The sequence below is a fragment of the Pseudomonas sp. NPDC089396 genome (genome assembly GCF_044749545.1).
In the GTDB taxonomy this organism is placed as follows: domain Bacteria; phylum Pseudomonadota; class Gammaproteobacteria; order Pseudomonadales; family Pseudomonadaceae; genus Aquipseudomonas.
This window is the reverse complement of record NZ_JBIVIC010000003.1, coordinates 1-57,671: the sequence shown is the minus strand read 5'-3', so window position 1 is coordinate 57,671 and position 57,671 is coordinate 1. Positions and strand designations below refer to the sequence as shown.

48 protein-coding genes and 2 pseudogenes (1 of these 50 running past the window's edge) are annotated in these 57,671 nt (G+C 62.1%); 24 read left to right on the top strand and 26 right to left on the bottom strand.

All coding sequences use genetic code 11. The features are described from left to right. On the bottom strand, positions 1-767 hold the 5' portion of the coding sequence (locus ACIPZB_RS06205; protein ID WP_400639418.1) for a LysR family transcriptional regulator. 226 nt of this gene lie to the left of the window's left edge; 767 of the gene's 993 nt are visible here — the first part of the coding sequence; it begins with the start codon at positions 765-767; its stop codon lies beyond the left edge, outside the window. Between the two features lie 154 nt (positions 768-921). Here ACIPZB_RS06205 and ACIPZB_RS06200 point away from each other — a divergent pair, with 154 nt between their 5' ends. The 11 genes from ACIPZB_RS06200 (at position 922) to ACIPZB_RS06150 (ending at position 11,504) form a co-directional block, all read left to right on the top strand. Next, positions 922-2,217, top strand: coding sequence for an MFS transporter (locus ACIPZB_RS06200; protein ID WP_400639417.1), 1,296 nt, complete (start codon positions 922-924; stop codon positions 2,215-2,217). Between the two features lie 13 nt (positions 2,218-2,230). After that, positions 2,231-2,986, top strand: a complete 756-nt coding sequence (locus ACIPZB_RS06195; RefSeq protein ID WP_400639416.1) for a class II aldolase/adducin family protein — start codon at positions 2,231-2,233, stop codon at positions 2,984-2,986. Further along, positions 2,983-3,912 carry a 2-hydroxyacid dehydrogenase gene (locus ACIPZB_RS06190; RefSeq protein WP_400639414.1) on the top strand — a complete coding sequence of 310 codons (930 nt, stop codon included), beginning with the start codon at positions 2,983-2,985 and terminating at the stop codon, positions 3,910-3,912. The genes ACIPZB_RS06195 and ACIPZB_RS06190 overlap by 4 nt, the downstream gene beginning before the upstream one ends. Before the next feature lie 23 nt (positions 3,913-3,935). Continuing rightward, positions 3,936-5,162, top strand: coding sequence for a Zn-dependent hydrolase (locus ACIPZB_RS06185; RefSeq protein ID WP_400639413.1), 1,227 nt, complete (start codon positions 3,936-3,938; stop codon positions 5,160-5,162). 136 nt (positions 5,163-5,298) lie between these two features. Continuing rightward, positions 5,299-6,624 carry an MFS transporter gene (locus tag ACIPZB_RS06180; protein WP_400639412.1) on the top strand — a complete coding sequence of 442 codons (1,326 nt, stop codon included), beginning with the start codon at positions 5,299-5,301 and terminating at the stop codon, positions 6,622-6,624. Between the two features lie 70 nt (positions 6,625-6,694). Continuing rightward, positions 6,695-8,002 (top strand): OprD family porin, encoded by a 1,308-nt coding sequence (locus ACIPZB_RS06175; RefSeq protein ID WP_400639411.1) that lies wholly within the window; start codon positions 6,695-6,697, stop codon positions 8,000-8,002. A 57-nt stretch (positions 8,003-8,059) separates the two neighbouring features. Continuing rightward, positions 8,060-8,449 carry a RidA family protein gene (locus ACIPZB_RS06170; RefSeq protein ID WP_400639410.1) on the top strand — a complete coding sequence of 130 codons (390 nt, stop codon included), beginning with the start codon at positions 8,060-8,062 and terminating at the stop codon, positions 8,447-8,449. Next, positions 8,446-9,072: an RraA family protein gene (locus ACIPZB_RS06165; protein WP_400639409.1), complete on the top strand. Its 627-nt coding sequence runs from the start codon at positions 8,446-8,448 to the stop codon at positions 9,070-9,072. The genes ACIPZB_RS06170 and ACIPZB_RS06165 overlap by 4 nt, the downstream gene beginning before the upstream one ends. 652 nt (positions 9,073-9,724) lie before the next feature. After that, positions 9,725-9,913, top strand: a complete 189-nt coding sequence (locus tag ACIPZB_RS06160; RefSeq protein ID WP_400639408.1) for a hypothetical protein — start codon at positions 9,725-9,727, stop codon at positions 9,911-9,913. A gap of 56 nt (positions 9,914-9,969) precedes the next feature. After that, positions 9,970-10,563: a sugar O-acetyltransferase gene (locus tag ACIPZB_RS06155; RefSeq protein WP_400639407.1), complete on the top strand. Its 594-nt coding sequence runs from the start codon at positions 9,970-9,972 to the stop codon at positions 10,561-10,563. 74 nt (positions 10,564-10,637) lie between these two features. Beyond that, entirely contained in the window at positions 10,638-11,504 is an 867-nt protein-coding gene (locus tag ACIPZB_RS06150; RefSeq protein ID WP_400639406.1) for a patatin-like phospholipase family protein, read from the top strand. Between the two features lie 10 nt (positions 11,505-11,514). On the opposite strand, the gene ACIPZB_RS06145 is transcribed toward ACIPZB_RS06150, so the two are convergent. Next, positions 11,515-12,126 (bottom strand): dTMP kinase, encoded by a 612-nt coding sequence (locus ACIPZB_RS06145; protein WP_400639405.1) that lies wholly within the window; start codon positions 12,124-12,126, stop codon positions 11,515-11,517. Positions 12,127-12,217: 91 nt separating this feature from the next. Continuing rightward, complete coding sequence (locus ACIPZB_RS06140; protein ID WP_400639404.1) at positions 12,218-12,919, bottom strand: DUF3053 domain-containing protein; 702 nt, start codon at positions 12,917-12,919, stop codon at positions 12,218-12,220. Between the two features lie 692 nt (positions 12,920-13,611). On the opposite strand from ACIPZB_RS06140, the gene acnB reads away from it, so the two are divergent. Continuing rightward, positions 13,612-16,212: a bifunctional aconitate hydratase 2/2-methylisocitrate dehydratase gene (gene acnB, locus ACIPZB_RS06135; protein ID WP_400639403.1), complete on the top strand. Its 2,601-nt coding sequence runs from the start codon at positions 13,612-13,614 to the stop codon at positions 16,210-16,212. Between the two features lie 107 nt (positions 16,213-16,319). Here the strand turns inward: acnB and ACIPZB_RS06130 are convergent. The 3 genes and pseudogenes from ACIPZB_RS06130 to ACIPZB_RS06120 form a co-directional block, all read right to left on the bottom strand. Further along, positions 16,320-16,493, bottom strand: a pseudogene (locus ACIPZB_RS06130) (magnesium transporter CorA); the annotation flags it as partial. A gap of 16 nt (positions 16,494-16,509) precedes the next feature. Beyond that, positions 16,510-18,003 (bottom strand): sensor histidine kinase, encoded by a 1,494-nt coding sequence (locus ACIPZB_RS06125; RefSeq protein ID WP_400639402.1) that lies wholly within the window; start codon positions 18,001-18,003, stop codon positions 16,510-16,512. A gap of 266 nt (positions 18,004-18,269) precedes the next feature. Further along, a complete protein-coding gene (locus tag ACIPZB_RS06120) occupies positions 18,270-18,938 on the bottom strand; it encodes an isochorismatase family protein (protein ID WP_400639401.1) in 669 nt (222 codons plus the stop codon). 249 nt (positions 18,939-19,187) lie between these two features. Here ACIPZB_RS06120 and ACIPZB_RS06115 point away from each other — a divergent pair, with 249 nt between their 5' ends. Further along, the gene (locus ACIPZB_RS06115) at positions 19,188-21,029 is read left to right on the top strand and encodes a diguanylate cyclase domain-containing protein (RefSeq protein WP_400639400.1); all 1,842 of its coding nucleotides are present in this window, start codon (positions 19,188-19,190) and stop codon (positions 21,027-21,029) included. Between the two features lie 137 nt (positions 21,030-21,166). Further along, positions 21,167-21,586 (top strand): glycine zipper domain-containing protein, encoded by a 420-nt coding sequence (locus ACIPZB_RS06110; RefSeq protein WP_400639399.1) that lies wholly within the window; start codon positions 21,167-21,169, stop codon positions 21,584-21,586. Positions 21,587-21,663: 77 nt separating this feature from the next. Here the strand turns inward: ACIPZB_RS06110 and potE are convergent, their stop codons facing one another. Next, the gene (gene potE, locus ACIPZB_RS06105; protein ID WP_400639398.1) at positions 21,664-23,004 is read right to left on the bottom strand and encodes a putrescine-ornithine antiporter; all 1,341 of its coding nucleotides are present in this window, start codon (positions 23,002-23,004) and stop codon (positions 21,664-21,666) included. Positions 23,005-23,150: 146 nt separating this feature from the next. Then, entirely contained in the window at positions 23,151-27,278 is a 4,128-nt protein-coding gene (locus ACIPZB_RS06100; RefSeq protein ID WP_400639397.1) for an autotransporter outer membrane beta-barrel domain-containing protein, read from the bottom strand. 156 nt (positions 27,279-27,434) lie between these two features. Between ACIPZB_RS06100 and ACIPZB_RS06095 the strand changes: the two genes are divergently transcribed. Then, the gene (locus ACIPZB_RS06095; protein ID WP_400639396.1) at positions 27,435-29,165 is read left to right on the top strand and encodes a response regulator; all 1,731 of its coding nucleotides are present in this window, start codon (positions 27,435-27,437) and stop codon (positions 29,163-29,165) included. A gap of 58 nt (positions 29,166-29,223) precedes the next feature. Here the strand turns inward: ACIPZB_RS06095 and ACIPZB_RS06090 are convergent, their stop codons facing one another. Genes ACIPZB_RS06090 through ACIPZB_RS06080 form a run of 3 tightly spaced genes read right to left on the bottom strand, consistent with a single transcriptional unit; the run spans position 29,224 to position 31,057 of the window. Then, positions 29,224-30,030: a DUF3618 domain-containing protein gene (locus ACIPZB_RS06090; RefSeq protein ID WP_400639395.1), complete on the bottom strand. Its 807-nt coding sequence runs from the start codon at positions 30,028-30,030 to the stop codon at positions 29,224-29,226. Continuing rightward, positions 30,027-30,455 (bottom strand): phage holin family protein, encoded by a 429-nt coding sequence (locus ACIPZB_RS06085; protein WP_400639394.1) that lies wholly within the window; start codon positions 30,453-30,455, stop codon positions 30,027-30,029. Before ACIPZB_RS06085 ends, ACIPZB_RS06090 begins: the two co-directional genes overlap by 4 nt. Beyond that, complete coding sequence (locus ACIPZB_RS06080; RefSeq protein ID WP_400639393.1) at positions 30,455-31,057, bottom strand: hypothetical protein; 603 nt, start codon at positions 31,055-31,057, stop codon at positions 30,455-30,457. The genes ACIPZB_RS06085 and ACIPZB_RS06080 overlap by 1 nt, the downstream gene beginning before the upstream one ends. A 353-nt stretch (positions 31,058-31,410) precedes the next feature. Between ACIPZB_RS06080 and ACIPZB_RS06075 the strand changes: the two genes are divergently transcribed. Next, positions 31,411-31,815, top strand: coding sequence for a stress-induced protein (locus ACIPZB_RS06075; protein ID WP_400639392.1), 405 nt, complete (start codon positions 31,411-31,413; stop codon positions 31,813-31,815). A gap of 67 nt (positions 31,816-31,882) precedes the next feature. Here ACIPZB_RS06075 and ACIPZB_RS06070 read toward each other — a convergent pair whose 3' ends face one another. Next, entirely contained in the window at positions 31,883-32,170 is a 288-nt protein-coding gene (locus ACIPZB_RS06070) for a hypothetical protein (RefSeq protein WP_400639391.1), read from the bottom strand. A gap of 210 nt (positions 32,171-32,380) precedes the next feature. Here ACIPZB_RS06070 and ACIPZB_RS06065 point away from each other — a divergent pair, with 210 nt between their 5' ends. Continuing rightward, complete coding sequence (locus tag ACIPZB_RS06065; protein ID WP_400639390.1) at positions 32,381-33,238, top strand: SDR family oxidoreductase; 858 nt, start codon at positions 32,381-32,383, stop codon at positions 33,236-33,238. Between the two features lie 46 nt (positions 33,239-33,284). Here ACIPZB_RS06065 and ACIPZB_RS06060 read toward each other — a convergent pair whose 3' ends face one another. After that, positions 33,285-34,628 (bottom strand): cation:proton antiporter, encoded by a 1,344-nt coding sequence (locus ACIPZB_RS06060; RefSeq protein WP_400639389.1) that lies wholly within the window; start codon positions 34,626-34,628, stop codon positions 33,285-33,287. Between the two features lie 169 nt (positions 34,629-34,797). On the opposite strand from ACIPZB_RS06060, the gene ACIPZB_RS06055 reads away from it, so the two are divergent. From ACIPZB_RS06055 to ACIPZB_RS06030, 6 genes are all read left to right on the top strand, one after another. Further along, a complete protein-coding gene (locus ACIPZB_RS06055; RefSeq protein WP_400639388.1) occupies positions 34,798-35,715 on the top strand; it encodes a DUF72 domain-containing protein in 918 nt (305 codons plus the stop codon). 29 nt (positions 35,716-35,744) lie between these two features. Then, positions 35,745-36,122: a Rho termination factor N-terminal domain-containing protein gene (locus ACIPZB_RS06050; protein WP_400639387.1), complete on the top strand. Its 378-nt coding sequence runs from the start codon at positions 35,745-35,747 to the stop codon at positions 36,120-36,122. A 23-nt stretch (positions 36,123-36,145) separates the two neighbouring features. Continuing rightward, positions 36,146-36,811 carry a hypothetical protein gene (locus ACIPZB_RS06045; protein WP_400639772.1) on the top strand — a complete coding sequence of 222 codons (666 nt, stop codon included), beginning with the start codon at positions 36,146-36,148 and terminating at the stop codon, positions 36,809-36,811. Between the two features lie 313 nt (positions 36,812-37,124). Further along, positions 37,125-37,589 (top strand): hemerythrin domain-containing protein, encoded by a 465-nt coding sequence (locus tag ACIPZB_RS06040; RefSeq protein WP_400639386.1) that lies wholly within the window; start codon positions 37,125-37,127, stop codon positions 37,587-37,589. Positions 37,590-37,712: 123 nt separating this feature from the next. Beyond that, positions 37,713-40,040: a putative bifunctional diguanylate cyclase/phosphodiesterase gene (locus ACIPZB_RS06035; RefSeq protein ID WP_400639385.1), complete on the top strand. Its 2,328-nt coding sequence runs from the start codon at positions 37,713-37,715 to the stop codon at positions 40,038-40,040. Between the two features lie 122 nt (positions 40,041-40,162). Continuing rightward, positions 40,163-41,143, top strand: coding sequence for a site-specific integrase (locus ACIPZB_RS06030; protein ID WP_400639384.1), 981 nt, complete (start codon positions 40,163-40,165; stop codon positions 41,141-41,143). Here ACIPZB_RS06030 and ACIPZB_RS06025 read toward each other — a convergent pair. Both ACIPZB_RS06025 and ACIPZB_RS06020 read right to left on the bottom strand, forming a co-directional pair. Further along, positions 41,133-42,242: an SMP-30/gluconolactonase/LRE family protein gene (locus ACIPZB_RS06025; protein ID WP_400639758.1), complete on the bottom strand. Its 1,110-nt coding sequence runs from the start codon at positions 42,240-42,242 to the stop codon at positions 41,133-41,135. The genes ACIPZB_RS06030 and ACIPZB_RS06025 overlap by 11 nt on opposite strands. 9 nt (positions 42,243-42,251) lie before the next feature. After that, positions 42,252-42,836, bottom strand: a pseudogene (locus ACIPZB_RS06020) (SDR family NAD(P)-dependent oxidoreductase); the annotation flags it as partial. Positions 42,837-43,048: 212 nt separating this feature from the next. Between ACIPZB_RS06020 and ACIPZB_RS06015 the strand changes: the two are divergent. Then, positions 43,049-44,020, top strand: a complete 972-nt coding sequence (locus ACIPZB_RS06015; RefSeq protein WP_400639383.1) for a LysR family transcriptional regulator — start codon at positions 43,049-43,051, stop codon at positions 44,018-44,020. Here the strand turns inward: ACIPZB_RS06015 and asnB are convergent. The 11 genes from asnB to ACIPZB_RS05960 form a co-directional block, all read right to left on the bottom strand. Then, positions 44,009-45,844: an asparagine synthase (glutamine-hydrolyzing) gene (gene asnB / locus ACIPZB_RS06010; protein WP_400639382.1), complete on the bottom strand. Its 1,836-nt coding sequence runs from the start codon at positions 45,842-45,844 to the stop codon at positions 44,009-44,011. The genes ACIPZB_RS06015 and asnB overlap by 12 nt on opposite strands. Positions 45,845-45,854: 10 nt before the next feature. Continuing rightward, positions 45,855-47,240, bottom strand: coding sequence for an amidase family protein (locus tag ACIPZB_RS06005; protein ID WP_400639381.1), 1,386 nt, complete (start codon positions 47,238-47,240; stop codon positions 45,855-45,857). Beyond that, complete coding sequence (locus tag ACIPZB_RS06000) at positions 47,227-48,222, bottom strand: acyl-CoA synthetase (RefSeq protein ID WP_400639379.1); 996 nt, start codon at positions 48,220-48,222, stop codon at positions 47,227-47,229. The genes ACIPZB_RS06005 and ACIPZB_RS06000 overlap by 14 nt, the downstream gene beginning before the upstream one ends. Next, positions 48,219-48,503 (bottom strand): acyl carrier protein, encoded by a 285-nt coding sequence (locus ACIPZB_RS05995; protein WP_400639378.1) that lies wholly within the window; start codon positions 48,501-48,503, stop codon positions 48,219-48,221. The genes ACIPZB_RS06000 and ACIPZB_RS05995 overlap by 4 nt, the downstream gene beginning before the upstream one ends. Further along, the gene (locus tag ACIPZB_RS05990; protein ID WP_400639377.1) at positions 48,500-48,907 is read right to left on the bottom strand and encodes a hypothetical protein; all 408 of its coding nucleotides are present in this window, start codon (positions 48,905-48,907) and stop codon (positions 48,500-48,502) included. The genes ACIPZB_RS05995 and ACIPZB_RS05990 overlap by 4 nt, the downstream gene beginning before the upstream one ends. Before the next feature lie 9 nt (positions 48,908-48,916). Then, the gene (locus tag ACIPZB_RS05985) at positions 48,917-50,632 is read right to left on the bottom strand and encodes a prenyltransferase/squalene oxidase repeat-containing protein (protein WP_400639376.1); all 1,716 of its coding nucleotides are present in this window, start codon (positions 50,630-50,632) and stop codon (positions 48,917-48,919) included. Next, positions 50,629-51,945: an AMP-binding protein gene (locus tag ACIPZB_RS05980; RefSeq protein ID WP_400639375.1), complete on the bottom strand. Its 1,317-nt coding sequence runs from the start codon at positions 51,943-51,945 to the stop codon at positions 50,629-50,631. Before ACIPZB_RS05980 ends, ACIPZB_RS05985 begins: the two co-directional genes overlap by 4 nt. Positions 51,946-52,683: 738 nt before the next feature. Next, complete coding sequence (locus tag ACIPZB_RS05975; RefSeq protein WP_400639374.1) at positions 52,684-53,673, bottom strand: hypothetical protein; 990 nt, start codon at positions 53,671-53,673, stop codon at positions 52,684-52,686. A 130-nt stretch (positions 53,674-53,803) separates the two neighbouring features. Next, positions 53,804-54,982 carry a sel1 repeat family protein gene (locus tag ACIPZB_RS05970; protein ID WP_400639373.1) on the bottom strand — a complete coding sequence of 393 codons (1,179 nt, stop codon included), beginning with the start codon at positions 54,980-54,982 and terminating at the stop codon, positions 53,804-53,806. A gap of 83 nt (positions 54,983-55,065) precedes the next feature. Beyond that, positions 55,066-56,886 carry a phosphatidylserine/phosphatidylglycerophosphate/cardiolipin synthase family protein gene (locus tag ACIPZB_RS05965; RefSeq protein WP_400639372.1) on the bottom strand — a complete coding sequence of 607 codons (1,821 nt, stop codon included), beginning with the start codon at positions 56,884-56,886 and terminating at the stop codon, positions 55,066-55,068. Next, positions 56,883-57,671 (bottom strand): DUF2345 domain-containing protein (locus ACIPZB_RS05960; RefSeq protein ID WP_400639371.1); only part of this gene is annotated, 789 nt, incomplete at its 5' end. The genes ACIPZB_RS05965 and ACIPZB_RS05960, both read right to left, overlap by 4 nt.

Here is a 57,671-nt window from a genome sequence, read left to right as displayed (position 1 = left end):
AGGCGGTGAATTTCCTCGAAACTCGACGATGACGCAACGATCCGACCAGTAAACCCATTTTCGTCACGGAACATCGCCAGAGGTGACAAGTTACCGCCCAACTGGTCACTGACGAAGCTCACGAAGTTTTCGCCACGCAGCGATTCCAGCGTCACATCGCTGCGCCCAAAAAGACGGTGCCGCACCCCGCAATAGAATGCATACCGCTGGCGTAACAACTGGCGCTGCTCAAGCTTGGGTTGAGCAATCCGGCACAAACCGAGCCCGGCAGTGGCGGTTTTCTGCAGCAACGAACTGATGATGTCGGCACTGCGCAATACTTCGATCTCCAGTTCCACCCGCGGGTGTGCCTCATGAAAATCAGCCAGGAACTCATCGTATAGCGTCGATTGCACGCGGCTGATGGTCAGCAGCCGCACCTTCCCTGCCACCCCATCGTTCTGCTTCTCCACCGCCGTGCTGATGCGCGAAACGTCCCCGTAGATATCGGTGGCAATGCGCAACACTTCTTCCCCCGCAGCCGTGAGGTCAAAACGAGGCCCACCGCGCAGGATCAATGCACAACCGAGCTGCTCCTCCAGGCGCCGAAGGGCCTGGCTGACAGCCGACTGGGTGACATGCAGCCTGGCCGCGGCGCGGCTGATGCTGCCTTCCTGGCCGATCGCCAGGTAGGTACGGAGCAAGTTCCAGTCCAGGCGGTCGTTGAGGAAACGACGCCCCTCCCATTTGTTGACCAATACGTCAGAACGCGAGCTCGGCGGATTCATTTTGGGCCTATTAGTAGCACTGCTAATACGATGGATAAGAATTAGCAAATTGACTAATCATAGCCCCAAGGCGATAAAACCCGAAAGCGCCAAACAGAGCGCGACCGGCTTAGCCAGTTCAGACCCCTGCCTATAACTCCAAAAAGGGCCTTGCATGCACGCCTCCAACCAGCCGCGTCGAGCGGCGGCTGCCGCATTTGTCGGCACTACCATCGAGTTCTACGACTTCTATATTTACGCCACAGCGGCTGCGCTGGTGCTCGGGCAGGTGTTCTTCCCCAGCAGCGATCCGTTGCTCAGCACGTTGGCAGCCTTCGGTACCTTTGCGGTGGGCTTTATCGCCCGTCCAATGGCTGGCATGGTCTTCGGCCATCTTGGCGACCGCCTGGGCCGCAAGAACATGCTGCTGGTCACCATGCTGCTGATGGGCCTGGCCACCACCGGTATCGGCTTGCTACCCAGCTACGCCAGCGCCGGCATTTGGGCGCCGATCGGGCTGATTGCGCTGCGCATCGTCCAGGGCATCTCGGTGGGCGGCGAATGGGGCGGCGCAGTGCTGATGGCCAGCGAACACGCACCGGCCAAACGCAAGGTGTTCTATGCCTCCTTCGCCCAACTGGGCAGCCCGGCCGGCCTGCTGCTTGCACTCATCGCGTTCCGCCTGGTGTCGACGCTTGAGCCTGAGGCGTTCCTCAGCTGGGGCTGGCGTCTGCCCTTCCTGGCCAGCGGCGTGCTGATGATGGTGGGGCTGGCGATCCGTTTCGGTGTGGAGGAAAGCCCGGAGTTCAAGGCTGCCAAGGCCAAGCAGGAAGTGGTCAAGTACCCGGTACTGGAAGTGGTGCGCGACTGCTGGCGGCAGATCCTGTTCGCCGCCCTGGCCGTGACCATCGGCTCAGCCGGGTTCTTCTTCACTAATACTTTCATGATCACCTACGTCACCACCTACCAGGGCATCACTCGGGCGACGATCCTCGACTGCCTGTTCCTGGTCACTATCCTGCAGTTCCTGAGCCAACCCCTGGCGGCACTGCTGGCCGAGCGTATCGGTGAAGGCCGCTTCCTCAAGCTCGTGGCCCTGCTCTGCATGGCCGTGCCCTACCCCATGTTCCTGCTGGTCGGCACGCAAAACCTGGTGCTGATGACCCTTGGCATCGCCCTGGCGGTCGTGACCCTGTCGGCGCTTTATGCCGTGATTGCCGGCTACATGACCCAGGCCTTCCCGGCGCACCTGCGTTACTCCGGAATCTCCCTGGCCTATCAGCTGATCTGCGCCATCGCCGGGGGCAGTACGCCGATTATCGGCACCCTCCTCGCCGATCGCTTTGCCGGCCAGTGGCTGCCGTTGGCGCTGTTCTTTACCGCCCTGTCCACGCTTTCCCTGATCGGTGTCTGTGGCCTCGCTCGCCTGCGTGGCGAGCTGCAGCAACCCACCGTCGCCCTCGCCCGTTAAACCAGGAGTTTTCATGAGCAAGCCGCACAACATCAGCGATGCCGAATGGCAGGCTCGCTGCGAATTGGCCGCGCTGTACCGGATGATCGCGCACTTTCGCATGACCGATCTGATCGACACCCATATCACCCTGCGGATTCCCGGGCCCGAGCACCACTTCCTGATCAACCGCTATGGCGTGATCTTCGACCGCATGAGCGCCAGTGACCTGGTGCGCATCGACCAGCACGGCAACGTGGTCGACCAGGCTTTTGGCGAACGCCGGGTGAATGCTGCCGGCTTCGTGATCCACTCGGCGATTCACATGGCGCGCCCTGACATGCACTGCGTGATTCACACCCACACCGCCGCCGGCATCGCGGTGTCTGCCCAGGAGCAAGGGTTACTGCCAATCAGTCAGCATGCGCTGAAATTCTACGGGAAGCTGGCCTACCACCAGTACGAAGGCATCGCCCTGTCGCTGGACGAGCGCGAACGGCTGATCGCCGATCTGGGCACGCACAAGGCGATGATCCTGCGCAACCACGGCCTGCTGGCCGGTGGCGCCAGCGTCGCCGAGGCGTTCCACGAGATTCACTTCCTCGAACGCGCCTGCCAGGCCCAGATCCAGGCCCTGGCCGGTGGTAGCCAACTGATCTACCCAAGTGAAGCGGTCTGCCGCCATACAGCCGCTCAATTCGAACGTGACGAGTCGGCGCAGATCATCAGCCTGAGCTGGAACGCTGCCCTTACCTTGATCGAACACCAACGCGAGTCGTACTGCTCATGAAACCGCTGGTTCTATTGTCGACCGACCAGGCACTGCTGGGGCAACTGCAAAACGCCTTTGCCCGTAGCGCCCCGCAATTGCGCGTGGTGTTGGCCAACGACCCCGCCGCCGTGGAGGCGCAGATCGCCGCCTGCTGGTTCCCGCCGGCGGGCAGCCTGAGCGCGCTGCCCAACCTGAAACTGATCCACTCGGTTGCCGCCGGTATCGATCACTTGGCCAACGACCCGAGCCAACCGGCCCTGCCGGTATGCCGTGTGGTTGATCCCGCACACCGCCAGGGCATGGCGGAGTATGTCCGCTGGGCAGTGATTCACTTCCACCGTGACTTCGACAGGGCTTTGGCTCAACAGCAACAGCACGTTTGGCGTCGTCATCACCAGCGCCCCGCCGCTGAGTATCAGATCGGCGTCATGGGGCTGGGCTCTCTCGGGGGCGCCATTTCCGCCGAACTGGCCGAGGCTGGCTACGCAGTTCGAGGCTGGGCCAGAAGCGCCAGGCAATTGCAGGGGGTGCGTACGTTTGCCGGCCCTCGCGAGTTCAACGAGTTCCTGCAAGGCCTGGATTTGTTGATCAACCTGCTGCCGCTGACCGAAGCCACCCGCGGCATTCTCTGCCAGGACACCTTCCAGGCCCTGGCCCCGGGGGCCGCGGTGATCAACTGCGGACGCGGTCAACACCTGCAGGTGGATGAGCTGATCAGCGCGGTCAACAGTGGCCGCCTGCGAGGCGCTGTGCTCGATGTGTTCGACAAGGAGCCGCTGCCATTGGACAGCCGCCTGTGGAGCACGCCCGGGATCATCGTCACGCCGCACATGGCGTCCTGCGCCTCTCACGACTGCATTGCCCAGCAAGTGGCGGAAAACGCACGACGCCTGGCTTGCGCCGAACCCCTGCTGAACCGGGTAGACCCCGCGCTCGGCTACTGACTGGCTTACAGAGGATCAGCATGATGCATACCTGCAATGGCCCACGGCTGTGGAACAGCCTCATGGAGATGGCCAAGGTTGGCCCCACGGCCAACGGCGGAAACTGCCGCCTGGCGCTCTCGAAGGAAGACCGCGAAGGGCGTGAGCTGTTCGCACGCTGGTGTCGGGACGCGGGCATGAGCCTACAGGTCGATGCCATCGGCAACCTGTTTGCGCGCCTGCCGGGCCGCAACGATGCCCTGCCCCCCGTCGTCATGGGCAGCCACCTGGATACGCAACCCAAGGGAGGCCGTTTCGACGGTATCTACGGCGTGCTCGCGGGCCTTGAAGTGGTGCGCAGCCTTCAAGACAAAGGCCTGACGCCCGAGCGGCCGCTGGAAATCGCCGTATGGACGAATGAAGAAGGCGCCCGCTTCACCCCAGCCATGCTCGGCTCGGCAGTGTTCACCGGTGAGCTGCCACTTGAACAGGCACTGGCCAGCCGCGATGCCCAAGGCATCAGTGTCGCTGAAGCGCTGGCGCAGACTGGCTACGCCGGCGAGCTGCCGCTGGGCCGTGAGTTCGACGCCTACTTCGAAGCGCACATTGAGCAAGGCCCCATCCTTGAGGATGCCGGCTTGCCGATCGGCCTGGTGACTGGCGGCCAGGCCATCTGCTGGCTGGACATCGAGGTGCGCGGCCAAGCTGCCCATGCCGGCACCACGCCCATGCCCCTGCGCCATGACGCACTGTTCGGGGTCGGCGAAATGATCACGGCGCTTGAGCAGTTGGCACGCGACTTCACGCCCAAGGGCCTGGTGACGGTCGGTCAACTGCAGATCGCCCGCTCCTCGCGAAACACCATTCCCGGGCACGTGGCATTCACCCTCGACCTGCGCCACCACGAGGATGCTGACATCGCCGACATGGAAGCCAGCGCCCGTGCCCTGATCGATCAGATCGCCACGAAGCGCGAGCTGAATGTACAGATCGACCGCCACTGGCTCAGCCCGGCGACGCCCTTCGACCCGGCGTGCATCGCCAGCGTCCGCTCGGCCATCGAAGGCCTTGGCTACCCGTACCAGCCCATCGTCAGTGGCGCCGGCCATGACGCGATCCACCTGGCCCGCCATTGCCCCACCACCATGGTGTTCATCCCCTGCGTTGGCGGCCTGAGTCATAACGAGGCCGAGGACGCCTTGCCCGAAGACGTGACCATGGGCTGCGACGTGTTGCTCAACGCCGTGCTCGCCCGCGCCGACCGAAGCTGATTCACGCATGACACCCAGGCGCCCGGACAGCTTAAAGCCGGGCCCTCAGGGAAGCTTTGCCCAAAAAACAAGAAAGCCCCGCTCCACCTTCAGCTGCCAATAACAAACAGAACCCATCTTTCGGGAGAAAAAGGCAATGACCAGTCCTGCGTACACCGAGGTTGCCGGCGTGCAACCAGAACGCACCGCCGACATGAGAAAAGTCGCGGTCGCCAGCGTGATCGGCACCACCGTCGAGTGGTATGACCTGTTCCTCTTCGCCACGGCTTCGGCCCTGGTGTTCAACAAGATCTTCTTCCCCGGGTTTGACCCGTTGGTCGGTACATTACTGGCTTTCGGCACCTTCGCCTCGGCCTATGGTGCACGATTGATCGGCGCCGCGTTGTTCGGCCATTTCGGCGACCGCCTGGGACGCAAGTCGATGCTGCTGATCTCGCTGCTGACCATGGGCGCGGCCACCTTCGCCATCGGCCTGTTACCCAGCTATGAGTCGGTGGGCATCTGGGCCCCCATCATGCTGCTGACCTTGCGCATCATCCAGGGCCTCGCCCTGGGTGGCGAATGGGGTGGCGCCGTGCTGATGGCCGTGGAGCATGCGCCCAAGCACCAACGTGGCCTGTATGGCTCGTGGGTACAGATCGGCGTACCGGCAGGCACGATGCTGGCCAACCTGGTGTTCCTGCTGTTCGCCACCACCTTGACCAGCGAGCAACTGCTGGATTGGGGCTGGCGGGTGCCGTTCCTGCTCAGCGTCCTGTTGATCGCGCTGGGCCTCTACATCCGCCTCAACATCCATGAAACACCGTCGTTCAAAGCCGTGGAGAACAAGGGGGCGCAGGTCAAGGTGCCGCTCCTGGAGGTGTTTCGCAAATACTGGAAGCAGGTGATCCTCGGGGGTGTCGCGGCCATGTCGACGGGCACTTCTTACAACCTGATCGTCGCTTTTGGTCTGACCTATGGCACCCAGACCCTGGGTTTCTCCCGTGGCGAAATGCTCAGCGTGGTGCTGGTTGCCTGTGCCGCCTGTATCGTCATGCTGCCCGTTTTCGGCGCACTGTCCGACCGGTTCGGTCGCAAGCCGATCATCATCGGCGGGATCATCGCCGAGGCCCTCGTGGCGTTCCCGATGTTCTGGCTCATGGACACCAAGGAACTGGGACTGGTGTTCGCCGGCTATTTGCTGATGATGACCGCCTTCGCAGCCAACTACGGTCCCATCGCCACGTTCCTCGCCGAACTGTTCGGTACCCGGGTGCGTTATTCCGGACTGTCGATCAGTTACATGCTTTGCGGCTTGCTGGGCAGCGCCGCGACCCCGTTGGTGACCACTGCACTGCTGTCGCTCACCGGCAAGGGCTCCTCGATCGCCTGGTACATGGTCGCATCGGCAATCGTCTCGCTGATCGCCCTCCTGCTGCTCACCGAAACCTTCAAACGGGACATCGACCACGCACGGCAGTAAGCCGTGGCTTGCCCCTGAGTCGCCCGCCAGTCGAGCGGGCCCTTCCTGACACCGTTTGCAGAGTTTCAAGATGAACAAATACCTGATCAGCGCAGGCGCCTTCGCCTTGGCGCCGTTTGCCCAGGCTGACGTGCTGGGTGATAGCCACGCCACCCTCGGGCTGCGCAACTTCTACTTCAACAACGATTTCCGCGACCAGGCCGGTAGCCTGGGTCAGAGCAAGACCGAAGAGTGGGCACAGGCCTTTGTCCTTGATTTCAGGTCTGGCTTTACCCAAGGACCGGTAGGTATGGGCCTGGATGCCCTGGGCATGCTGGGCATGACGCTCGACAGCGGCGACGGGCGCCATCGCGGCAGCAACATGATCCCCGACGAGGGTGACGGTGCCGCCAGCCAATGGAGCCGCCTTGGCGTGACGCCGAAGTTGAAGGTGGCGAACACTGAACTGCGCTACGGCACCCTGCTACCCAAGCTGCCGGTACTGACCTACAACGATGGTCGCCTGTTGCCGCAGACCTTCGAAGGTGCGCAGATTACCTCCTCTGACCTCGACGGACTGACGTTGACTGGCGGTCGTCTCAACCGGGCCACGGGGCGCGGCTCCAGTGACCGCACCGGGCTGGCGGTGGCCGGTGGTAGCCGCGAGAGCGACCAGTTCCTGTTCGCCGGTGGCGACTACCAGTTGGGCAAACAGCTCACGGCGCAGTACTACTTCGCCAACCTGGAGGATTACTACAACCAGCATTTCGTTGGCCTCATCCATACCTTGCCGCTTTCTGCAGGTCAGTCACTGCGCACCGATCTGCGCTATTTCCGCACCCTCGCCGACGGCGCCAATGACTCTGCTGCCGGACGTGCCAGTGGCTATCGAGTCGGCGGCTACACCGAGGACGGTGACGGCAAAATCGATAACCACACCTGGAGCGCCTCGCTCACCTACGCCGTGCAGGGCCATGCGTTGATGGCCGGCTACCAGCAGGTGTCCGACGCCAGCAACTTCGTGCAGCCAAACCAAGGCGCGCTCGAAGGCAAAGGCGCATCCGGCGCCAGCATCTACCTGCTCACCGACCGCATGCTCGCCAGCTTCAACCGTGCTGGCGAACGCACCGCGTTCGCCCAGTACAGCTACGACTTCGCCGCTGCCGGCCTACCGGGCCTGAAGCTTTCGTTGATGTACCTCAAGGGTGACGATATCCGCACCAGCAACGGTCATGAAGCCCGCGAATGGGAGCGCGACCTTGGCCTTGACTACGTCATCCAGGATGGCGCGTTCAAAGGCCTTGGCCTGGCCTGGCGCCAGGGCCTGCTGCACTCGCAGATCGACCCCAACCAGGAACAGAACCGACTCATCGTCAGCTATAGCCTGGCGCTTTTCTGACCTACGAACCCATGCCGCCGGTGCGCCGGCGGCATGAACCAGCCAACAGGAGAAAACATGCAACGCATTCACAGCGCCCCAGGCACCATCAGCCCCGTGGGCCCCTACTCCCAAGCGGTAATCAGCGGCCATCTGGTGTTCACAGCCGGGCAGATTCCATCACTCGGCAGCCTCGACGAGCAACCCGAAAGCTTCGAGGATCAAGTCCGGCAGACATTCGCCAACCTGGCCGCGATCCTGGAAACCGCAGGTTCCAGCTTGTCCCACATCGTCAAGGTCAATGCTTACCTGACTGATCCGGCTCAGTTGCTGCCTTTCAACCAGGTCTACCAGGAAATACTGGGGCATGCGCCACCTGCTCGCACCACTGTCTGTGTACAGCTCTGGGGCGTGAGCCTGGAGATCGACTGCGTCGCCGAACTGATCGACATGGAGTGTGCCAAATGACTCACGAATCATTGACCGCAAAGCTTCGTGAAGTGAGCTTCGCCACACTCGGCCATTTCCTGGAGCGCGGGTTCGTCAATCACGCCATCGGTGCCATGGTCCCAGGGGGGCGAATCGTCGGTCGTGCAGTCACCCTGCGCCTGGCAGAAGCGGATGCGTGCGCAGTAAACCGCGCCCTGATCGCCCTGCAATCCGGCGATGTACTGGTGATCGACATGGTCGGAGATCACGCCCACGCGTGCATTGGTGCGGTGACTCAGTTTGCCGCTCGCTGTGCGGGTGCCGCCGGTATCGTTGTCGATGGTCTGGTAACCGATCTGAACGAACTTCGTGCTTGCCAGTTGCCGGTATTTGCCCGCGGCACCACTCAACTGACCACCAAGCGGGTGGGTGGCGAGGAAAGCGAGCTGAACGTTGCAGTGACTTGCGGTGGCGTTGTCGTACACCCAGGCGACATTGTGCTGGCAGATGACAACGGCGTGCTGATTTTGCCCGCCGAGGAACTGACCAAGGTAATCGACCGCGCATTGGCCTCGGATCTCGCCGAACCTGAGCTGCTCGCACGCCTGCGCGACGGGCAGCCGCTAAGTACTGTACTCGTGACACATCGGAGCGTTGAGTAGCGAAGATGTACTTCCACTAGCTCAGTCCGGTGCCCTTCTGGATTGCGCATCGGGTGAATGTGCCGTTAGCTCGGGCCTGCCTGTCGCAGGCTGGCCTTGAGCCTAAAGAGAACATTTGTACTCCCGCCATTTTCTGACCATGACCTTGGAGGTTCTAGCAGGTAATATCCTGGATTTGACGCTCCAGGAACAAGATCACACTATGACCTTCGATGATTGCGATCACGTACCTCCAGTCGCACTCACGGCTCGGGAAGTATGCCAAGTCCTGCGAGAAGTCGTGTTTGGACGCCGGACGATGGCTAAGGTAGGCAACCAAAGCTGGGACGAGGTGTACGCCTGCCACTTTGATGTGGACATCGAAGGGTGGCGAGTCACGCTCTATAACGATTGCGAAGCACTCGACTACTGCGAGCACTGTGTGAGTCCGGATGGGAATCGCTGGGCTTTCGATCCAGGTGATCGCACAGATCCGATAGCGCTGTTATCTACCTGGGAGCATCTATGCCTTGAGCGGATGCTGAAGGCCCTGTAACGAGTCTGTTCGGGACCTCAATGCGCGTCTTCGCTGCTTGGCAGTGAATGCTTGTCCTGCGCGCTGCCTTGACTGTGTAAGCTACTCACCTTTTGTCGTGTACCGTTGGAAGACCTGATGAATAAATTGATCCTGCCTGTCGCCATCTTCGTTAGCGTGATCATCGCTGGGAAGGTATCCGAGCATTTCGGCCTGGAGGGCAACTGGAAAATCGGATTGCTGTGTCTGGTTGCTGCTGTCGTGCAAATAGCAGTGACCCGCTTTCAGCGCTCGCGACAGAAATCGGTGCTCGACTCGCGCAGTTGATGCGTAGGAGCTTCCGTGCGTAGGGTGGGCAACGCCCAAGCTTGGTTGAGGAACAGATGCCAGACCTTGAATCACAACTGACCCGGATCCGCTCCGGTCAGATGTACAACGACCTGACGCCCGAACTGGTAGCGGCCAGGGAGCAGACGGTGCTGCTGACGAATCAGTACAACAGCGCATTCTCCAGGCCCGCTAGCGAGCGTGAGGATATCCTCCGGCAGTTGGTGGGTAGCCTGGGTACCTCTGTACATTTTGAACCGACCTTTCGATGCGAGTTTGGCCGGCACATTCACATCGGCAACAACTTCTACGCCAACTTCGACTGCGTCATGCTCGATGGAGGCGGAATCACCATTGGTGATGACGTGCTACTGGGCCCGCGCGTCGGCATCTACACCTCCAACCATGCCATCGACCCCGCCGAGCGCGCAGCGGGAGGTTGCTATGCCAGACCCGTGAGTATTGGCAATCGCGTCTGGGTGGGCGCAGGCGTGCACATCAACCCAGGCGTGACCATCGGTGAAGGATCGATCATCGGCTCCGGCAGTGTCGTCACTTCGGACATACCACCGCACGTCATCGCAGCCGGTGTGCCTTGCAGGGTCATCCGAGCGATTACCGAAGCAGATAAGACGGGATACACGCCCTGAGCGTTGTTCGCCAGGAGTGACGCCACCCCGCCAGCTACACTCAGTCGACACATGTCTGCACAGAGACAGTCGCCATGGCTACGCAAACCGCAATCGTGTTCGCTGGTGGCGGCAGCCTGGGAGCGGTGCAGGTAGGCATGTTGAGGGCCTTGGTCGAGGCCGATGTTCAATTCGACAGGGTGATTGGCGCTTCGGTAGGCGCTATCAACGGTGCCTATTTTGCGGCACGCCCCAACGCCCAGGGTGTCGAGACGTTGGCCGAATTCTGGCGAGGGCTGAGTCGAACTGACATCTTCCCCCTGTCTTGGCTCGATACCTGTAGGGGGCTGATCAACCGACGTGGTTTTCTGCTGCAGCCGGCAGCATTGCACCGATTGCTGGGTAACGCTCTGCCTATTCATCGCATCGAGGATGCGCAACTGCCCTTGCACATCGTCACCACCAATCTGCTCAGTGGTGCCGAGACCGTTCTATCCAGTGGCGAACTTGAGCAAGCATTACTGGCCAGCGCGGCCATTCCGCTGGTGTTCCCTTGCGTACAGATCGGCGACCAGTTTCTGGTGGATGGCGCAGTGGCCAGCAATACGCCCATTTCGACTGCCGTAGCACTAGGCGCCAGCAAGGTCGTGGTCATCCCCACCGGTGTCAGTTGCGCCCTGACACGGCCGCCGAGAGGGCTGGTTGCCCTGGCCCTGCACACCGTCAATTTGATGAGCATGCGTCAGCTGGTGAGTGACATCGAACACTTTTGCACGCACACCAGCCTGCACATCGTTCCGCCCCTGTGCCCTGTTGATGTCTCCGTGTTCAACTTCGAGCAGACCGAATCACTGCTGGAGCGTGCCTATGAGCAGACGCTTCGATGGCTGGAGCACGGTGGGCTTGAACGAACCAAGGTGCCGGGTGCCCTCACCCTTCACTCTCATGCCCATGAGCACTGAATGAGGTACTTCAGCGCAGGACGCTATAAATCTCAGCGACAATCTGCATCGTTGCGTCTTGGATCGTTCCTTCATTCCGGCATAACACCCAGCCGTGATCTGCGGCCGCTCGCTCGAACGCCTGGGTACTGGCAACTTGTTCTTCCAGCTTGTACATCACGGTACTGCTCAGCCCACGCGTTCGTGCCGCTGCCCTCGCCCATGAAATTTCCGGGTCGGTGAAAACCCCGACATGCAGGTCTGGCACGCGCACGTTTCGATCCATGTTCAGCTGCAGGATCTCTGCAAAGGGGAGCATCCGGCGAAATGCGGCATCAGAGGGGTACCAGCGATCGATCAGGATGATGCTATCGGCTGGCTGTTTAGGCAGCACGTGCTGGGATATCCAGGTACGGCTATCAGCAAAACGCTCGCAAACCCCCAACTCCAGAGCCCGGCTGGGATGTCTGACGAGTTGATTGACCAGGGCCATGGTTTCACCCCTGAAGGGATCGCTCTTTTTCTCACAAAGCCGGATCACCTTCTTGTTGTCCGCCCTCAGTACTGCCGTAACGGCTTCCAAAAGCGTGGTCTTGCCGGTGCCCTTGGGCCCATCTAGCGAAATAAACAGCGGACGATTCATTCTTCAAATTACGATTGAGGGTTCAAAACCAGCGCTTGCGCAGAAGCGGGCTTACCGAGGTACCGGACCGCCCGCTCCTGCTGGTGCGGCGTTAGCGCCCGAGCATGACTGTTTTCAGTCGCGCCTGAGCCTGCTGGACGGTCTGGGCCTGGGTATTCAGGTCCGCCAGCATAGCATTGAGTTCAGCCTGAACCTTGGGATCCGACACCTTCACGATCGGCCCGTTGATTTCGATCTTGGCCTTGTTCGCGTCCACGTAGTCGGCGATTTTCAGGCTGCTGTCGAGGGTGCCATTGATCTGCGGCAGCACCTCCAGGAAGGTATCGGCCGGTACGCTGACGGTGCGCTCGAAGGCCTTGTCGTAGACCACCTTGAGGTCTTCTGGCTGCTTGAGCTGGGCATGAGCCGTGTCGGCCTTGGCCTTCTGCTCCTGCAGCTGGCTGCCCATGTCGTTCAGGCCGGTCTGCACCGCCTTGATGTCGTCACGGCGGGCGGTCACATCGTTCAGCGAGCGCACCGCGCCTTTTTGCATCAGGTTGCCCAACGGTTTGACAGCAGCATCCATCGCGCCATTGAAGTGGGTGATGACCGCATAGTGATCGCTGTAGGGGCCGAACGCCTGCGTCTCGTCCGTGGTCAGCTTGGGCACGTGTACGCCTGGCTTGTCGACGATACGGGTCTGCAGGAATTCGCTGAAGGCAGCGCGTTGCTTGGGTTCATTGTCGCCACAGGCAGCGAGGGCGAGAGGCAGGGCAAGGGCGAGCAGCCACTTAGGGCGGAACAAGACGTTCATGTCGGTGAATCTCCTGAGGGTAAAGTAAGCACCATCCGGCGCTGAGCGCGGCGTGGCGGGACAAGAATAGTGCTTTATGCCAATGGGTCCAACAATCTCGCGCACACCGGCGGTGGCTCGATTCCCTTATACCCCTGCATGCGGCGCCAATGGAGAACACTTGTACTCCACCCTCTTCAGTAACCCGCTTAAACGTGACACGCATGAAAAAGGCCGCTCGAGAGCGGCCTTTCGACATGCTGCTACGGCTACTCGATGGTGCCGTTGATGACTTTGTCCACGTAGGCCTCCATAAACCAATCTGGCTGGTCCTCGGTTTTGTACTCAAAAGAGGTGCCGTCAGTAATCTCGGCCAACCAGACAGAGCTTTCCCCCATTTGCACCGCCCGCTCTCGTAGCGGATCTGCTGGTGAACTCCGAGTCCCAATGAGCGCCTCTGCGTCCGGACAAAATTCATCAATGTGTCAACAATCATGTTGCATTTAGCGACATTTGCTTTTAGATTTCGCCACGCAGTGCGAATGTGTCAACAATAATGAATTCAAAAGGTTTTCAGGAGCAGGGTTTCTCGGTGCTACCTCGGGTGGTCACCCTCGGAACCGGAACCTTGCACCTGTTTTATCCAGGTAACGGCCCTCCGTTACCTCACCTCGCGTGCCCACCGCCAAGCGCGCTACCTGCAGGAGATTACCGTGCTCCAAGCCTATGACCGTCACGTCCAAGAGCGCGCCGAGGAAGGCCTGCCGCCCCTCGCGCTGAACGCCGAACAAACCGCAGGCCTGATCGAGCTGCTGAAAAACCCGCCGGCCGGCCAAGAAGCCTTCCTGGTAGACCTGATCACCAACCGCGTTCCACCAGGCGTGGACGAAGCTGCCTACGTCAAGGCCGCCTTCCTGTCCGCCATCGCCAAGGGCGAAGCCAAGTCGCCGCTGATCGATCGCCAGCACGCCACCGAACTGCTGGGCACCATGCAAGGCGGCTACAACATCGAGACGCTGGTCGCGCTGCTGGATGACGCCGAACTGGGCGCCGTCGCGGCCGAACAGCTCAAGCACACTTTGCTGATGTTCGACGCCTTCCACGATGTGGTTGAAAAAGCCAAGGCTGGCAACGCCCACGCCAAGGCCGTGCTGGACGCCTGGGCTGCCGGCGAGTGGTTCACCTCGCGCCCGGCCATCGCCGACAAGTACACCCTGACCGTGTTCAAGGTGCCTGGCGAAACCAACACTGACGACCTGTCCCCTGCCCCGGACGCCTGGTCGCGCCCTGACATCCCGCTGCACGCCCTGGCCATGCTGAAAATGGCCCGCGACGGCATCGAGCCGCGCCAGCCTGGGTCGGTCGGCCCGCTGGCCCAGATCGAAGCAGTCAAGGCCAAAGGCTTCCCGGTCGCCTACGTCGGTGACGTGGTCGGTACCGGTTCCTCGCGCAAATCCGCCACCAACTCGGTGCTGTGGTTCTTCGGCGACGACATCCCCTACGTGCCGAACAAGCGCGCCGGTGGTTTCTGCTTCGGCAACAAGATCGCCCCGATCTTCTATAACACCATGGAAGACGCCGGCGCCCTGCCGATCGAGTTCGACGTCTCGAACCTGAACATGGGTGACGTGATCGACGTCTACCCCCATGCCGGTAAAGTCTGCAAGCACGGTACCGACGAGGTCCTCGCCACCTTCGAGCTGAAGACGCCGGTGCTGCTGGACGAAGTTCGCGCTGGCGGCCGTATTCCGCTGATCATCGGCCGTGGACTGACCGGCAAGGCTCGCGCCGAACTGGGGCTGCCACCTTCGGACCTGTTCCAGCAGCCTGAAGCTCCAGTGCAAAACACCAAGGGCTTCACCCTCGCGCAGAAAATGGTTGGCAAGGCTTGCGGCGTGGCCGGTATTCGTCCGGGCACCTACTGCGAACCGAAGATGACCACCGTGGGTTCCCAGGACACCACCGGCCCGATGACCCGCGACGAGCTGAAAGACCTGGCGTGCCTGGGCTTCTCTGCCGAGCTGGTGATGCAGTCGTTCTGCCACACCGCGGCCTATCCAAAGCCTGTGGACGTGAAAACCCATCACACCCTGCCGGACTTCATGCGTAACCGCGGTGGCGTGTCATTGAACGTTGGCGACGGCATCATCCACAGCTGGCTGAACCGCATGCTGCTGCCAGACACCGTGGGTACCGGTGGCGACTCGCACACCCGCTTCCCGATCGGCATCTCGTTCCCGGCAGGCTCCGGCCTTGTGGCCTTCGCCGCCGCCACCGGCGTCATGCCGCTGGACATGCCTGAGTCGGTCCTGGTGCGCTTCAAGGGCAAACTGCAGCCAGGCATCACCCTGCGCGACCTGGTCCATGCCATCCCTTACTACGCCATCCAGCAAGGCCTGCTGACCGTCGAGAAGAAAGGCAAGATCAACGCCTTCTCCGGCCGCATCCTGGAGATCGAAGGCCTGGACGACCTGACCGTCGAGCAAGCCTTCGAGCTGTCTGACGCCTCGGCCGAACGCTCCGCCGCCGGCTGCACCATCAAGCTGCCAGAGAAAGCCATCGCCGAGTACCTGCGTTCGAACATCACCCTGCTGCGCTGGATGATCGGTGAAGGCTATGGCGATGCCCGCACCCTGGAACGCCGCGCCCAAGCCATGGAAGCCTGGCTGGCCAAGCCTGAGCTGCTGTCGGCCGACGCCGATGCCGAATACGCCGAAATCATCGAAATCGACCTGGCCGAGATCAAGGAGCCTGTGCTCTGCGCGCCGAACGACCCGGATGACGCCCGTTTGCTGTCGACCGTTCAGGGTCAGGCCATCGACGAAGTGTTCATTGGTTCGTGCATGACCAACATTGGCCACTTCCGCGCAGCCGGCAAGCTGCTGGACAAGGTCGAAGGCGGCATTCCGACCCGTCTGTGGCTGGCCCCGCCCACCAAGATGGACGCCCACCAGCTGACCGAAGAAGGCTACTACGGCATCTTCGACAAAGCCGGTGCGCGCTTGGAAATGCCAGGCTGCTCGCTGTGCATGGGTAACCAGGCACGTGTGCAGACCGGTTCGACCGTGGTCTCCACCTCGACCCGCAACTTCCCGAACCGCCTGGGCGACGCTACCAACGTGTACCTGGCATCGGCGGAGCTTGCCGCTGTCGCTTCGATCATCGGCAAATTGCCGACCGTCGAAGAGTACATGGCGTTCGCCAACGACATCGACAGCATGGCGGCCGACGTCTACCGCTACCTGAGCTTCGACCAGATCGCCGAGTACCGTGAAGTGGCGGCAAGCGCCAACATCCCGGTCGTTCAAGCCTGAGTCGTACTACTGGCGCCCGTTGCGTGTAGAAACGCAACGGGCGCCAGCCCACCCTGCGAATCAGTACTCCGAACGCTTGCGAAAGGCCCAGCTTGCTGTTGGCTGGGAAGCAGTTGATCCTCGATCCGGTCAACGCTCATGCTGGTTTCGCGCACGATCTGCGTCAGAAGATCGCCCTGATCTCGCAGCAGATACACCAGCAGCTCAATGGGCGAATGAAACAGCTCACCCAGTTTCACCGACGTCCGCAGTTTGTCCACTGAATGCAAGGGGCCGAGTCGATTTCCGTGGATAAGGTCAGCCTGTTCGCCTGTCGAACTGCTGGATTTCAACACGAAATCGCAGACTGGCCCTGGTTCCCTTGGGCGACAGGCTCTGCAGGGTTGCATGCCCGCCAAAATGCTCCATGACCTGCCTGACCATCACCAGGCCGATCCCCAGCCCGCCCTGCTTGGTCGAGTAGAACGACTTGAATGCCGCCATCTGCTGCTGGCGCGTCAACCCTGGGCCTGAATCGTCAATGAACAGCAACACATCAGGGCCGTTGCGCTGCAACGTCAAGTGCAACGTGCCGCCGCCGGGCATGGCCTCGATGGCGTTGGCCAGCACACTATTGAGGACCTGGCCCAGCAGCAATCGGTGGCTGATGACCGCAACCGGTCCGTCGATATCCAACACCGTCTGTATGCGCAATTGATCGAGTCGGGGCCAGAACACGCTCAAGGCCTCATGGATGCTGGTCACCAGGTCGACCGGTTCCGCCTCGCCTTTCAACGGACGCAAGCACTGCAGCAGCTCGCCAACCCAGTCCGCCATCCGGTCGACCTGAGCAATGATGTCGTTGATGTTTCGAACCGCAGGCTGGCCGGGCGTGGCCTGGGCCAGTTCAGCGCTGCTGCGGATACTGGCCAATGGATTGCGCAGGCTGTGGGCGACAGCCGTGGACATCTCCACCAGTCCACCATACGTCTTGTTGGCTACCAGATGGTCCTGTTGCTGAGCCAAAAGGCGCGACGCGCGCAAGACGATCCAGAACAGCCCTAGATAAATGATCAGCCCCCCGATCGCCGTGGCGCCCCAGATGAGCCCGCGCCCCCGCTCCAGGCGCTCGATCAGGTCGACTGGCTCCTTGTAGATTTCCACCATGGCCAGGACCTTGCCCTGGTCGTCCAGCAGCGGAATGTAGTTTTCCACGAAGAACATCTTGGCCGGTCGGGTGAATTGCTGTTCGGTGCGTTCAGGGTCGACTTCATCGTACCGGGCGCTGACACGCCCGCCCGAACGGAAGGCAGTCTCCAGTGGACCATCCCCTTTCACCTTGCGCCCTATCAACTGGGGGTTGGTTGACCAGATAACCTCGCGATTCGCAGAAAAGATGCTCGCCAACAACAGATCCGGCAGGTTGGCCAAATGGTCGAGAAACTCCGTGCGCGCCCGGTGGCGATTCGCGAGGGTTTGCGCATCGAGCATGCCAAAGCGTTCAGCGGAGAGCACATCGCCCATTTTCATCCCGGTCAGATCATGGTGACGGATTTCGCCAACGGCGATCGACTGAATGAACTGTGCTGAAAGTAACGCATCGCGCTCCAGGCTTTCGTTGACCAGAAAACGCGTCGAGAACCAGGCCAAACCAATGGCCACACCGCTGATGATCGCGAAGCTGGTCAACGAGAATCGCCGCATGAGGTGGAACGGTTCGGTGATTTCTGTGAACGGGGTCTTCGCTTCGTCAGCGCGCCTCCATGCTGAAAATGATCTCATCGCGCCTCCAGTTGTGCAGGCCTGGCTCACGCGCGCTCATGAACCAGGTGGTGAAAATTCCCCACTTTCGGGCAAACACTGCAAGCCACGGAACACGCAGGAACACCGCAGTCCTTGGCAGGGCGGGCTGTGATCCAACTTCACAGTGCAAACCACTCCTTTGAACAGAGCAAATTAAGTGCCAAACGTAAGATGCCGGAAAGTACGACGAGCAATGCCGACCGAATTGATCCCGGACGTGTAATAGGCGGGAGAGCCCCCGGTGTAATCCGGGGGCCAGACTTGATACCTGGCAACTACCGGTATTTGTCGAGGTGCGTTTCAGGGCCATCCTTGACCACCGCTTGTGCTTTGCCAAAGCTCTCCATCAGGCATTTGTATTCCGGGCACACATGGTCGGCAAGAATCTGGGCAAAGCGCGAGCCCTCTGGCCGGTTCCAGGTTTGCATCAATTCAGCGACGATGGCGAATGTATCGGTGGGAATCGCGCCAGCCTGTGCGACCCGCGCGATGGTGGTGTCGGTTGCGAGCTTGCTCCAGTTCCCCGACGCGTCCACGACGCAATAGGCCTTGTACCCCGCTTGAACCGCGCTGACCGCAGGGAACGCCATGCAGACACTGGTCAGCGTGCCAGCGATGATCAGCGTCTTGCGCCCCGTCTTTTCAATCTCCTTCACGAACAATGGGTTGTCCCAGGTGTTGATCTGCCCCGTGCGTGGCACATACACCGCGTGCGGTGCATGTTCATGAATCTCCGGTATCAGTGGCCCATTGGGCCCGTCAGGCACGGAGGCGGTGGTGATCACCGGAATGTTCAACAGCGTCGCTGTCTTTGCGATAGCGATTACGTAGTTGCGTAGATCGGGAATAGGGACATCACGAACGGTGTTGAACAAACCGCTCTGATGATCGATAAGCAGAATGACCGCATCATCCGGGTCCAGCATTCCGTTGAGGGTAGCCATGATGTTACCTCGTAGGTCTGAGATTGACGCTGCGTGCCTCGCCGGTCTGGTGAGGCTCGTCAATCATAGACCACTAACATGCAGGGGCTATTGTCCTGGTCTGCGCCGTATTTGGATTCATCGCACGGAGATACTACTCTCCTGAACAGGATTAGCCAGATTGGCTGCTGCAGGGCCGCGCAACGATGGACATGTATCGCCATATCTTGGAGACGCAGCTGCTTTTTAGGTGATTCGCGAGAACCATTCATGACTTTGCGAAAACGATTATTGTGCCTGTTTACGCCCCCCGTGTTGTTGGTGCTGCTGGTGATGTGGATTTTGGGGCACAACCTCCTGCTCGCCAGGCTGGACCAAGAGGACAAGCAACTGCTCACGATGGAAGGCGATCGGTTGCGAGCGACGCTGGACATCTTCTTCGAGCGTGATGCCGACCGGTTGCGAGACCTGGTGCAGGTGCTGGATGATCCTGCGGCGCCGCTCACCTTGCGCCGCACCGGTTTCGACTTCGTGATCCAGGCCGCAGCCGCGGGGACACCGTTGGTATTGCAACCTGTGTCTGGGCACCGCGTTGCTTCGTTGAATGCGAGTCAACCGTTGGTTGCCGAATCGTTGCAAGCGAGCATCGAGCAAAGGCTGAGCGAACTGGCTCAGGCAGTGGTTCAACTACCGATGGGTCAACTCATCACCATCGAAGGGGTGCCGGTGATGCTCGTGGCTGCGCAGGCGAAGCGCGGCTACCTGTTTGCTGGCACGTTCCTGGACACGGCGCGCATCAATGATCTGAGGAGGCAGTTAGGTGGGACCTTGCTCTGGGCCCCACCCGTCGAAACCGAGCGAAAGGCTGCAGTCCTGGGTGATAGCGGGCAAATCAGCGTCACCCACCGGCAACTATTGGACGGCAAGCGCCACAGTATCGATCTGGTGTTCTACGACAGCGTCGGTAACCCACAACTCAGTTTGCAGTTGATACGCGACCGGCACTTGTACCTCGAAGGTATTCGCCACCTCAACATTTTCACTGCCGTGCTGGCAGCCTCCTTGATTCTGGCCTGGGTCGTCATTCACCTGGGCCTGGAGTGGTTCTTGCTGCGGCGCATCAGGCGCATGCACAGCCAACTTTCATCTATCGGCCCCGAAACGACAGGCATTCGCCTGCAAGACCGAGGCAATGACGAACTTGGCGCGCTGGCCAAAGAGGCGAACCAGATGCTGGATCGTCTTGAGCAGAGCGAAGCGCGGGATGCTGCGATCCTGGCGGGAATCCAGGAAGGGTATTTCGAGCTCGATGCCCTTGGCCATTTGCAGGCGGTCAACCCGGCCTTCTGCAGGCAGCTTGGGTATTCGCAGGAAAACGTGCTGGGCGAGCCCTTCGCCGCCTTGCTTGAAAACGACGAGGATCTGGCAGTGGTACTCGGCAGCGCAGGACAGCACAGTGGGCCGGTGTTCTCCGGCCGTATGCGTCGTGCTGACGGCAGTTTCGGGCATTACGAGGCCGGTGTTACACGCATTTTCGACAACAACGGAAAGCCTTGGGGCTACCGTGGCATCCTGCACGATGTCAGTGCCCATGTTGACTATCAGGATCTGCTCTATGACATGGCGCACAAAGATGCATTGACGGGCCTGGGTAACCGCAAAGCCTTTCACGAATACCTTCGCGGCAGGATGAGCGATAACGCGCAGCCTCTGGCGCTCTTGTTCATCGATCTGGATCGCTTCAAACAGGTGAACGATACCTACGGCCACGAAGTGGGCGATCAACTGCTCATCTGCATCGCCCGTCGCCTGGAAAATGCGGTGCGTGAACCCGATCGAGCGTTCAGGTTGGGTGGTGATGAGTTCACCCTCGTCGCGGTCGGATCCGATGCGGACGGCGCCCGGCTGTTGGCACAGCGTCTGCTTCGGGTCCTGGGCGAGCCTATTCGCTTGAATGACCACTTCATCGACTTCGTCACGCCCAGTATCGGGGTTGCACTTTCGCCGCCTGATTCCAGGGACACTGACCAATTGATAAAAGACGCCGATGCAGCGATGTACGAAGCGAAGCGGCAACGGAATCAGTACTGCATGTCGTATGCAGAGCAGTGAATGCTTGCCGAATAGCCGATGACCGGTACCGGTTCGGCTCCCCCTTTTGACCTGAGGCCCTTGAACTTGAGTTTCAGCATTGTCCTCTAATGTAAACTTGATCAGACTTTTTCTGTACACAGTTTGAGGACTGAACAATGCGCAAGATCGTATCCGTAGTGGCATTAACCCTTGTCGTCGCCCAAGCCGCAGTCGCCGGAGAGAACACCAACACTGCCGTGGGCGGCGGCCTTGGAGGTACCTTGGGCAGTGTGGTTGGCAACGCAGTGGGTGGCTCCACCGGCGCTACGATCGGCGCTGGCCTCGGGGGTGCTGCCGGTGGCGCGATGGGCGCCAAGGATGGGAAAAAGACCGAGGCTGCCATCGGTGGCGGCTTGGGCGCCGCGGGTGGTCAAGTCATTGGCCACAGTGTCGGTGGGTCGACAGGTGGGGCCGTGGGTGCCGGCCTGGGTGGCGCGGCAGGCGGGGCGATTGGCAACAGCATGGCTGATGATGATCACGACCACGGCCACGGCCACGGCAAACATAAACATCATAAAAACAAGCACAAACACTGACCCGAGGTTCGTATCGACCCGGTTTGCGGCCGACACTGCTTTGGGGCAAAGTGCCGCAACGCTCGGTTTGGCGGAACTCAGGGCTTAGGCGTAGCGTTGCTGCTGCGCGGTGACGCATCGGTGAAGCGTTGACCGAGGAACCCATACAGCAAGTAGCCGATCGCCAGCACCAGGGTGCCGCCCATCACCGCTTCCAGGCCGCAGGCGTGCAGGGCATACAACGAGTAGCCCACGGCAATCAGCAGCACCACCATGTTGCGGGTGTAGACCCCCGGCGTGACGCCAGCCTTGTGCATGATCACCAGCAAGCCAGTCAATGCAGTGATATAGGGGATCAGGTTGGTGACCGCCGCCAGGCTGACAAGCCTTGCGAACTGGGCGGCGGCATCGGGCGAGATGGTCGACAGGGCCATCACGGTTTGCAGCAAGGCACACACGGTCATGCCGATGACGGGCGCGTTCATCGAATTGACCTTGCCGAACAGCTTGAGGAAAAGGTCCTGGTCGGCCGTCATCTTGGCGGTTTGCGCCAGGGTGAATTGCCAGCCCAACAGCGAGCCGATACAGGCCACGACCGCCAGGGCCATGATGATATTGCCCACGGTCGGGTTGAATATCGTGGCATAGACCAGCGCGAAGGGTGCCGAGGAGTTGGCCAGGTCGGCGTTGGGAATGATGCCTTGGATGACCGTGGTGGACAGGACGTACACCACAGCAGCCCCCAGGGTGCCGAACAGGCAGGCCAGCGGCACGTTGCGCCGGGGGTTTTCCACCGCGTCGGTGGCCTGGGCGGCAGATTCCATGCCCAGGAACGCCCACAGGGTCAGGGGTATGGCCTTGCCGATGGCCTCGGAGATCGGCAATTGGTTGGGGTTCCAGGCCGCCATGAGGATCTCTGGCTTGAACCAGTACCAGCCGAAGATGCTCAACCCTGCGACGGGAATGATCACCCCCCATACGGTGAAGGCGCCGATCTTGCCGGTGATTTTCGGCCCGCCGAAGTTGGCGAGCGTGGTCAGCCAGATCAGCGTGATCGTGCCGACGCACAGCGGCAACGCACCGGTACCCAGCCAGGGCACGAAAGCCGTCATGTAGCCTACCGCGGAAATGGCCACCGCCACGTTGGCGATGGCCAGGGACAGAAAGTACAGATAGGAGCAAAGGAAGAACCCTGACTTCGCATGCGCTTCTTCGGTGTAGGCCGACAAGCCGCCGGAACGTGTACAGAAAACCCCGCATTGCGCCAGGCAGTAAGCGATGGCCATCGAGCCGATGGCGGTAAACACCCATGACAGCAGCGAAACGGCACCCAACTGCGCCATGCTGGTGGGCAACAGGATGATCCCAGAGCCCATCATGTTCACCGTCACCAGCGTCGTGAGCCCCATCAGGCTCATTTTCCTGCTTGCCTCAGCCATCGCAAACTCCTTGCGTCTACAAAGGTTCTGGACGTGCGCCTGGCGATTTGCTGCAACGGGTCAGGAGCGATTGCCGTATTGGGTATAGATCATTTTGACGACTTATCGCTCTGACCCCAGGTTCGCGGCGCTAGCCGGCATGCACCTCAGAACTTCACCTTGATGCCGATCATGCCTTCATGGCTTCTGCTGTCCTTGCCAAAGGCCTTCTGTACACCCAGCGAGCCGGTGATGGTGGTGCGTTCGTCGATCTGATGGTCCAGCCCCAGGTTGAGTTCGCCCCAGTTACCGCTCATGTCGGTGCCGAACGGAATGTAACCGTTGGCGGACGAGAACTCGGTCTTGGCCTTGCCCCTGAACTCATGCCACACGCTTGGGCGTACCCAGGCGTTGGTGCGCTGTACCTTGCCCTTGTCATCCGCGCGCGACCAGTCCTTGGCGATCCGCACGCCCAGTCGACCGGTCAACGAATCGACATCCTCGAAACGCACCTCGGCAGCAGGGTCACGGGCGTCATCCACGTTGAGCTTGCTGAAGATCAGCTGGACCTGCGGTTCGATATGCAGGTCGCGGTCGTTTGTGGCATCGAACGGATAACCGCCTTCCAGTGACGCGGTAACACCGCGCCCGCGGGTCTTGAGCCCGGCCAACTGGTTGGAGTTGGCCTTGATGTCGAACCGGTTCAGTTGCAGCACGCCATCCAGGTACCAGCCTTCTGGCCCGAAATGGGTCCAGTAGCCCCCCACACCGTAGGCGCGCAACAGGTCATCACCCGCCTGGATACCGTCACGGTGCTCGACGCTGGCGGCTACTCTGCCGATATTCAGCGACAGGCCCGCCTGATCGGTGCTGCCGTCCGTGTCTTCCTTGCGGTACAGGTCACTGCCCACCTGGAAGGCCTGGATGCGGTAGTCCGTGCGGGCGCCCTCGCCCAGGTCATCCTTGCCCTTGCGGTAGATCAGGCGTCCCCAGCCCAGGCTCGGGCCGTACTCTTTTTCGACGGACGCTGGCACGGGGTCACTGGCCAAGCGGCGCTCCTCGCCTACCCGCTCATGCAGGGTATCGACCATGGCATGGCTGTAGCTCAGCAGCATCGACGGCAACGCACGGTACAGCGAGGTTTCCGGGCGGTAGTTGGGTACCTGTGGCGCTCGCGGCACCTGGGCGGTATCGGGCACTTGCGCCGTGTCGGGGATTTGCGGGGTATCGGGTGTTTGCGGATTATCGGGAGTCCGTGGCGTGTCAGGCGTTTGCGGAGTATCGGGCGTTTTTGGCGTGTCAGGTACTACGGGGGTATCGGGTACCGTCTCAACGGTCGAGCGCAGGTACCAGGCCTGGCCGTTGCTGTCGTCCTGGCTGCCACGATACAGGTTGTACTCGTATGGGCCGGCGACCACCCGGTTCAACAGGCGGAAGGCCGTCGGATCGGTGACGGCGCCGTTCAGGGCATCCACCACCAGGATGCCGTTACCCTGGGTGATCGCGCCTGGGCCGCCAGCATTGGTGATCAGCAGATTGCTGCTGCCTGTGGCTGCGCCGCCATCGATGACCACCTTGTCCGACGCAGAACCGTCCGTGTAGAGGTAGGTGTTAAGCCCGATCGTGCCGTTGCTGCCGTTGTAGCTATTGACGGTGAGGGTCTTGAAACTGCCGGCCAGCGGCGCGCTGAAGTCGATCACACTCGCCTGGTTGCTCAAATGGCTGAGGTTCGAGTCGCCCGTCAGGTTCCACAGGCTGCTGTCGCGCAGGGTTACCTGCGAACTGCTGCCAGGCGCGGTGCGGGCCGAGCCGTCGAGTACCGAGCCTGCAACGTCGACATTCGCCCTGCCGATGCTCTCCAGGGTCTTGCCAACGCCCTGCCACTGGCCAGTGCCCATGTCCGGCAGCTGGGTAGCGTCGCTGGCCACCGCCTGATCGACGTTCAACCACTGGCCACTGCCGCCGACGATGCTGTCCGTGAGGCTGATATCCGCCACACCGGCAACGCCGAGGGTGGCGCCGGACTGGTTACGCAGCACGCTGGAATCGATGTCGACCACGCTTTCGAGTGCTTCGGTGCCCTGGGCATACAGCGCCGCGGCCTGTTGGCCAGAAGCACTGAAGGTACTGGCGCTGGCCGCTAGCAGGCTGCCGTTCTTGGCGACGGCGGCATGGCCCAGGTCACCGTGGGAATTGAGGCTGACATGGTCCAACTGGATGCTGGAACGGTTATTGGCCAACGCGCCAAGGGCACTTTCACCTTGGGTGACGACGCTGGTGTCACTGGCGCTCAGGCGTGCACCGCCCTCCGCTTGCAGGCCATGGGAAAGCCGTCCGGAGGTGGCAAGGGTCGAACCGGTGAGGTCCAGCGTCGCTTCAGGGGCCTGGTTGTTGCGGCTGACCATGGCAGCGGCGGCTGAATCGCCCAAGGTCTGGACGCTCACATTGCGTGCAACCAGGCTGACCGCCCCCGGTTTCAGGGTGCCGATACCGGCATAAAGCCCGGTCGAATACTGCCCTTCGGTTTTCACCTGAAGGTCTTCCAGCAGCATGCTGCCGCCGTCGTCCACCGCGGCGCCATAGGCCTGGGTGCCGGTGGTGTGCAGCGAAGTGCCGTAGGCATTGAGTTGGGCGCCCTCGTTGCGTGAAACCAGGGCGTGAGGGAACGTGAGGTTCCCAGCAACAGGCGAGCCGTTACCGCTGGTGCTGACCGTACCGCCATACAGCGAGACGGTGGAGCCGGCATCGGCCACCACGCCCATCGCGTTGTCGTTGCCCGAGGTGCGCACCGTCAGGTCGCGGGCGACCACCGTGGCGCTACCCGCGCTCAGGCCTGCCGAGTAATTGCCCTGGGTATCGATCAGGCCGCCGTTCAGCTCCAGCTGCGCGCCGGCCAGGGCACGCACGCCATAGCTGGTTCTCTGGGTGGTGAACACCACGCTGTCATTCAGGATCAGGTGCGATCCACTGCCCTCCACCTGCGCGCCGAAGCCCCACGGGCCGGGCAAGGTGCCAATCGGGTCGAGGCTGATGCGGCTGCGGCTGACCACAGCGTCGGCACCGCTATTGACGTAGACACCGTGAGCGCGGACCCCGCCCACGTCTACCTGGCTGTCGCTGACACTGGCGCGGCTACCGCTGCCCTCGACCAATACGCCATGGCCATAGGTGCCCTGGGTAGATAGCCGGCTGTCTTCGAGGACCACCTGAGCGCCATTGCTGGCCCGGGCCCCGGCAGCGATCTCTGCGGCGTTGCCGGCCCCCGAGATGGCCACGTTGCTGTCGCTCAGGCGCACCAGGCTGGCGCTCCCGTCGGCCCGCACGCCACCCACGAAGTTGCCGGTGGCTGTGGCCTGCACCGCATCGGCAAGAATGCTTGCACCGCCAAGCGCATGCAGCACAGCCGTGCCGGTGGTGCTGGTGGCGGCACCAACGCTGGTGAACTGGCTACGCTGGAGCTGGATTTGCGCGCCGTCCTCGGCGCGAGCGCCACTGGACGAGCTGGCACTGCTCTGCACCTGGATGTCGCTGGCGTCTATCCGGCTGCCTGCGCCCGTCGCCTTGAGCGCATGGCTGGCCGTCGTCGGGCTGCTGGCGCCAGTCACGGTGATTTGCGTGCCTTGCCCGAGCGACAGGCTGCCACCCTCCTGGGCAAGTGCCGCCACCGAACCCTTGGATTGGGTGCTGACGCTGCCACCGGTGAAGGCGATGTGGCTGTCTTTACCGCTTGCCACCAGCCCCTGGTTGTTCAGGCCGCTGGCGCCACCCCCGAGGGTGACCTGGGTGTCGTGCAAGGTGACCTGGCCACCCCCGGTGGCACGCACGCCCGTCATGTTGCTGGCGGTGACCGCGGTACCATTGGCGGCCTGGGGTACCAGGCTGATGGTGACATGCGAACCGCTCAGCTGGCCGCCATCCCGTGCCACCAGGGCGCTCTGACCATTGGCGTTGGCAGCGGTGAGCGCACTGGAGACGACGCTTGCGTGATCGAAACCGATGCTGCTGGCTGCCGGCGCCAGCACACCGATGGTGCGGGCTGCGGCCAGTAGCACACTGGCCTGGTCATGGGGGCCACTGACGTTGATGCCGATACCGTCTGCCGTGTTGACCACAAGGGGTGCCGGCGCGCCCAGCAGCAGGCCCGGAAACGCCAGGGGCACGATACGCGTGTCGGCGGCCCAGCCGTCGATCGGCTGCAGGGTGAACAACCCTGCAAGCAGCAGGCCCAGTGCTTGGGCAAGGCGGGTTCGCTCAAATCGCGGCGAGCCGGAATGGGTGGTGTGGGAGTGGTTCATGGCAACCTCGCGGGCGCTGGAAAAGTGATGCCAGAAGCTTGCGCGCGCGACTTCGCAACAGATGTCGGAACAGTTTCAGTGCAGTTGTAGGAATGTTTCCCGACTTGAGGGCTGGTCTATGCTTGGCAGCGGGGAATGGACGCGAGGAAACAGTGCATGAGCAGCGTGCTGGTCGTGGACAACCAGCCCATCGTTCGCGACGGCCTAAGGGCGCTGCTCGAACGCACGGGCCATCAACTGCTCGCCGAGGTGGACAACGGCCAGGATGCTCTGCTGCAGTGCCGGCTGCTGCACCCGCAAGTGGTCATCGTCGAGCTGATGGTGCCGCGTTTGGGTGGGCTGGACCTCGTGCGACGGCTAAGGGCGAGCCATGAAGGCATCAGGCTGCTGGTGTACAGCGGCCAGGAGCCGGGGATCTACGCCGCAAGGTCATTGCAGGCCGGTGCCGATGCCTACGTCAGCAAGTCCGACGCCGTCGATGAACTGCGCAATGCCCTGCATGCGGTCAGTCATGGGCGAAGCTACTTCCCCAGCGACGCGACCCACCCGGCGACGCCAGCGGTGCCAGCGGGGACGAGTGAACTCACCCAGCTGTCGGCCCGGGAACTGAGCGTCCTGCAACTGCTCAGCCAAGGGCTGAGCAGCAAGGAGGTCGCGGCGCAACTCAGTCTCAGCTACAAGACGGTCAGCACCTACAAGGTCCGGCTTTATCAGAAGTTGGGGGTGGACAGCCACTTCCAGCTGCTAGAGGTGGCCCGCAGCCACGGCATGTTTGCCGGAGAGCAGTCCGAGCGCCCCACGGCAGATGCCCTGGACCCGGCTCTGACGCGTGAGTACGGGTTCTTGCGGGGGTTGCTGGATTCGGCGCCCTATCCCATGTTCGTACGCGATCTGCAGGGCCGCTTGCTGATGTGCAATCGACGCTATCTGATTTATGCCGAAACCACCTTCGAACAGATACAAGGCCAGACGCTGCACGAAGCGCGTTGGCTGCCGGAGGCGATGCGCAACCGTTCCCATGACCGGCTGCGTGAAGCGATCGTGCGCGAAGAGCCTTTCATGACCGAAGTCGTAATCGACTACGCGGGGGTAGCCACGTCGTTTTTTGTCTGGTGCACACCCTTTCGTGATGCAACTGGCAACCAGGTGGCGATGCTCGGCGGGATGAGCGACCTCACTGAACGTGACCGAATGTTGGCGACCTTGCGCCATGAAGGGGCGCAAGCGCGCCTGCAGAGCACACTCAAGAGTTCGACCCTGGTCGCCATCAACAACCAATTGCGTATTGGGCTTGAACGTATGCAAGAGGCGATCGACCAGGCACGGCGGGCCACTGCGGCCAACACCCAGCCAGCCCTTGACGCGCTGGTGGTCGAGATCGATCAGATGGGCCGCAGCCTGGACAGGATCAACGCCCTCGCCTCGGTCGAGCGTCACGAGCTGCAGACACAGGCCCAAGCGCACAATCTGGGCATTCTCACCGAGGAAATCCTGGCGCCGCATCGTCACCAGTTGGCGCTGCTGGGCTGCACGCTCGACGTCGGCCCAAGCCTGCGCGCACTGGCCCGTGCCTGGATCGATGCACATCATTACCGAAAGCTGCTCGACTGCCTGTTCGAGCAGGTGCGCCAAGGGCCGTTGCCCGCGCAGCTCGACCTGCGCGTGATGACTCGCACCCTGCCTCGCGGATGGCTTTGCCTGACTCTGGAGCTGAGCCCATGGTACGAACCGGCCGAGGCGGACTCGGCCGCCAGCTGGGCGTTCGCCGAGCTGCAACATGTGCTGCAGATCCTGCATGCCAGTGCCCGTAGCATTCCCGGGCAACTGGGGGCGGAATCCACTTGGCACTTCGAACTGGAACTGCCGTTGGCGTTGTCTGAGGCCTGAACACTGCCAGCCTCTCACACCGCTTGGCGAAGAGGCTGGCGCGAGCACTGCAAGCCGCTCAAGAAGGGAAGCCAAGCCCCGACGAAAGGTCAGATCCTTCACCTTTGCGCTCAGCCGGCGTCGCCTGTTCGTCAGTCACCCGTTCAAGCGACTGCTGCACGGTATCCTTGACCTCTTCGCCCTTGGCTTTCAGGGTTTCCGTCAGCCGATCGCTAGTGGCCCCCATCAGCTGATCTTCCCTGCGGGTACTGGGTAGCGCCGCCCCCAGTGCTGCCCCTAGCGCAATGCCCAACGCGGCCAGCACCAGCGGCTGCTCTTCGAGCAAGTGGTTGAACTGGCCTTTGAGCGCGGAGGCCTGGTCCCCTACCCTGTGCGCAGAACTGCGCAGCGTGTCGGCAGAATGGCCCATGCTTTCGCGTGCGCCCTGGCCCAGCTCGCTGGCCCGGTCGCGCACATCATGGGCCTTCATGCGCATCTTCTGGCTGGCATCGTGCACAGCGTCCCCGGCATGGGCGACGGCATCCTTCACCGAGTCGACCGCATCACCGAGCTTCTCGCCCAGCCCAGGCCCTTGAGAGGCAGGCCCGGGGTTGAACGGACGGTTCTGGTTGAGCCCCAGCCACGCCAGGCCCAGGACAGTCAGGGTTGCCGGCACAGGGTTGTTCTTCAGCGTAGTGCCCAAGTTCTGGAAGAACTCGCCACCATTGCCCCTGGTGTATGCCAGTACCCTGTCGACCAACTGGCCCGGGCTCAGGCGCTGCTCCAGGGCATCGACCAGGTCACTGATGTGCTCGCGCTTGGCATTGACTTCCTGTTCGAGCAGGTCCGGGTCCTTGTGCGATTCATGTTCGAAGGAAGTGGTCATGGCAATTTCCTCTTCAGCGCGTCCTTGTCTTGCTGCATGGCATGCAAGGTACGATCAGGGGCCAGATGCCCGGGCTCGAACTGCTTCTTTCCCGACTGCAGCATGATGAAGCCGATCAGCACCGTGACCGCCCCGACGATCAAGGCCGCCAGCCACGGCTGGACCACCAGTGCCAAGGCATACACCGCTGCCAGCAGAAGAATGATGAAGCCCGCCAGAAGCACTATCGCCCCGGCCGCTACCGCTGCTGTAGCCGCCTTCAAGGTGGCCAGGTTCTGTTGCAGCTCTGCCTTGGCCAGTGCCAGCTCCTTGGTGAACAGCTCCGGCACTTCCCGCATCAACTGGCGCAGCAGGCTTCCGACGCCGACAGGGTCGCTATCGGCTGCGTGCAACCCGGGACTCGTGTGCAAAGTATCCTTGTTCATCATTCGCCTCCTTTGAGCGGGTCACGCTCGAACGGGCTTGCGCCTACCGAGGTGCCAGCACCGACCCCGACAGGGTCGACCGGGGTGTAGGGCTTATGGGTGGACACGTCGCTCGCCCTGTCTGGCGTGGCTGACAGCGGGTGACGAGACGCGTTGACGCCTTGAGCCGGTGCGCCAGGCGTATCTGCAGTGGGATGGCTGGCGCTGGCACGCAGGAAACGCGATAACGCAAAGCCCACCGCTACGCTGCCTGCCAGAAACACTGCCGGGTTGCCCCGCGCCAACTGGGCGCCGCGCTGCAGCAGGCTTTCGGCACTCTCATGGCGTACCTGTTCGGCGAAACTGCCGACGCACTCGGCCGCCTCGCTCAGGTATCGCGAAAGGCCCAGGCTGTCATGGCCTTCCAGCGCCGTGGCTGCCGACCGCGCGCCTTCCTTTAGCGAATCGAGCTGTTCGGCTGCGCTGTCGCGGTAGTGCTCGTACTGCTCGCTGCTTTTTTGCCGGGCTTCTCCCAGCAGCGCTCCGGCTTCGTCGCCGAGGGTGTGAAGGTGGTCCTGGGTGCTGCCAGGTGGGGCGGTTGAACCTTGATCGGTCTTTTCCATTGTGACGCCCTCGAAGCTGATGGGTGGACGAACGCCGAGAACATGCGGCATTCATTCGGGGGACGTAGGCACTGGCGTGGGAGTTCAGTCACGTCGATCTATGACAGGTACCTGATCCACCAATGAACGGCACCCGGTTTACCGCAGGAACATCCGTTGGCGTCCGATCACTGAGCGTGGGGGTAATGGGTAGCTGTGGCACGTCGCCAAGGCATTTACGACGCAACACATTGAGCCTCGGGAACTTTCGCGCCTCTGGTCCGCTAGTACGAAAGTTGTGGGAGCACTCCTGCGAAGGCCGGCATCGGAAGTAAACACAGGTTTCCCTGTGTCAACACACGAGGTGCGAGATCATGGCCAACGACCAAGGCAAGACCGGACAGCAAGGCGGCACCCCTCAGACCACCCCTGGCAACGTTCCGAATGACCGAGAAAAAGCCTCGCAACCGGGTCAGCAAGGAGGCCAGTCGTCGGGAGGAACCAACGACCCGCAACGCGGCTGGGACGAAGGACAGAAAGGCGGGCAGATGCCAGGCGGTCAACCCGACAGGCAAGACCAGTGGGGTACTCAGCAAGGTGGACAAGGTGGCGGCGTGAATGATCAGGACGATCCTCAGCGTGCCGGTGGTGGCACCCAGCAGGGCGGCAAAGGAGGCCATCGTTCTGGCTCCAAATCCGACACAGAGCAAAGTGACATGGACGATGCATCCCAGGCTGTTCAGGACGAGGACAGTGGAATGAACGACGAAAACCGTTAAAAACGTGCTGCAGGCCAGGGTGAAGGAATCGCCCTGGCCATGCTTGGCAGAAACCGTCAGGGAGTTCTCAAGCGCGTGCCCGTTTCCCACCCTCCTCGCTCGCAAGCCATCTGGCACGCCCAACACCCCAGGCCAGCGCCCGCGTCATCGATTCCCCGGGCCGTGAATCGAACGCTTCTTCGTGAAGCACCATGCCACTGGCGGCGTACACGCCAATGAACATCTGTGTGTTGCCTGTGCGCGACAGGCGCACCTGAACCTCCAGCATAGTGCCATCGTCCAGTGTCTCGCCATGAGTTCGATGGTGAAGCGTAGGATCTGCCCAACCCCAGAAAACCTCACCGCGTATGCGCATGCCGCCCTCCTACGACTTTAGTATTAGATGTGGGTTATCCCACCTTAGCCCAGCAACGCGGCAATGCAATCGAACAGACGGAAAACGGTGCAAGCGCGTCCTGCGAAGCAGTCCGCACCGTTTGTCGCGCCAGTGTGTGATCCATTCCAACACTCCCTGTGCGGATCATTCGAAAAGGTAAGAGCGTTCTCAACCGAAGGAGCTTTCACCATGCGCGACTTCCCAACGCCTCCGTTTCCCTCGCAACCACAAGACGTCCCAGGTTCACAGCGCAAGATGGAACCCTACCCCGACTGTGGTGAGAAAACCTATGCCGGCAACGACCGGCTGGAAGGCAAGGTAGCGCTGATCACCGGTGGCGACAGCGGCATCGGGCGGGCCGTCGCCATTGCCTACGCCCGCGAAGGTGCGGACCTTGCCATCGCCTACCTGAACGAGCATGAAGATGCACAGGAAACCGCGCGGTGGGTCAAGGCTGCGGGGCGACAATGCCTGCTCCTGCCGGGCGACCTGGCCGAGAAACAGCACTGCTATGACATCGTCGACAAGACCGTGGCGCAGTTCGGGCGCATCGATATCCTGGTCAACAATGCAGCCTTTCAGATGTCCCACGAGACCCTGGACGAAATCGACGATGACGAATGGCTGATGACCTTCGATGTCAACATCACGGCCATTTTCCGCATTTGCCAACGGGCATTGCCGTCGATGCCCAAGGGCAGTTCGATCATCAATACCAGTTCGGTCAACTCCGACGATCCCTCGCCCAAACTCCTGGCCTACGCCACGACCAAGGGTGCAATTGCCAACTTCACCGCAGGCCTGGCGCAGTTGCTGGGCAAGCAAGGCATTCGGGTCAACAGTGTGGCGCCGGGCCCCATCTGGACACCCTTGATCCCGGCCACCATGCCCGACGAGGCCGTCAGGAACTTCGGTTCGGGCTACCCGATGGGGCGGCCGGGCCAACCCGTCGAGGTCGCGCCGATCTACGTGCTTCTTGCTTCTGATGAGGCCAGCTACATCTCAGGCTCGCGCTATGCCGTGACAGGCGGCAAACCCATCCTCTGATCGACCAGCCCAATGCCTGCCATGACCGGCCTTGGGCTGTCCGAGATCAGGAAGCACGGCTCTTCAACGCTTCGTATCGGGCAAGCAGCGGCTGCACGCTGAGCCCGTGCAGCAAGATACTCAACCCCACGACCGACAGGACCAGCTGGGTACTCTCCACCGCGAAAGCGGGCAGCAAGCCGTGGTTCAGCGCGTAGAACAGGTAGTAGAAGCTGCCGATGCCGCGGATACCGAACCACCCCATCAGCCCCCGCTGCAGTGAATTCAACATCCCCCGCGACGGAATGAGCAAAATGCTCAGAGGGCGGATCACGAAAAACAGCGCCCCGGCGACGATCAGCGCACGCCAGTCCCAATGCTCCAGCAGCACCACGCCGAGCAAGGTCACCAGGAAAACTTCCATCGATCGCTCCACCAGGCTGCCAAAAGCCAACATGTCGCCCAACATGATCCCGGCGGCGATCTGCGAGTCGTCCAGATGCGCCACATCCCCTTTCACCGCTAGCTCTGGCGCGACGTGCTGGTGCCCTACCACGGGCTGCACCAAGTGTTCGGCAGCAGGTTCATGTGGGTTGGTTGACGTCTGCACTTCGGCCTGGCGCAATCCCAAACCGGCGGCGAACACGGCCAGAAAGCCATAACCCTGGAGGGACTCGGCAATCACGTAGGCCATGGCAATCAGCGCCAAGGCAAGATAGTCGTTCGGCGAGACGGTGCTGTCGTCGTTGCGCAGCCGAAGGTAGAGCGTCAGCTTGCCCAGCCCGCGCCCCATCCAGTAGCCGCAGAGCAGCCCGGCCAGCACCGCCCAGAGCATGTCCTTGATCAACCAGTCGCTCAGCCACGCCTGCCCGGTATCCTGTTGCAGCAGCAAGCCCAGGATGACGAAGGGAAAGGCGATGCCATCGTTCAACCCCGCCTCCCCCGACAGGCTGAAACGAACCGGGTCGTCGTCCCGGGCATCGACCACCTGCACCAGGGTCGCAAGGACAGGGTCGGTAGGGGCAAGAATCGCCCCGATCAACACCGCCAGGCCCCACCCCAGGTTCAGGCCGTAATGCAGCACCAGGCTCACGCCCCCGATGCAGATCAACATCACAGGCCCAGCCAGACAGAACGCCAGCCACCATCTGCGATTGCACAGCGGCAAGCGCAGTTTCAAGCCGCTGAAAAAGAGTGAGAACAGTACCGCGACCTCGGTGAGGTGCTCCATCCAGCCACTCGATTTGGCGACGTCGAGCTGCAGCAAGCCCAGCCCGGAAGGGCCAAGGCCTATTCCCAGCCCCAGGCACACGACCGACGACGTTACCGGCATCCAGCGCAAGTAGGAGGAAGAGAGCGCCAGCATCAACAAGACGGCGCCCAGCATGGCGAACCAGACGATGAAGGTCATCTGCGCGGCTGCCTTTCAGAGTGGTGCATCGAGTCCTTTTTCGACTGTTTCCCCGTTCCGGTCGTTCCGTACGCTGCGGTTCACTCGGTTGCCCATTCGTCAACCTTGCTGAACCCGTTCGACGTGGCCCCGGTCGTCAGTGATGAGTGCACGAATGAAGGATGCCCCCGTGAGTGACATTCGCATTGGAATTTCCGGTTGGCGCTATGGCCCATGGCGCAAGGACTTCTACCCCGAGGGATTGCGCCAGGATGACGAGCTGGCGTTCGCCTCGCGGGCGGTCAACAGCATCGAGATCAATGGCTCGTTCTACGCGCTGCAGACCCCCGAACGCTACTGCCAGTGGCGCGACCAGACGCCAGACGACTTCGTGTTTTCGGTCAAGGCACCGCGCTATATCACCCATGTGCGCAGGCTCAAGGAAATCGATGAAGCGCTGGCCAACTTCTTTGCCTCGGGCCCGCTGTTGCTGGGCGACAAGCTTGGGCCCTTCCTTTGGCAGTTTCCCCCGACACTGAAATTCGACGCCCAGCGTTTCAGCGACTTCCTCGACAAGCTGCCCAAAGACCGCAAGGCCGCCCGGGCCTGCGCCAAACAGGCAGCCGAACGCCTGCAAGGTAACGCAGGGACCGCCATTGGCGGCAATGCGCGTCTGCGCCATGCCGTGGAGATCCGCCATCCGAGTTTCCTCTGCGACACCTTCATTGGCTTGTTGCGCAAGCACAAGGTGGCGCTGGTGGTCGCCGACAGTGCCGGCAAGTGGCCCTATGTCGAGGATGTGACCGCCGATTTCATCTACATGCGCCTGCATGGCGATGTCGAGCTCTACAGCAGCGGCTACACCGCCAGGGCGCTGCGCCGTTGGCGGATGCGCATCCAGGCGTGGGCCGAGGGCGGCCAGCCGGAAGATGCCGAGCTGGTGGTGCCCCGCGCCCCGACCAAGCGCACCACGCGTGACGTGTACTGCTATTTCGACAACGACCAGAAGGTGCACGCCCCCTTCGATGCGCGTCGCCTGCTGGGCAAGCTCGGCCTGGACGGCGAGTTGGTCACTGAACCTGGCGTCGAACCGCACGTGCAGCTGTAAACACACACAGAAGCAAAAGGAGAATCACCATGCCCCGTGGAGACAAAGACAAGTACACCGACAAGCAGAAACGCAAGGCCGAGCACATCGAAGAAGGCTACGAGGCCAAGGGCGTACCCAAGGAGGAAGCCGAGGCACGCGCCTGGGCAACGGTCAACAAGCAGTCTGGCGGCGGCGAACGCAAGGGTGGTTCGGGGCAGAAGAAAAGCCCGGCGGCCAAGGCCAAGGCGCGCGAATCGTCGGCGCGTCGGGCCGTGGCCACCAAAAACGGCGTGCCCCGGCCCGGACAGCCGTTGGAAGACATGACCAAGCAAGCGCTGATGGATCGGGCGCGCCAACAAGGAATCGCCGGTCGCTCGACCATGCGCAAGGGTGAACTCATCGAGGCATTGCGCAAGGCAGCGTAGGCATTTTTCGAGGTGAATACCCAATGGCGCTGATGATAGACCTGCTGCAATGGCCTGCCATGCTGGTGACCCTAGCCGCTGCCTGGTGCATCGGCTCGCGCCGCCCCGGCCGTCGCCGTGTCGGCTTCTGCTGCTTCATCGTCAGCACTGCCGCAAGTTCATCCTCGTCCCCGGGGCCGCTGCCGGCATACTGGGGCCTGACACCATCTGACGCGAGAACAGGAGGATTGACCATGTTAGCGACGGCAACCGGAATGAAACCAGGCAAGCGCTACCGGGTTGAAGCACTGGAGCGCGCACATCAGTTCCCCGGCTTCTTCCTCGACGGCAAGTATTTCCTGGGCCCGGAGCTTCTGACTGCTATCGGCTGGCTGGAGGGCCAGCGTTTCATCTATGACAACCTCGATGCCACGGGCGAGCCGGTCTTCGCCGATCGGATCGCTGGGGATATCGCCGACCTCAAGCTCACCCTGGTGGACGGCACGGTACTTGAGCTGATCAGCATCCAGGACTGGGCTCGCGAGCCCATCATTGATCAGGCCGAGACGCCCACGCTGGTGCAAGCCGACTGGCGACACAGTGGCTCACTGCGCGGCAAGCGGCAGCCATCTGCACCCTGGTTGATGATTGCAGCCGTGACGATTCTGGGAGGCTGCGCGCTGGCGCTGCTACGCGGCAAACGGCACTGAAAGCGCAGTGACTTAGCGCGAACTCTGTGGGAGCCGGCTTGCCGGCGAAGGGCCGTAACAGTCACAGCACTTTCGCCCAGCGTAGACAGTTCGGGCCCTATCGCCGGCAAGCCGGCTCCCACACGGAAAACTACCGCTTTCAAAACCGCATTCGTACCTCAGAGGACAGGCCCGCTCCCACAGGAATCGCGCCAGCTTTGTGGCAGCAGGTCTTACCGCGAACACCGGCCATCGTCAGCATTGAACCCTGCCACTTGCGGCCCACTCCATGGCAGGTAAGCCGCGATCTTGTTACCCACGATGAGGTACCACCATGAATGCCATCGAGCTGCTGATGCAGGATCACAAGCTGGTCAAGAAACTGCTTGAGGAACTGTCCACCACCACCGAGCGGGCCGTGAAGAAACGTGCCGAACTGCTGCAGCGCATCGAACACGAACTGCAGATCCATACCGCGCTGGAGGAAGACATTCTCTACCCGGCCATCAAACAGGCCGGGGGCAAGGAAGAAGCGAAGATGTACTACGAGGCCAAGGAAGAACATCGCACCGTCGATTCGCTGGTACTGCCCGACCTGCTGCACACCGAAACCGGCACCGTGGCCTTTGCCGGTCGGGTGAAGGTCATGAAGGAGCTGCTCGAACACCACATCGAAGAGGAAGAAGTCGAGCTGTTGCCGACGGCGAAGAAGTTGCTGGGCAAGGATGTGCTGGAGCAACTGGGCCAAGCCATGCAAGCACAAAAGAAAATGCTCAAAGGGACGGCGCACGCTGCTTGACGATCACCTGCGCGCCCTCTGTGGCGCGCGGCTCACCATTAAAGGCACATTGCCACTGCGTCATTCACCTGTCATCTGCCTGTCGTATTTTTCGCCCACTACCCAGGGTCGGGAATACCAGCCGTGATACGCCGTTCGCTCTCGTCCACAGGCCTTCTACGCCTGTTGATCCTGATGCTCTGCGCCGCCACCTTGACGTTTCTCTGGGGGCTGCACTTCTCCCAGAAGGCCGCCTCGCGCCAGGATGCCTTGTCGGCCAAGGCAGCTGCGCACCTGAACCTGGCCAGCCTTGTCGCCGAGAGCTTGAGCCAGTTGGTCGACCGGGCCCAGGCCGTGGGCCGGGTGACCCAGGACGACCTGAAGGTGCTGCGCCAGGACAACCACAGCCTGGCCCGTCTGCTCGCCGAGGACCCGGTGTTCAAGCGCATGAGCCTGTATGACCGGCAGGGTCGGCTACGCTCGGCGAGCCATGGCGGCGAAGCTACGGAACTGCCGGCAGACTGGCTCCAGCAATTGAACCTGCACGTCGCCCGCTACGGTTTCAAACCCTTCCTGCCCCGCATCACGCCCGACAGCAACCCTGGCGCCATGCCGAACTGGCGCCTGCCCTTCCTGCTGCCCTTGACCGACCTGCAAGGTCGCGAGATCGATCATATTCTCGTGGTGCAATTGGACATCGCTTACCTGGCCGTACTGTTCCAGCACATCGACCTGGGCAATAGCGGGCTGATGCGCCTGCTGCAGGACAACGGCGAGGAACGCCTGCGTATCGACAGCAGTGGCGTGGTGGTGGCGGACGACAGCTTCGAACCAGGCCTGCAGGACGCCGAAAACGCATCCGGGCTATTCACCCAGTATGCTGCCGGCACCCCTTACCAGAGCGTCTACCGGCGTGTCGCCGAGCGCGGTTTCAGCGTGGTCGTCAGCCAGCGTCATGACGAGATCCTTGCGCCGTCCGCGCTGGCCTACACGCGCCAGTACTGGCTGAACCTGAGCATGACCCTGATGATTCTCGCCAGCCTGGCCTGGACCCTGCGCCTGCTGCGCAAGCGCCAAGAGGCCTTCAGCGCCCTGGAGCATGCGCAGCAGATCAACCAGCAGTTGATCGGGCGCCTGGAAGACGAACATCGGCGCAGCAGCCACGCCGCCGCCACCGACCACCTCAGCGGCCTGCACAACCGCCGCCAGTTCGTCGAGGTCGCAGGCCAGGCCCTGACCCGGCAACGCGGCAAGCGCCAGTTGATGGCGATCCTGTTCATCGACATGGACCGCTTCAAGTCGATCAACGACTCACTCGGGCACAAGGTCGGCGATCTGCTGTTGCAAGCCGTGGCCGGGCGCATCCAGCGCCTGCTGGAGCCGGGTGACGAAGCCTCGCGCTTTGGCGGCGACGAATTCGTCGTGCTGCTGGCCGGTGAGCGCAGCGAAGAACAGATCAACACCTGGGTGCGCCACCTGGTGCAGAAGCTGTCGGCCACCTATGCCCTCGATGGCCAGGAGGTCAACACCAGCCCCAGCGTCGGCGTCAGCATCTGCCCCCGGGACGGGCAGGAAATCGACAGCCTGATCCGTTTCGCCGATGCCGCCATGTATTCCGCCAAGCAGGCCGGGCGCGCCCAGTACCGCTTTTTCGATCCTTCGTTGAACGTTACCGATATCCAGGCCTTCACCCTGGAACAAGCCTTTGGCAGCGCCCTGGCCGGGCGCCAGTTCGTGCTCCACTACCAGCCGCAGATACGCCTCGACACCCAGCGCGTGCTGGGCTACGAAGCGCTGGTGCGCTGGGACCATCCCGAGTTCGGGCTACTGTACCCGGACCGTTTCATCGACTTGGCCGAGCGCAGCGGGTTCATCGTCGAGCTGGGTTGGGAGGTATTGCGCCTGGCCTGCGAAGAGCTGGCCCGTTGGAACGCCCAGGGCCGTGAGAGCCGCCTGGCGGTGAATGTGTCGGCATTGCAACTGCGCCAAGGCGATTTCAGTAGCCGTCTGCTGGCCAAGCTGCAGCGCCATGGCATCGCCGCGCAGCGGTTGGAGCTGGAGATCACCGAAACCACTATCCTCGATCCGGAAGGTGCCGCCGTCGAACACCTGCAGCGCCTGCGCGCGGCGGGCCTGGGTATCAGCCTGGACGACTTTGGCCGAGGCTACGCCGGTTTCGCCCATTTGCAGTCGCTGCCCCTGAGCAAGCTGAAGATCGACCGCGCACTGATCGCCCCCCTTTCCAACAGCTACGACGACAGCCCGATCGTCTCTTCGACCATCATCCTGGCCAAGCGCCTGGGCCTGGAGGTCGTGGCCGAAGGTGTCGAGACCCGCGAGCAGGTGGTGTGCCTGAAGCTGGCCGGCTGCGACATTGCCCAGGGCTATCACTTCAGCCGGCCGTTGTCGCCCGTGCAGTTGCGTGAGTACCCGCCTTTCAATGGTGTCGAGGAAAAGTCATGCATGCTGTGAGGGCCCTATCGCCGGCAAGCCGGCTCCCACAGGTACCCCACAGTTCTTGAATGCTGTGGGGTACCTGTGGGAGCCGGCTTGCCGGCGGTAGGGCCGGGACAGACACGCCAATAACCTTTATCGTGTCACCCACCATCACCACCTCACCGACCATGACTGACATCGAGCGCTACGTCCGCGCCGCCACCCGCGACAACACCCGGCGCAGCTACCAGGCCGCCATCGAGCATTTCGAGGCGCACTGGGGTGGCTTTCTGCCGGCCACCGCCGAGAGCATTGCCCGCTACCTGGCCGACCACGCCGAACAGCACGCGGTCAGCACCCTGCGCCAACGCCTCGCAGCGCTCAGCCAATGGCACATCAGCCAGGGCTTTCCCGACCCGACCAAAGCGCCGCTGGTGCGCCAGGTACTGCGCGGCATCCGCACCTTGCACCCGACCCCGCCCAAGCAGGCCGCCCCCCTGCTGTTGCAACACCTGCAGACTGCCGTCGCGTGTTTCGAGGAAGAAGCCCGCCAGGCCCGTGAGCGCCACGATCTGCCCACCCTGCGCCGCGCCCGCCGCGATACCGCGCTGCTGCTGTTGGGTTTCTGGCGAGGCTTTCGCGGTGACGAACTGGCGCGCTTGCGCATCGAGCACATCCAGGCCGAAGCCGGTGTCGGCATCACCCTGTTCCTGCCACGCAGCAAGGGTGACCGCGAAGCGCTGGGCGTACAGCATCGCACGCCGGCGCTCAAGGCGTTGTGCCCAGTCACGGCCTACCTGCAGTGGATCGAGGTGGCCGGGATTGCCCACGGCCCGGTGTTCCGCAAGCTCGACCGCTGGGGCAACCTGGGCGAGGCAGCACTCAACAGCAACAGCCTGGTCGGCCTGCTGCGGCGCATGCTAGCGCGGGCTGGGGTGCCTGCTGCGCTGTACACGGGCCACTCCCTGCGCCGCGGCTTTGCCACCTGGGCCACGGCCAACGGCTGGGAGTTGAAGTCATTGATGAGTTACGTTGGCTGGAAAGACGCCAAGTCGGCGCTGCGCTACATCGACTCGGCGCAACGCTTCGGTGAGCTGGCCATGCTGCCACCCAGCCAGGGCCAAAGCCTCATTCCTTGAACGCGAAGCGCGCGAGGCCGCCTACTTCCGGGCGAATCGCATAGAGGTCGCCGGCATCGGGGTAATGGCGTAGTTCGGCAGGCGACATACCGAAGCGCGCGGTGGTGATGTACAGCGTATCCATGGCCGCCCCCCCGAAGCAGCAACTGGTCGGGCGAGGCACGGGCATCACCACCTGGTCGGTCAGGTGCCCGTGGCGGTCATAACGCAACAGGCAACTGCCATTGAACTGGCAGACCCACAACCCGCCTTCACGGTCCAGCGCGATGCCATCGGGGCGTCCCAGTTCTGCCGGCGTCTCGGCGAACAGCGTGACATGCTCCAGGCGGCCTTCCTCAAGGTACTCGGCGCGATAGATCGAGCGGCTGACCGAATCGACGAAGAACAGCGTTAGCCCGTCCTGCGACCAGGCCAGACCATTGGGTAACGCCAGGTCATCGTGGATCACTTCGTCGTGCAGCTCGCCATCGAAACGGAACAACGCGCCGGTCTTGCCGCTTGGCCCTTCATCCATCAAGCCCGTGACGAATCGCCCCTGCGGATCGCACGCACCATCGTTGAAGCGGTAGCTGGAGCGGTGGTGCACCGATGCGGAGTACTGCCGCACCTTGCCCCGCGCAACGTCGAGGATCGCCACGCTGGCGTCTTCGGTGAAGATCAGGTTGCCCTGGTCGGTCAATGCCAGCGCACCGATCCGCGCGGCCGATTCGTACAGCACCGTCACCTCGCCATCGGGCAGCAGCTGATGGATGCGCCCGCCGGTGAGGTCGACGAAGTACAAGGCACCGCTACGGGGATCCCAGACCGGGCTTTCGCCCAGGTCGGTGCGGGTGTTGGCGACCTTGAACGGCAGGTAATGGCATTCCTTGATGCTGCTCCAGCGCTCGGCCACTTCAGCCAGGCTCGAGGCCTCGACCCGCGCCAGGTCACGCGGGTAGCTGACGCCGCTGTTCTCGCTGAAGCGCGTGGCAGTGAACTGGCCGTTGCTGGCGCGCAGGATGTAACCGGTGTCGCGGCACAATGCGCTGGCCAGGTAGAGCACGCCCGGCGTGACCCACTCGGGCTTGAGCTCCTCCGGCGGCAGCGTCACGCCCCACATGCGGGTCTTGGCCACCGGCGAGATGGCGTTGACCAGGATGCCGTGCGCCAGGCCCTCCATGCTCAGGGCGTTCATGATGCCGACCTGGGCCATCTTGCCCGCCGAATAGGCCACCAGCCCAGGCTGCGAGTAGCGCTGGTACATGGCGCGGTCCGAGGTCGTGAGCACAATGCGCGGGGCTGCGGAATGCTTCAGGTGCTTCCAGGCATGCTTGGCCAGCCACACCGGGGCATGCACGCTGATGCCCAGGGCACGATCGAGAAAGGCTTGCTCCTGGGTCTCGATGCCCTGGTAGTCGACCCAGCCGGCGTTGTGAATGAGGATGTCCAACGCGCCGAACTGGGCGATGGCCAGTTCCACCAGCTGCCGGCATTCGTCTTCGTTTTCCAGCTGGCCGACATGAGCGATTACATCGAAACCCTTGTCCTTCAGGGCTTGCAAGGCGACGCTGACCGCCGAAGGGTCCTGCCCTTCGCCAGACCGGTCGGTCCCCAGGTCGCTGATGACCACACGGGCGCCGCGCGCGGCCAGCGCCGCCGCATAGTCCAGGCCAAGGCCTTGGGCAGCACCGGTGACGATGGCCACTTTGTTCATGAAGGGGTCTGTGCTGGGCATTCTAAAGCTCTTCGAATTCTCCTTTTTACGATAACAATAAAAAAATCAATGACTTAATATTAAAAGCATGCAACTTTGATATCTCACGAATATCACCCAGCGCCCCCGCACCTATATCATGGCCGCCTTGCACGGCTGGGCGCTGGAGAACGCAACACCGGCCCCCGCTCGACTCGATGAAGGAACGTAGAATGATCGAGACACGTTTGCTCAGGCAGTTCATTGCCGTGGCCGAGGAACTGCACTTTCACAAAGCAGCCATTCGCCTGCACATGGCGCAACCTCCCCTGAGCCAGGCGATCAACCGACTCGAAGAGAAGCTGGGCTTCAGCCTGTTCCTGCGCAACAAACGCGGGGTCAAGCTCACCGCGGCCGGCACGGCGTTCCTGGAAACTGCCTACCGCACGCTCAAGGAGCTGGAACAGGGCATCGAGTACGCGCGCAACGTGTCCGAAGGCATCTGCGGCAAGCTGACCATCACCGCCATCTCCATTGCCTATTACGAGTCGTTGCTCACCACCCTGAAGCGATTCCGCGAAATCTACCCGAACGTGCGGTTGACCATCCGCGAGATGCCCTCGGCCTCCCAGGCCAAGGCCCTGATGGCCGGCGAGGCCGACATTGGCTTCATGCGCAAGCTGCCGATGCCCCCCGAGACCATCGAATCGCGCCTGCTGCTCAACGAGCAGATCGTCATGGCCCTGCCCGCCAACCACGCCAAGGCGCAGCATGCGCTGGTCGACCTGCGCGACTTCGCCGAGGAGGACTTCGTGTTCACCCCGCAGCCGCTGGGCAGCGGTTACCACAGCCAACTGATCGCCCTGTGCGAATCGGCCGGTTTCTACCCCAAGATTGTCCAGGAGGCGGCGCAGATCCACACCCTGATCGGTCTGGTGGCCTGTGGCTTCGGCGTCGCCCTGGTGCCGGAATCGATTGCCTACTCCACGTTGCGCGACCGCGTGCAGTTCCGCCCGATCCGGCCGATCAAGGACCAACCCACGCCGACCATGGGCCTGTACATGAACTGGAACATCCAGAACGCCTCCCCGGCCCTGGGCAGCTTCATCTCCATGCTCGACCTGGGGGCGCCACGGCGCTTCACCGACACCATCCAGAACCCGGTGATTCTGGATGGCAGCGCGCTGCCCGAACTACACCGCTAGCCGGTACTCGCGCAGCCAGGTATCCAGTGCCAGCGCCGTCTCCAGGTTGTTGCGCCGCAACTGCGAGTTGAAGTACCCCTCGGGCTGGCGCAGCTCAGCCGCCAGGCGCGCCCGGTCGATGACCTGGAACGCCGGGCTGCCCGTCTCCCCCAGCAATTGCCTAACCCGTGCACGCAAGAACCGCTCGTAGGCCAGGTTGGCCGAGGTCGGGTACGGGCTCTTGCGCCGCTGCAGCACCGCCGGCGGCACGATGTCCGCACAGGCCTGCTTGAGCAGCCACTTTTCCTCCCCGTCCTTTCCCTTGATCGCCCAGGGCACGTTGTACACGTACTCCACCAGTTCATGGTCGGTGAACGGCACCCGCACTTCGAGGCTGGCAGCCATGCTCAGGCGGTCCTTGCGGTCGAGCAGGATCGGCAGCCAGCGCTGCACGTGCATATGGCCGATCTCGCGCATGCGCCGCTCCTGCGCGCTGTCGCCCGGCAGGTGCTCGACGCTGTCCAGCGCCTGGTGGTAGCAGGTGTCCTGATACTGGGCGAAGTCGCACAGGCGATTGAAGTCCGGGTTGATCAGCGCCGGCTGCAGCAGCTGCATGCGCGACAGCCAAGGGAAGCGCGCCGCCGCCAGTGCCTCGGGGTCGCGGAACCAGGCGTAGCCGCCGAACACCTCGTCTGCCGCCTCGCCGGAAATGGCCACCGTGGAATGCGCGCGGATGGCCTTGAACAGCAGGTACAGCGAGGTGTCGACGTCGCCGAACGTGGCCGCCGAGTCGTTGGCCCGGTACACCGCCCTGCGCGCGGCATCGTCCACCAATTCCCGGTTGTCGATGAGGATGGTCTGGTGCTGGCTGCCGATGTACTCGGCAGCGGCAAAGGCATAGGGCTGGTCGCGCTCGGGGCGAAACGCATCGCCCTGGAACTGCTCCGCTTGGCCAACGAAATCCACCGAGAACGATTTGACCTTGCCGCCCTGCGCCGCGCCCAGGCGCTGCTGCGCCAAGGCGGTCAGGGCGGTGGAATCCAGCCCACCGGAGAGCAACGAACACACCGGCACATCGGCGTACAGCTGCTCGCCCAAGGCCTTGCTCAGCAGTTCGCGGGTGCGCAGCACGGTCGTCGCCAGGTCGTCCTGATGCTCACGCCGCTGCAGTTGCCAGTAGCGGCTGAGCTTCGGCTGGCCATTGGGGCGCCAGGACAGCCGGTGCCCAGGCGGCAGTTCGTCGACCCCACGCAGTGCCGAGCGCACGGTGCCACGCGACAGGCTCAGGGCATCCACCAGGCCGACCACATCCAGCGCGCGGGTGAACTCCGGATGAGCCAGGATCGCCTTGATTTCCGAGCCGAACAGCAGCCCCTGCTGGTGCCGGGCGTAGTACAGCGGCTTGACCCCCAAACGGTCACGCGCCAGCAGGAAGTGGCCGTCACGCCCGTCGAACACGGCGAAGGCGAACATCCCGGTCAGGTGCTCGCAGCATTGCTCGCCCCACTCCAGGTAGGCGTGCAGCACCACTTCGGTGTCGCTGCGGGTATGGAACAGGTGGCCTGCCTTGCGCAGGCGCTCACGCAGTTCGTTGTGGTTGTAGACCTCGCCGGTATAGACCAGGGCGATTTCCTCGCCGCTGGCACAGCGGTAGGTCATCGGCTGGACGCCGCCACTGAGGTCGATGATCGCCAGCCGTCGGTGGCCCAACCGGGCATTGCGGTGCTGCCAGCTGCCACTGGCGTCCGGCCCGCGCAGGGCCAGGCTGTCGGTCATGGCGCCAATGGCCTGGTCGGCCAGGGTCAAATCGCGGGTGTAGTCCACCCAGCCTGTGATTCCACACATGCTCTGTTCCTTACGCCTGAAGTCGACGGGTTGGCAGCAGGCCGGTCACGGCCTGCAGGCGTTTGGCGATGTCCAGCAGCTGTCGCTCGCTGTCGCGTCGGCCCATGATCTGCACGGCCAGCGGCGCCTGGCCGTCGGCGCTCAGGCAAATCGGCACGGTGATCGCCGGCAGGCCGCTGAAGCTGGCCAGCGGGGTGAAGCTGATCTTCTGCTCATAGCCGGGCTCGGCCGGCGATGGGATGGTCGAGTCGCCGGGCTGCGGGTGGCGCCGATCGAACGGCCGGTTGGGGTCCATCGGGAACACCACGAAGTCCACCTGGGCTTCGTCGAACCAGGCATCGATGCCAGCGCGGATGCTGTCCATGCGCTGATGGATACGCCGGTAATCACCGTCACTGACGCCCTCGCCCACCTTGAGCGCGCTGAGCGTCGACCAGTGCAGCTCGCAGTCGAAACGGCGCGCCCAGGCCGCCGAAGCCAGCCAGGCATCGCGCGCGCACAGCTGCCAGGCGTCGCCCCGGCAGGCCCACAGCTCAGGCATGGCGACAACACCTCCGGCCATGCCCAGGTCGGCCAGTGCGCTGCGAGCCTGACCGAGCATGTCGAGCATCGCCGGGCTGGTCAGTGCTGGGTCCAGCGCATGTTCCAGAACCGCAACGCGGTAGCGGTCCTTGAGCGGCTGTTGCTGGCCGAGCAGCGGCTCCAGGCCCAGCAGCGGGAACAGCAGGTCGAGGTCATCGGCGCTGCGGGTCACCCAGCCCAGGGCGTCCATGCGCGGCGACAGCGGGAATACCCCGACCAGGCTCGCGGCCTTCTGGGTCATGCGCAGGCCGACCATGCCGCAGTGCGACGCCGGCCAGCGCACCGAGCCGAGCACATCGGTGCCCAGGGATATATCGCACAGGCCGGCAGCCACCGACACCGCGGAACCTGTGCTGGAGCCCGACGGGTCGATGGTCGGGAAATGCGGGTTGCGGCAGCCTGCACCAAACGCGATGTTCAGTTCGGTGGTGGCGACCTTGCAGGTCAAGGCGATGCGCGGGTCGAGGAAGGTCAGTGCCTCGGCGCTGCGCTGGGGATAGTGGCGGTAGCTGCGCAGGCCCAGCCGGGTCGGCAGGCCCGCGACATCCACCGTGTCCTTGACCCCCAGGCGATACCACGGTGCTTCGGCCACGCGAGTGCTGGTCAGGCAGCGGTAGTGACTGTCGGCGTGTACGGACCAGTGTGCGTACTGGGCTGCCCACTCGGCCGCCAGGGCCGGGGTACGCTGCAGCACTTCATGTCGCTTGCGCAGGCTGAGCCCGAGGTATTCGGGTTGCTCGCGGCCGGTGCTGGGGTCGGCGCCGCAGGTGGCCAGGTAGTCGGCGATGGCCGCTTGGGTATCAGCGTGGGTCATGGGTGTATTCCTTGACAGAGGTAGAGGCCGCCCACGGCTGAGGTTTGCCGGTGGCGGATAAAGGCAGATGGTTGACGCGGCGAACCGCAACCGGGCGCGGATGGCCTGGGGGCAATTGCGCGAAGGCATCCAGCACCGCACGCTCGCTCAGCGTGGCCGAACTGAACAGCACCTGGAAGGCTTCGCCGCGCAAGGCATCGCGCACGGCCACGCACGCCAGCGCCGGGCAATCGAGGTGCTGGCCGAGTTCACTGGCCATGCGTGCCAGGTCCAGGCGCAGGCCGTTGACCTTGATCAGGCTGCTGGCGCGGCCCAGCCACTGAAAGCGGCGCGGGTCCAGCACCCGTACCTGGTCATCGCAGCGGTGCGTGGCTGGCGCGCTGGCCTGACCGTATTCCCGCGCGATCCGAGGACTGGCGACTTCAAGGGCGCCGACTTGCCCAGGCGGGCTGAGCAAGCGGACATCGTCCAGCAGTGTCCAAGCTTGCTCGGCGGTGCTGTTGGCATCCAGCTCGCGGTAGGCCATGGCACCGGTCTCCGTGGCGCCCAGCAATTCGACGAAGCGCACCTGGGGCCCGGCATGCCGCTGCACCGTGACCAATGCCCCTGGCGGCAGTAACGAAGCGCTGTGCACCACCAGCACCGAGCGCCGTGGCGCAAGGCGGGTCAGCAACGCCGGCAACAGGTGCCAGGTGCTGGCGATGGCGAGGATCACGCAGGTGCCTTCACCGTCGAGCACCGGCAGCCGCTGCTGCTCCAGCGAACAGCGTTGCAGCCGCGCGTTCACGACCCGCGCACCGACTTCGCCGAGAATCTTCCCGTAGCTGTGGCTGGTTGGCGCAAAGGCCAGGATCTCCCGCGCCTCGGGCGCCCAGCGGCCGAGAATCAAGGCCGCCTCGCGCTCCATCTGCGTCAGGCTGCGCAGCCATTGGCGCGGCGCACCAGTGGAGCCGGAGGTGGTAAACAGATGCTCGGCGTTCACTCGGCACCTTGCAGGGTCAGTTGATCTTCACGTTTCTGCGCCACGAACTGCGCCATCTTTTCCAGCGTTTCGAACCAGAAGCGTACGTCGTCGCTGAGGTAGTCCACCTCGATGTCGAATGCCCCTTCGATGGCGGTGATCACTTCGACGGCCATGAGGCTGTCGAAGCGCTCGCCGAGAAAGTCGCGGAAGCTGTCGCGCGGGCCGATGGTGTCGATCTGCTCGCCAAGCAACTGGCCGAGGGTCTGGTGGATACGCTGTGCAATGCTGAGGTCGTTCACGAGTCGGTGTTTCCTTGCGGGTGGGCGGCGTTGAGCAATGGCGCGCCGGCACTGAAGAACACGTGCTCGGGCAGGATCGGGTCGAACTGCAGGTAGATGAAGGCGTTCGGGTAGTGCCTGCGCAGGCACGCGTGCAGCCCTTCGGCCAGTGCCTGATGGGCCAGCCGGTCACGCGCCGCCGACAGGGTGATGCGCACATGGAACTGCGCAGGTGCCCCCTCGCGGTCGGCAATGGGCATCGGCATGCCGGCGCTGAAGACGCAGTCCTGGGGCAAGGGGTTGAAGAACACCATGCAGTGGGCGGTCTCGGCGCTCAGGTCCTTGAGCTGGCGGGTAAACGCCAGGGCCAGGCGCTTGCGCTGCAGCGGTTGCAGCGGCGCGCAGGAAACATTAAGGGTGGGCATGGCGGCTCCTTACGAAAGCTGCAGGTTGGGCAGGCGCTCACGTTGGCCGTCCGCAAAGGCTTCGAGCAGGCGGCCCAGGCAGCTGGACAGCGCATCGACTCCTTGCAGGAACAATGGCGACCAGGCATGCCCGGCTGCGCCGCGCACCTTGTCGAGGAAGAAACGCAGGTGCGGCAGGTCCACCGGCAGGCCGAAGTCGGCGGCCAGTGCCACGGCCTGGTAAGTGCTGAGCAGGTCGGGAATGCGCTGGCCGTGGTTGGCGTAACCGCCCTGGCGCACTTTGTGCTCTGCCAGTAACTCGGCTGCTGCCTGAGTCACGTCGTGGCCGATATAGGCAAGACAACCCAGCGCCTGCAGCCCGGCGCGCAAAGAGGTTTCGCCACGCGGGAACACTGCATGACCCTGCACTTGCCTGCAGCTGGCCACGTAGGTTTCGATTGCCGCGAGGTCTACACCGCTGTTGTCACCCAGCTGACGCAAGATCGACACCGCCGAAGCCGTGGACACCATGTCCGATCCGCGGCCCTCCCAGAAGCCGAAGCCGCCGTCGGGGTTCTGCAGCGAGGCCAGCCAGTGACCGATCGCCTGGCGCGGCCCGGCCTGCCCTGTGAACGCACCGGCAGCCAGGCCCCAATTGGTGCAACGCACTTCGGCACCGCGACCGGGCATGTACATGATCCCCGGCTCGTTGGGCATCTGGCAGCCCTCGATCCAGCGCAAAGCAGCTTCACTTTGTGCCGCCGACAGGCTGCCACCCAGCACGGCAGCCGCCGTTGTGAGCACATCGGCGGCCGTGTCTGCCTGGCGATAGGTGAAGCCGCCCTGGGGCATCGCCAAGGTGGCGATGAACGCCGCCACGTCATCGGCCAGGTGCGCAACCGGCTCGCCCAGCGCCTTGAGCGAACCCACCGCGCAGAAGGCCGCCCAGACATCCTCGCCGTCGTAGCCGGCCCAACGCACGAAGGCACCGCTCGGCCCGCGCAGGCCGTCGATCCACGCGACGCAGCGCCGGCGAGCCAAGGGTTGCGCCTGCAATGCGGCGAGGCTGGCCGTAGCGCGATAGGTCGCCCACAGGCACGGCACTTCTGCGGCTTCGCTGAAACGAAAGCCGCCACAGTCCAGCTGCTGCGCCTGCAGCCAGCCGATCAGCTGCGGCAGGTCCCATTGCGGCGCTGGCAGCCCTTGACGTGCCAGGGCCCGCGCTGCCATCACCCCGTAGAAGCAGGCGCGGGTGTCGGCCAGGTTGCGACGGGCGAAATCGGCCGACCAGCTCAGGCCGCCGTTGGCGCACTGCAGGCCCTCCAGCCAGGCATACAAAGGTGCGGTATCCAGCACCTGGCCCTGGCACACCTCGATCAAAGTGCGCAGCGCATAGTGGCTGGCCCAGACGTCGGCCGTCTGACCAGGGCACATGGCATACGCATCGCCATCGAACAGTGTATGGAGCCAGGCAGCGGTCTCGTCGCTGCGCTCGACAGCAACACCCAGGTCCTTGAGCGTTTCGGTGCAGTAGAAGGTTGCCCAGGCGTCGGACGGCATGCCCTTGCTCCAGGCAAACCCGCCATCGCGGTTGCGCCGCGACTGGATGTAAGCCTGCAATGCCGGAGCGTCGACCTGCTCAAGCCGTTCGGTCCATGCCAAGGTGCGTATCGCTGCATAGGTGCACCACAAATCAGGCTGGCCGTTGGCCGTGCCCTGCCCTTGCGGAAAGCGCGGTGGCGTCATTGCTGGCCCCCGACAAAACGCAAGTTGGTCTTCTTCCAGCTCTTTTGCGAGGCGCCGCTCTTGTTCAGCGCGGAGAGGTTGTTGACGAACAGCACACGGCTCCAGCGCAGGCCCATGTGTTGCTCGGAGCGTTCGATCAATCGGGCTTGCAGGTGGGGTTCCTGGCTGCTGTCCCAGCTCACGTCACGCTCGAGAATCAGCGCGGCGCTGTCGCTGCGGCGATCGACTTCGATGACATAGCCGGTGGCATCGCAGGTGCCGTACACCACCTCCTCGACCGCACGGATCTCCAGACCGACACCGCCCACGACGATGCTGTCGTTGTCGCGCCCGTTGATCAGCACGGTCGGGCTCGCCCTACCGGGCTCCCATGGCGCGGTGATGGTTACGCTGTCACCGGTGTCCAGGCGCAGCAGCGGGCGCGCATAAAGGTTGAGTGGCGTGACCACCAGCCGGCCGGTCAGGCCTTGCGCCGGGGTGACCAATCGGCCGTCGGGCAACAGCAGTTCGAAATAGTTGGTCGCGGTGGCCAGGCGCATCTGCTGATCATCCCCCACCGCCGCCAGGGTGCCGGTTTCGGTACTGCCGTAGCTGGCATCGAACACCTCGCACTGCCACCAACGGGCCAGGCGTTCACGGAACGGCTGGGTATTGACCTCGCCCAGCAGCATGATCGACCGCACCGACTGGGCGAACGTCGCCAACAGTTCGCGCTGTTTCAGGTAGCGGGTCAGCTGCACCAGCACCCCGGGGGCGATGAACATCACACTGGGTCGATAGGTGGCGAAGGTGCTGCACACCCGCTCCCAGTCGGTGATACCCGTGGTGAACGGGTATAGCCGCACGTGGGATATGTCCAGGTATTCGCAGACGTTGGCGATCAGGTCACCCACCGGAACGATGTCCGAGGGCATCAGGTTGGCCACCCGGGCGCCAGGGCGCAGCACCGATCGCCAGTGGCTGGCGACGCTGACCGCGTTCCAGATGATGTCCTCTTTGAGCCGCGGTGTCGGCGTTGGCTCGCCGGTGGTGCCGGTGGTGGCGTAGTACTTGGCGGCCTCGCCAAGTTGCACCGTGCAGAAGTTCAAGGGTTGGCCCTTGAGCAAGGCCTTGGGTGTCGGCGGCAATTGTTCGAATGCCGCGAAACTGTAGTCGCCGATAGGTCCGTAGTGGGCGCTTTGTTGTGCGCGCGCCCAGACTTCCTGCAACTTGCGTTGATAAAACTCGGTGTCGGGAACATGCCCCACTTGCTGCTCAAGCTCGCGCTGCGCAGCCTTGAGCACGCCGTAATCCTGGTCGGTGTGAACTAACATCGACTCGCCCTCTGGTAAAAGTGGCGCTGAGGATTGGCGAGCGGAGGGCGCAAGTAAAATATTAATTTGCGGGTGGCGGTGATAGTTGCAAAGTATTAATCAGCAGTTTCAAGCGTTTATTCTGATCGATGAGCAGGAAAAGCCTACTCAAGGTTGTCGATTCGCTCCCTGTTTACGGCCAGATATCAGACAAAGACATTTATTGTATTTCCAGAGCCGTACCCGATCTGGGCACTATGTCCGCCACCTGTCCTCCGGCAGGTTGAGCAACGACACGCTCAGAAGAGATACCCCATGCTGCCCTCTACCGCTGCGTCGTCCCAGCAACCTGCACACTTGTTTAATGGCGCAGTCGCCCTGCCATGCAGCAGCCAAACAGTAAGCCTTCCACCGCATTACGGTGATCCCTGGATCGTACTGGCAGAAGGAGCGCCGGCCCCAGTTTGGTAGGTTGCAGGTCCCGCTTCGCAGCATTGCCCTTGACTCCAACCAACAACAGAAGCCCTGCGCCCGTGCCAATGTTTGTTGGCGAAGCAGTTCGCTGCGCAGGCGACGGGGGTGCCCTCAAGACTCGATATTGCGCATTCAATCTGAAAACGACGCGGGGTTGCGGAACGGCTGGCTGCGTGACCGAGCACGCTTGGTCGTGTATTTGCCGATCTCCGGTGTTGCGGTGGAGGAAAGGACCGCTCAAACCGCCCTCAGTGACGCAGCCAGTGTAGACACGCCAGGCCTCAATCAGAAGAGCGAATCTTGCAACGGTAACAACTGCTCTTCATATTTCAGCAAATCCAGCAACTCAATATCATTCAACGTAAACAACAAATCATCCGGTAGTTTTCTTTCAAACTCCTCAAGTGCAGTTTCACCAAACTGACCGACCTTATTGTAGTAGCTCCAGATAGCCGTTAGCTCGGGCGTTTTGTCTTTAACCTTCCCCTCCGCGTCCTTCTCATAAGCAAGCGCCAGAAAACCCGGATCACCGCTACGCAACGCAAGACGTTGCCAGGCAGCCGCTTCGTTCACCGGCCTATCAGAGCTTCCCGCGCGCACCAGGCCGAGCACTCTCATGTTCTTCACGCACTCGAGACATCCTTTGTTGACCCCTTCTGCCCATAACCGATAGGCATCCAGCCTACGCCCTTCACTTTCCGCGATCTGCCCCAACGGTTCATACGCCGCACCATGCCCCTGACTTACAGCACATTCCAAGAGCTGCTTGGCCAAAGGGCGCAATTCCTTCGTTCTCTTCAGAATTCGACTGGCAATCGAAGTCATCGAATGCGGGCTGCCACGATCAATAGCAGCATCATGGGCGAAGTACGATGCCTTCCTGTCAACAAAAATATACGAAGCGTACTTGTGAATAGCAATCGGTATGCCCTTTTCAGCCAGACCCCGAACTCGCGCCAGCCCGTCAGCGGTGGTTTCACCTTTTTTAGGGAAGCGCGCTGACCACACAGCATCCACATAAGCGGCTTTCCAGCTCCCGGCTTCGAGCGCAGTAGTTAATAACGCCTCTCGCCGCTCCCTATTCCCTGCGTCCATGAAAAATTTATCATCTGACTCTGAATGCTCTGAATGCTCTGAATACGTCACAAACTGCTCAAAGGCACGCTCTGCTGCTACATCGTCTTTAGGTGTAAACTGATTTACATTTCGGCACTCGAATTTTTTGCTTTCAAACTGTGCAGTTAAAAAATCATCATCAATGGGTATCTCCCCCACGGGGTTTCCGGCAGATTATTAAACCTCTGCAACTCATCTTCAAGTAAAGACTTCTGCTCGACTCCCCGATTAGCCACCTCACCTATACTGCAGGCAGACAAGAGCAAACATGACATAAAAATCAAGAACTTCATCCCAGCATCCCCCAATTAACACGCTCATCGCGCTGCATGAGCTTGTCCCGCAGTGGCCATGGGCGATAATCAGTCCAAGTCATCAAATATGTGGGCATGACCTCTCCTTCATTGAAATACTGAATGTGATCTTCCCAGCTATTGATCATAACTTTCCAATAACCACTTTCAGGACAAGGTTGACCACTGGCGCAAACCATGATCGGGAAGTTGGCCTTGCTGAAGGCGGGTGAGCCTGGCATGGGTTTGCCGGTGGCCGGATCGAGCACTTTTTCTTTGGCCAGCTTGTGGATCAGCGCTTCGCTAGGTTTCTCAGGCGGAATGTTTGCCAGGCGAGATTCAAGCCATTGGAGCTTGCCGTCCCATGGCGGCAGTTTGGCCGGAGGGAGCGGGACGATGTCGTTAATTTCCGGAACTTTAGGATCGGCGTAGGAGTAATTCGCAAGTACTTTCCAGATTTTTTTGTAGCGATCCGCGCGCTCAAGATCTTGCTGCTGTCCAAGAAAATGCAGCGTATTAGTCGGCTCAGGGCCGCTGAATCCTTTGGCCAAAAATGAAGCAGAAGTGCTATTCCCTGCAGAAATTCCGAGCTGAAAAACCTCGATAGCATCTCGATACAACCCCTTCCGCTTCAAGTTTACCGCTAATGCAACAGCCGCCTCACGGTGGCCCTGTTCTGCAGCACATCTGCGCATCTGCTGAGCAATCTCTGGTGCAATTTCAATTGGAGCTAGCTTCTCGGCAACGTAATACTGGGCTTGTGAACTACCTTCATCAGCAGCTTTGCGAAAATAACGCAGTGCCATTTCAGGGTCTTTCTGCAACCCTGCAGCCCCCTGCTGGAGGAAGTATGCTACAAATAGATATCCGGTCGCGACCCCCCTTTCAATCAACTGCTCACTCAAGCGTAAATGTTCATGACCTTTCAGCTTGAAGTGACCTCGCATCGCGCCATTTTGTAAATTGATATTGGCCTTGAAATGACCATGCTCAGCACCAATACGGTATAACCGCTCAATCTCTGCATTAACGACAGAATCTCTTCTGAGCTGGTTATTCTTTTGCAACCACCGCGCATACTTGAAGACCATATCAGCCTCACTCGTCATCTCGGGCGTTTTTTCATGAGCACAGAAAAACGCCAGCTTGGCATTAACGCCATCCAATGAGTCCACAATTTGATCCTTATCATAACGGGTAGCGCCACCCACATTGCAAGCGCTTAAAAGCCAACAAAAAAATAGAACAAACCAATACCTCAATCTAAATTCCTCAGATTTGCTTTATCGTAAACAAAATTAATTACAGGGCATCTCGGTGAGTCTTTGAGATTTAAGCGATCTTTGTTGTCCTGAAGAATTTCCTCCCAAGATTCAAATGCCTGACCAGGATCATCCTGCACTCCCTCACCGCCCGTATGAAGCTTCCACAACCGCCGTCTCAACTTCTGCGTTTCACTCGCCCACTCGTGGGCAATATTGAGTTCGCTGTCTACCTGCATACTTCGCGTATTGATATTCGCCGAGCCATGGGTGGTGAACACATCGTTCACAATCATCAACTTCGAGTGGATATACACCGGCGTCCACGGCTGCCCCGCAGGGGAATCCGGCGCCACTAACGAGCACAAATGCACCTTCAACCCCGGTATCTCCTCCGGCGTGATCGTGCTCTCTTGGATTTCCTTGATCTGCCCATCCAGTTCGGCCTGCCACTTCTCCTGAGCACGCCGGCCCATGTAGTCATTCGGCCCATCGAGCCTGGGGCGCGGTGGCGCGTTCTTCTTCACCTGCTCGATCCGCCGCAGCTTGGTCACCTGCGGGATGGTCTCGGCCCGCCCCAGGCCCTCGATCATCCGCTGGGTGTTCACCGTGCCCGCGCCGATGCCGTCGTCAGTGGCATTGGTGACCACGAACAGGTGCAAGGCCCCATGCAGACCTGGATCGCGCCCGCCGCAGGTCTGGTCCATTGCGGCCTGCTTGATCGCCTCGGCCAGCGGCGGCCAACGGAAGTACTGGTTCTCGATGTAGATGAACTGGGTGGCGTTGTTCACCGCCTGCAGGTACAGCGGTTCGATCTCGAATTTCTTCTCCTGCGGCTGGGTTCGCAGCAGTTGGCACATCAGCCGCTGGCCGCTGCCCGTCTTGAGGTTCAGCGCCTTGCCCACCACTTTCGCCTGTCGAGTGATGAACAAGTCTTCCCCGGTCTCCTTGCGCCACGCCGAGGCAAAGTTCGCGTGCAGGTGCTCCAGCACCGGGCCACTGATTTGGCTGGAAATGTCCTGGCGTGGCTGCACGCCACGTGGACCGCGATCAGGGGCCGGTTTGGTCTGCTCGCTGCGGTTGAGCGCCGAGTGATCGTCGGTGTCCCAGTATTCGTCGAGGAAGTTATGCCCCATGACGAACCCGACGGCGATGCCGGGCAACTCGTAGTCGACCAGCACGCTCTTCTGGTGATGAGTGGCAGCCGACATCAACGCCAGGTGCATGCTGCTGCTGATGTGCGGGTCGAGACTGTGGTACTTCGCTCGGTAGGCGATTTCGGCGCGCTCACCCCCGCTGAAACCACGGCTGACGAACACTGGGTAGCCACTGTCGACGCGAGCCGCGGCCTTGCCGTCAGCGGCCTCGCATAACTTGAACCAGTCACGGTCGAATGCATACTGCGCCTCGGTCGAGCTCTGCAAGGTGCGATCCCAGAGCCGCAGCAGCCCCTTGCCTGGTAGGTTGGCCTCGCCAGCGAAACCGGCGGTGTTGAAGGGCATTTCCCAACCCAGCAGGCGCACCTGCACGCCTTCACGGGCCTTGGCCAGCAGCAACTCGCCCAGGCACGGGGCACTTCCGTCGCGGATCAAGTACATCGACGGCTGAAAGCCCCAGCAGATGATGTCGATCGACTTCTGCGCGTCGGCTATGGCCAGGTGCACGGCGCGGAAGGTTTCCTCGCCGTTGACCAGAGGGATGTAGCGCGCAAGTGCCATGGGGTAACAACCTTCTTGGTCGAGGAACCAGGGCGGGGTCAGCGTGCATTCGTTGGTGTGCTGGAACGCGATGGGAAAAACGGCTTCATGCTGGCTCATGCTGGGTCGTCCTGAGTGAACAGAGTGGCGTACTCGATACGCTGCGCATCGAGCTGATTGACTTCGCTGTCGGTACTTGAGCCATGGCGTCGCAGGCCACGATTGGCCAGATGACCTTGCTCGACGTTGCGGTACTGCTCCGGGACCGGAATCCGCAGACTGACGTTGTTGGCAAAGCGCACCTGGTACTGACGGGTCACGACTTGATGGTCAACTTCCAGCATGCCGCTATCGTCCATCACCCCCTGTTGCAACACAGACCCGCCTGCCAAGAGCGTGTAGGGCATGCCGTTCCAGGTGGCCGTAGGTGCGTTGGGGACTTGGGGTAGCTTCAGTGTCATCCGCTGCGGTGTCTGGCGCTTGGGATATTCCGGGTGCGCGGCCTTCATGCTGGCCGGGCCGCTGTAGTCGAAGTACGCCGACTTGACGTTGTAATCACCCTCGGTCCCGGCCTCGATGCAGCAGGCGTCCAGGGTGAGGTAGCTGCCCCCAGCATTGAGGGTGATCTTCTTCTTGGCCGTGATGCTGATTTCGTCTTCCGTGCTGGTGATCGACAGCCCATTGCGGGCCAGCAGCTCCAGCGTGTCGTTCTGCGCCTGCACGGTGACCGGGCCCTGGTTGGCGATCAGCTTGATCCCCAGCTTGCGCACGAACAGGCTGAGCCCCTGACCAACGCCGATGAACAAGCGCTTCATCACACTCAAGTCCGCTTCACCACCGGCGTTGAGCATCAGGTTGTCCTGCGCGGCTACCTGCAGGTGCGAGCCGCTGCTCAGGGCAATGCC

Coding starts and splice junctions, on each gene's coding strand:
- ACIPZB_RS06200 (WP_400639417.1), top strand. CDS start 922: ATGCACGCCTCCAACCAGCCGCGTCGAGCGGCGGCTGCCGCATTTGTC.
- ACIPZB_RS06195 (WP_400639416.1), top strand. CDS start 2,231: ATGAGCAAGCCGCACAACATCAGCGATGCCGAATGGCAGGCTCGCTGC.
- ACIPZB_RS06190 (WP_400639414.1), top strand. CDS start 2,983: ATGAAACCGCTGGTTCTATTGTCGACCGACCAGGCACTGCTGGGGCAA.
- ACIPZB_RS06185 (WP_400639413.1), top strand. CDS start 3,936: ATGCATACCTGCAATGGCCCACGGCTGTGGAACAGCCTCATGGAGATG.
- ACIPZB_RS06180 (WP_400639412.1), top strand. CDS start 5,299: ATGACCAGTCCTGCGTACACCGAGGTTGCCGGCGTGCAACCAGAACGC.
- ACIPZB_RS06175 (WP_400639411.1), top strand. CDS start 6,695: ATGAACAAATACCTGATCAGCGCAGGCGCCTTCGCCTTGGCGCCGTTT.
- ACIPZB_RS06170 (WP_400639410.1), top strand. CDS start 8,060: ATGCAACGCATTCACAGCGCCCCAGGCACCATCAGCCCCGTGGGCCCC.
- ACIPZB_RS06165 (WP_400639409.1), top strand. CDS start 8,446: ATGACTCACGAATCATTGACCGCAAAGCTTCGTGAAGTGAGCTTCGCC.
- ACIPZB_RS06160 (WP_400639408.1), top strand. CDS start 9,725: ATGAATAAATTGATCCTGCCTGTCGCCATCTTCGTTAGCGTGATCATC.
- ACIPZB_RS06155 (WP_400639407.1), top strand. CDS start 9,970: ATGCCAGACCTTGAATCACAACTGACCCGGATCCGCTCCGGTCAGATG.
- ACIPZB_RS06150 (WP_400639406.1), top strand. CDS start 10,638: ATGGCTACGCAAACCGCAATCGTGTTCGCTGGTGGCGGCAGCCTGGGA.
- ACIPZB_RS06145 (WP_400639405.1), bottom strand. CDS start 12,126: ATGAATCGTCCGCTGTTTATTTCGCTAGATGGGCCCAAGGGCACCGGC.
- ACIPZB_RS06140 (WP_400639404.1), bottom strand. CDS start 12,919: ATGAACGTCTTGTTCCGCCCTAAGTGGCTGCTCGCCCTTGCCCTGCCT.
- ACIPZB_RS06120 (WP_400639401.1), bottom strand. CDS start 18,938: ATGGCTACCCTCAACGGAATGCTGGACCCGGATGATGCGGTCATTCTG.
- ACIPZB_RS06115 (WP_400639400.1), top strand. CDS start 19,188: ATGACTTTGCGAAAACGATTATTGTGCCTGTTTACGCCCCCCGTGTTG.
- ACIPZB_RS06110 (WP_400639399.1), top strand. CDS start 21,167: ATGCGCAAGATCGTATCCGTAGTGGCATTAACCCTTGTCGTCGCCCAA.
- potE (WP_400639398.1), bottom strand. CDS start 23,004: ATGGCTGAGGCAAGCAGGAAAATGAGCCTGATGGGGCTCACGACGCTG.
- ACIPZB_RS06100 (WP_400639397.1), bottom strand. CDS start 27,278: ATGAACCACTCCCACACCACCCATTCCGGCTCGCCGCGATTTGAGCGA.
- ACIPZB_RS06095 (WP_400639396.1), top strand. CDS start 27,435: ATGAGCAGCGTGCTGGTCGTGGACAACCAGCCCATCGTTCGCGACGGC.
- ACIPZB_RS06090 (WP_400639395.1), bottom strand. CDS start 30,030: ATGACCACTTCCTTCGAACATGAATCGCACAAGGACCCGGACCTGCTC.
- ACIPZB_RS06085 (WP_400639394.1), bottom strand. CDS start 30,455: ATGAACAAGGATACTTTGCACACGAGTCCCGGGTTGCACGCAGCCGAT.
- ACIPZB_RS06080 (WP_400639393.1), bottom strand. CDS start 31,057: ATGGAAAAGACCGATCAAGGTTCAACCGCCCCACCTGGCAGCACCCAG.
- ACIPZB_RS06075 (WP_400639392.1), top strand. CDS start 31,411: ATGGCCAACGACCAAGGCAAGACCGGACAGCAAGGCGGCACCCCTCAG.
- ACIPZB_RS06070 (WP_400639391.1), bottom strand. CDS start 32,170: ATGCGCATACGCGGTGAGGTTTTCTGGGGTTGGGCAGATCCTACGCTT.
- ACIPZB_RS06065 (WP_400639390.1), top strand. CDS start 32,381: ATGCGCGACTTCCCAACGCCTCCGTTTCCCTCGCAACCACAAGACGTC.
- ACIPZB_RS06060 (WP_400639389.1), bottom strand. CDS start 34,628: ATGACCTTCATCGTCTGGTTCGCCATGCTGGGCGCCGTCTTGTTGATG.
- ACIPZB_RS06050 (WP_400639387.1), top strand. CDS start 35,745: ATGCCCCGTGGAGACAAAGACAAGTACACCGACAAGCAGAAACGCAAG.
- ACIPZB_RS06045 (WP_400639772.1), top strand. CDS start 36,146: ATGGCGCTGATGATAGACCTGCTGCAATGGCCTGCCATGCTGGTGACC.
- ACIPZB_RS06040 (WP_400639386.1), top strand. CDS start 37,125: ATGAATGCCATCGAGCTGCTGATGCAGGATCACAAGCTGGTCAAGAAA.
- ACIPZB_RS06025 (WP_400639758.1), bottom strand. CDS start 42,242: ATGTGGGGCGTGACGCTGCCGCCGGAGGAGCTCAAGCCCGAGTGGGTC.
- ACIPZB_RS06015 (WP_400639383.1), top strand. CDS start 43,049: ATGATCGAGACACGTTTGCTCAGGCAGTTCATTGCCGTGGCCGAGGAA.
- asnB (WP_400639382.1), bottom strand. CDS start 45,844: ATGTGTGGAATCACAGGCTGGGTGGACTACACCCGCGATTTGACCCTG.
- ACIPZB_RS06005 (WP_400639381.1), bottom strand. CDS start 47,240: ATGACCCACGCTGATACCCAAGCGGCCATCGCCGACTACCTGGCCACC.
- ACIPZB_RS05990 (WP_400639377.1), bottom strand. CDS start 48,907: ATGCCCACCCTTAATGTTTCCTGCGCGCCGCTGCAACCGCTGCAGCGC.
- ACIPZB_RS05985 (WP_400639376.1), bottom strand. CDS start 50,632: ATGACGCCACCGCGCTTTCCGCAAGGGCAGGGCACGGCCAACGGCCAG.
- ACIPZB_RS05980 (WP_400639375.1), bottom strand. CDS start 51,945: ATGTTAGTTCACACCGACCAGGATTACGGCGTGCTCAAGGCTGCGCAG.
- ACIPZB_RS05965 (WP_400639372.1), bottom strand. CDS start 56,886: ATGAGCCAGCATGAAGCCGTTTTTCCCATCGCGTTCCAGCACACCAAC.